Annotated in this window: 34 protein-coding genes and 1 pseudogene (1 of these 35 cut by a window edge); 21 read left to right on the forward strand and 14 right to left on the reverse strand. The window is 44.9% G+C overall.

Annotation, left to right across the window (positions count from 1 at the left end; translation table 11 throughout):
• A protein-coding gene (locus R7093_RS07110; RefSeq protein WP_104976440.1) for a GNAT family N-acetyltransferase crosses the window boundary here: on the forward strand, positions 1-50 show its end. 226 nt of this gene lie to the left of the window's left edge; the window shows 50 of its 276 coding nt (coding positions 227-276); its start codon lies beyond the left edge, outside the window; the stop codon is at positions 48-50.
• Entirely contained in the window at positions 47-1,024 is a 978-nt protein-coding gene (locus tag R7093_RS07115) for a phosphotransferase (protein ID WP_318146583.1), read from the forward strand. Before R7093_RS07110 ends, R7093_RS07115 begins: the two co-directional genes overlap by 4 nt.
• A gap of 46 nt (positions 1,025-1,070) precedes the next feature.
• On the opposite strand, the gene R7093_RS07120 is transcribed toward R7093_RS07115, so the two are convergent.
• Positions 1,071-1,571 carry a GNAT family N-acetyltransferase gene (locus R7093_RS07120; protein WP_017820512.1) on the reverse strand — a complete coding sequence of 167 codons (501 nt, stop codon included), beginning with the start codon at positions 1,569-1,571 and terminating at the stop codon, positions 1,071-1,073.
• 395 nt (positions 1,572-1,966) lie between these two features.
• Between R7093_RS07120 and napG the strand changes: the two genes are divergently transcribed.
• The 4 genes from napG (at position 1,967) to R7093_RS07140 (ending at position 5,460) form a co-directional block, all read left to right on the forward strand.
• The gene (napG, locus tag R7093_RS07125) at positions 1,967-2,737 is read left to right on the forward strand and encodes a ferredoxin-type protein NapG (RefSeq protein WP_064376387.1); all 771 of its coding nucleotides are present in this window, start codon (positions 1,967-1,969) and stop codon (positions 2,735-2,737) included.
• Entirely contained in the window at positions 2,737-3,591 is an 855-nt protein-coding gene (napH, locus tag R7093_RS07130) for a quinol dehydrogenase ferredoxin subunit NapH (protein ID WP_193837766.1), read from the forward strand. Before napG ends, napH begins: the two co-directional genes overlap by 1 nt.
• Before the next feature lie 199 nt (positions 3,592-3,790).
• Positions 3,791-4,972 (forward strand): MFS transporter, encoded by a 1,182-nt coding sequence (locus tag R7093_RS07135; RefSeq protein WP_005375129.1) that lies wholly within the window; start codon positions 3,791-3,793, stop codon positions 4,970-4,972.
• 206 nt (positions 4,973-5,178) lie between these two features.
• Positions 5,179-5,460 carry a YrhK family protein gene (locus tag R7093_RS07140; protein WP_025768568.1) on the forward strand — a complete coding sequence of 94 codons (282 nt, stop codon included), beginning with the start codon at positions 5,179-5,181 and terminating at the stop codon, positions 5,458-5,460.
• 122 nt (positions 5,461-5,582) lie between these two features.
• Here R7093_RS07140 and R7093_RS07145 read toward each other — a convergent pair whose 3' ends face one another.
• The 9 genes from R7093_RS07145 to deoD form a co-directional block, all read right to left on the reverse strand.
• Positions 5,583-6,422, reverse strand: coding sequence for an energy-coupling factor transporter transmembrane component T family protein (locus R7093_RS07145; protein WP_213970651.1), 840 nt, complete (start codon positions 6,420-6,422; stop codon positions 5,583-5,585).
• Positions 6,419-8,158, reverse strand: coding sequence for an ABC transporter ATP-binding protein (locus tag R7093_RS07150; RefSeq protein WP_017447267.1), 1,740 nt, complete (start codon positions 8,156-8,158; stop codon positions 6,419-6,421). The genes R7093_RS07145 and R7093_RS07150 overlap by 4 nt, the downstream gene beginning before the upstream one ends.
• Before the next feature lie 6 nt (positions 8,159-8,164).
• Positions 8,165-8,713, reverse strand: a complete 549-nt coding sequence (locus R7093_RS07155; protein WP_005375133.1) for an ECF-type riboflavin transporter substrate-binding protein — start codon at positions 8,711-8,713, stop codon at positions 8,165-8,167.
• A 335-nt stretch (positions 8,714-9,048) separates the two neighbouring features.
• On the reverse strand, positions 9,049-10,179 hold the full coding sequence (locus R7093_RS07160; protein WP_005375134.1) for an HlyD family secretion protein: 1,131 nt from the start codon (positions 10,177-10,179) through the stop codon (positions 9,049-9,051).
• Positions 10,179-10,559: a DUF3302 domain-containing protein gene (locus tag R7093_RS07165; protein WP_005375135.1), complete on the reverse strand. Its 381-nt coding sequence runs from the start codon at positions 10,557-10,559 to the stop codon at positions 10,179-10,181. Before R7093_RS07165 ends, R7093_RS07160 begins: the two co-directional genes overlap by 1 nt.
• Positions 10,560-10,803: 244 nt before the next feature.
• Positions 10,804-12,387, reverse strand: coding sequence for a GGDEF domain-containing protein (locus tag R7093_RS07170; protein WP_154204002.1), 1,584 nt, complete (start codon positions 12,385-12,387; stop codon positions 10,804-10,806).
• On the reverse strand, positions 12,371-13,855 hold the full coding sequence (locus R7093_RS07175; protein WP_005375137.1) for a hypothetical protein: 1,485 nt from the start codon (positions 13,853-13,855) through the stop codon (positions 12,371-12,373). The genes R7093_RS07170 and R7093_RS07175 overlap by 17 nt, the downstream gene beginning before the upstream one ends.
• Before the next feature lie 166 nt (positions 13,856-14,021).
• Entirely contained in the window at positions 14,022-15,491 is a 1,470-nt protein-coding gene (locus R7093_RS07180) for a hypothetical protein (RefSeq protein ID WP_005383936.1), read from the reverse strand.
• A gap of 70 nt (positions 15,492-15,561) precedes the next feature.
• Complete coding sequence (deoD, locus tag R7093_RS07185) at positions 15,562-16,272, reverse strand: purine-nucleoside phosphorylase (RefSeq protein ID WP_005375140.1); 711 nt, start codon at positions 16,270-16,272, stop codon at positions 15,562-15,564.
• 398 nt (positions 16,273-16,670) lie between these two features.
• Here deoD and R7093_RS07190 point away from each other — a divergent pair, with 398 nt between their 5' ends.
• Genes R7093_RS07190 through R7093_RS07205 form a run of 4 tightly spaced genes read left to right on the forward strand, consistent with a single transcriptional unit; the run spans position 16,671 to position 20,782 of the window.
• Positions 16,671-17,621: a YbgA family protein gene (locus R7093_RS07190; protein ID WP_005375141.1), complete on the forward strand. Its 951-nt coding sequence runs from the start codon at positions 16,671-16,673 to the stop codon at positions 17,619-17,621.
• Positions 17,611-18,411 (forward strand): MerR family transcriptional regulator, encoded by an 801-nt coding sequence (locus R7093_RS07195; protein ID WP_047104512.1) that lies wholly within the window; start codon positions 17,611-17,613, stop codon positions 18,409-18,411. The genes R7093_RS07190 and R7093_RS07195 overlap by 11 nt, the downstream gene beginning before the upstream one ends.
• Before the next feature lie 22 nt (positions 18,412-18,433).
• Positions 18,434-19,849, forward strand: a complete 1,416-nt coding sequence (phrB, locus tag R7093_RS07200; protein WP_047104510.1) for a deoxyribodipyrimidine photo-lyase — start codon at positions 18,434-18,436, stop codon at positions 19,847-19,849.
• Positions 19,850-19,855: 6 nt separating this feature from the next.
• Positions 19,856-20,782 carry a L,D-transpeptidase family protein gene (locus R7093_RS07205; RefSeq protein WP_025768560.1) on the forward strand — a complete coding sequence of 309 codons (927 nt, stop codon included), beginning with the start codon at positions 19,856-19,858 and terminating at the stop codon, positions 20,780-20,782.
• A gap of 26 nt (positions 20,783-20,808) precedes the next feature.
• Here R7093_RS07205 and R7093_RS07210 read toward each other — a convergent pair whose 3' ends face one another.
• Complete coding sequence (locus tag R7093_RS07210) at positions 20,809-21,063, reverse strand: Lpp/OprI family alanine-zipper lipoprotein (RefSeq protein ID WP_005375145.1); 255 nt, start codon at positions 21,061-21,063, stop codon at positions 20,809-20,811.
• A 550-nt stretch (positions 21,064-21,613) separates the two neighbouring features.
• Between R7093_RS07210 and R7093_RS07215 the strand changes: the two genes are divergently transcribed.
• The 6 genes from R7093_RS07215 (at position 21,614) to R7093_RS07240 (ending at position 31,737) form a co-directional block, all read left to right on the forward strand.
• Complete coding sequence (locus R7093_RS07215) at positions 21,614-22,957, forward strand: DEAD/DEAH box helicase (protein ID WP_005383932.1); 1,344 nt, start codon at positions 21,614-21,616, stop codon at positions 22,955-22,957.
• 324 nt (positions 22,958-23,281) lie between these two features.
• Entirely contained in the window at positions 23,282-25,279 is a 1,998-nt protein-coding gene (locus R7093_RS07220) for a prolyl oligopeptidase family serine peptidase (protein ID WP_047104508.1), read from the forward strand.
• Positions 25,280-27,421 carry a TonB-dependent hemoglobin/transferrin/lactoferrin family receptor gene (locus tag R7093_RS07225; protein ID WP_033906727.1) on the forward strand — a complete coding sequence of 714 codons (2,142 nt, stop codon included), beginning with the start codon at positions 25,280-25,282 and terminating at the stop codon, positions 27,419-27,421.
• 9 nt (positions 27,422-27,430) lie between these two features.
• Positions 27,431-29,683, forward strand: a complete 2,253-nt coding sequence (locus R7093_RS07230) for a proprotein convertase P-domain-containing protein (protein ID WP_318146578.1) — start codon at positions 27,431-27,433, stop codon at positions 29,681-29,683.
• A gap of 25 nt (positions 29,684-29,708) precedes the next feature.
• A complete protein-coding gene (locus R7093_RS07235) occupies positions 29,709-31,160 on the forward strand; it encodes a DUF1566 domain-containing protein (RefSeq protein ID WP_047104502.1) in 1,452 nt (483 codons plus the stop codon).
• A gap of 1 nt (position 31,161) precedes the next feature.
• Entirely contained in the window at positions 31,162-31,737 is a 576-nt protein-coding gene (locus R7093_RS07240; RefSeq protein WP_017635423.1) for a DUF1566 domain-containing protein, read from the forward strand.
• A 108-nt stretch (positions 31,738-31,845) separates the two neighbouring features.
• Here the strand turns inward: R7093_RS07240 and R7093_RS07245 are convergent, their stop codons facing one another.
• A complete protein-coding gene (locus R7093_RS07245) occupies positions 31,846-33,489 on the reverse strand; it encodes a methyl-accepting chemotaxis protein (RefSeq protein WP_017635422.1) in 1,644 nt (547 codons plus the stop codon).
• A gap of 330 nt (positions 33,490-33,819) precedes the next feature.
• On the opposite strand from R7093_RS07245, the gene R7093_RS07250 reads away from it, so the two are divergent.
• The 5 genes from R7093_RS07250 to R7093_RS07270 all read left to right on the forward strand — a co-directional run bounded on the left by R7093_RS07250 (position 33,820) and on the right by R7093_RS07270 (position 39,821).
• The gene (locus tag R7093_RS07250; protein WP_005375153.1) at positions 33,820-34,641 is read left to right on the forward strand and encodes a phosphate ABC transporter substrate-binding protein; all 822 of its coding nucleotides are present in this window, start codon (positions 33,820-33,822) and stop codon (positions 34,639-34,641) included.
• 100 nt (positions 34,642-34,741) lie between these two features.
• Complete coding sequence (gene pstC, locus R7093_RS07255) at positions 34,742-35,674, forward strand: phosphate ABC transporter permease subunit PstC (protein ID WP_005375154.1); 933 nt, start codon at positions 34,742-34,744, stop codon at positions 35,672-35,674.
• Between the two features lie 22 nt (positions 35,675-35,696).
• Positions 35,697-36,560: a phosphate ABC transporter permease PstA gene (gene pstA, locus R7093_RS07260; RefSeq protein ID WP_005383923.1), complete on the forward strand. Its 864-nt coding sequence runs from the start codon at positions 35,697-35,699 to the stop codon at positions 36,558-36,560.
• A 60-nt stretch (positions 36,561-36,620) separates the two neighbouring features.
• Positions 36,621-37,370: a phosphate ABC transporter ATP-binding protein PstB gene (gene pstB / locus R7093_RS07265; protein ID WP_005375156.1), complete on the forward strand. Its 750-nt coding sequence runs from the start codon at positions 36,621-36,623 to the stop codon at positions 37,368-37,370.
• Positions 37,371-37,697: 327 nt separating this feature from the next.
• On the forward strand, positions 37,698-39,821 hold the full coding sequence (locus R7093_RS07270) for a GGDEF domain-containing protein (RefSeq protein ID WP_049812045.1): 2,124 nt from the start codon (positions 37,698-37,700) through the stop codon (positions 39,819-39,821).
• Positions 39,822-39,950: 129 nt separating this feature from the next.
• On the opposite strand, the gene R7093_RS07275 is transcribed toward R7093_RS07270, so the two are convergent.
• Positions 39,951-41,597, reverse strand: coding sequence for a BatD family protein (locus R7093_RS07275; protein ID WP_213899111.1), 1,647 nt, complete (start codon positions 41,595-41,597; stop codon positions 39,951-39,953).
• A 4-nt stretch (positions 41,598-41,601) separates the two neighbouring features.
• Positions 41,602-41,991, reverse strand: a pseudogene (locus R7093_RS07280) (hypothetical protein); the annotation flags it as partial.

Below are 41,991 nucleotides of genomic sequence, written 5' to 3' on the forward strand. Positions count from 1 at the left end.
TTATTCACTACATGGAGAAGAACCAAACGTGGTCACATCTGCTCGCATGATGACTAACAACCACCAACGCTACCAAAATATTGGCCAGGAACTCAATCTAGGTAATTACCGCTCTGTAGAAGTCATACAATCGCTATGGGGAGGCTATGGAGAGTTAGTCCAAGTTACTTATTCTACTCGTTCGGTGATCATTAAGCATGTAAAACTCCCTAAGCCTTCAGAGCATCCTAGAGGCTGGAATACGGACCGTTCTCATCAAAGAAAGTTGCACTCTTATCAGGTGGAAGTGAATTGGTATGAGTATTTTTCCGGAGGGGTGGATACTCGCTGCCGAGTACCACAAGGTCTAAAAACGTTCCAATCGGAGAATGAATGGCTCATTGTGATGGAAGATCTCGCCGAGGTGGGCTTTCCAAAAGTCATCACAGATGCACAGCTAAAGCATCTACAAGCCTGCCTCACTTGGTTGGCGAACTTTCATGCGCGATACATCGATGTTCGTTCGGATAAGTTGTGGCATACCGGTACATACTGGCACTTAGCAACCAGACCCGACGAGCTTGAAGCATTGCAAGACACTGAGCTACAAAATGCGGCTCAATTGATTGATCAAACGCTTTCGCAAGCTAAGTTTAAAACACTAGTACATGGTGATGCCAAATTGGCGAACTTCTGTTTTGATGAAGAAGAATCAAGCGTTGCTGCGGTTGACTTTCAATACGTTGGATGTGGGTGTGCAATGAAAGATGTGGCACTGTTTATGAGTAGCGCCGTTAAGCCAGAACGTTGTGCAGAGATGGAAGTTTGGGTTTTGGATACGTATTTTGCTCAGTTGCAATACGCGCTAATGGTCTATCAACCGAATCTTGACCCTAATGAAGTCGAGCGTGGATGGCGTCCTTTGTTTGCTGTGGCTTGGGCAGACTTTCAGCGATTTGTGAAAGGTTGGAGTTCCGACCACTGGAAGATCAATCCCTACACAGAAGCATTGACTCGCAGAGCGTTGGCTTACTTACGAAAGTGAGTCGAAGTTTAAAAAGAAAAGCCTCCAATTAGTAGGAGGCTTTGTTTTATCTTTGGCCTGGTCTGATGCGCGCCATGTAATAGGTATTGATGAATTCACCATCACGGAAGGAACCGTCAATCGCTTCACCCTCAATTTGAAATCCATGCTTTTTATAAAGCCCAATGGCGGCGTCGTTATCGGCATTGACCTCTATCTGAATTCTTCTCACATTTAACCAGTTATCTGCTAGTTCAGTGACTGTTTCTATCAATTTGCTACCAATACCGAGTCCGTGGAAACTATCATGTACTCCGATGCCAAACGATGCCGTGTGCATCGTTCTTGGACGTAGAGAGTGGTGAAAGCCAATATTACCGACGACTTTACCATCAATTTCAGCGACATAGCTATAAACACCATCAGGTATGTTTGACAATCTTTCCACCCACATCGCGAGCGAAGGCTTTGGGAGTTGCAGGGTTTCACGCTGTGCTTTTGGTTGTGAATAGATTTCTACGAGTGCCGCTGCGTCTTCGACGGTCGTTGGACGTACGATAATTTCCATGCCTCTCTCCTTCGCTTTTTAGTTTTAATTTTTAATCTAACCACAGTTTTCTTATTTGGATAGTATTTTTTTATGTTTAATGGATAAATGCCTTTTAAATTAGCTTGTTATGATGTCTTTTTTTTAATTTTCAGTAGTGATTTATCATCGAATTGAGCGAATAGATTGCAAAGGTGTTGAATTATTGTACTGAGAATGGTGCGTACTGCAGAGTATCGTGGTGAATTTCATGTCGCAGTAAATAAACGCATTTAGTCAAACTGTGATGACGGCACTGTGCGTCAGTTGACTTGAATCAATAGAGGATGGGGTTACCTCCTATGAGGTATAGGGAAACGACACGTTTAGGGCTATTTATGCTTAACTTGATAAGGGAGTTTTGTTGAGGAAATAGCATGAAATCCTCTCAGTCTAAAATATCGCAAAGTCGGCGCCGATTTTTGCGTGATACAGCTCGAACTGCGGCTGGTGTTGGCGCAGCTGCGTGTGTATTGGGCTTACAATCGCTACAAAGCCAAGCTCGAGAAACCAAAGGTGTGCCTATTCGTCCGCCTGGTGCACTGCCGGAAGGCGATTTCGAATCAGCTTGTATTCGATGTGGCTTGTGTGTTCAGGCATGTCCTTACGATACCTTGAAACTTGCGACATTACTTTCACCCGTCGCGACTGGCTCACCTTACTTTACTGCACGCGATATTCCCTGCGAAATGTGCGAAGACATTCCTTGTGTTGTCGCTTGTCCGAGTGGGGCGCTGGATCCGAAACTAACCGATATTGATGATGCTCGAATGGGTACAGCGGTTCTTATTGACCATGAAACTTGCCTTAACTGGCAAGGGTTACGATGCGACGTTTGTTATCGCGTTTGTCCGCTGATTGATGAAGCCATCACGTTAGAGATGGTTCACAACGATCGAACTGGCTATCACGCCAAACTTATCCCTACAGTGAATTCCGAAGTGTGTACCGGATGTGGTAAGTGTGAACAAGCGTGCGTGTTGGATGTCGCTGCTATTAAAGTCGTCCCGACGGATTTGGCGAAAGGCAAAGTGGGCAGCCACTACAATTTTGGTTGGAAAGAGCTCGACAAACCACTCGAAAATATCCTCCCTAGTGAGACGCCTGTGCCGGAAGGTGCGCTTGAATCGCTAAAAGGAGGTAAGTAATGGCAAAGAATTTAGCTCAAAATGCTGGCAAAGAAGCGCTTGAAAAGCTTGGTTGGTGGCGCGCGCATCGGTTTTTGATTTTACGTCGGCTATGTCAGTTCACCATCATTGCGCTATTTATGGCTGGGCCGACGCTGGGAATTCTAACTGGTAATCTGTCATCAAGTATGTTGCTCGATACCGTGCCGTTAAGTGACCCGTTAATTGTGCTTCAAGCTTTGGCGACAGGGCATGTTCCGGAGTTTAATGCGTTGTTAGGCGTAGTGATTGTCGTGGTGTTTTACGCGATTTTGGCGCCGCGCGCATTTTGTGCTTGGGTGTGCCCGTTGAACATCGTGACAGACTTGGCGGCGTGGTTGCGTCGAAAGCTCAACATTAAAGCGAGCTATCGTTGGTCTCCCGTGATTCGTTATTGGCTGATCCCTGTTTTGATGTTGGGCAGTGCGCTGTCTGGCGCAATTCTTTGGACATGGTTAGATCCAGTGGCGGCACTGCATCGCGGGTTGGTGTTTGGTATGGGCGCAGGTTGGGTGTTGATCGCCCTAGTGTTTGTGTTGGATTTACTCTTGGTTGAGCATGGGTGGTGTGGGCACTTATGTCCACTGGGGGCTACCTATGGCGTGATAGGCCGAAAAAGCCTGTTGCGCGTTACTGTTGTTCGGCGCGAAGATTGCACCAAATGCATGGATTGCTTTTACGTTTGCCCAGAACCAGAAGTGCTTCGGCAGCCTTTGAAAGAGGGAGATCGTCGAGTTATGGATCAAAACTGCATTAGCTGTGGTCGTTGTTTGGATGTATGTCCAGAACATGTGTTTGAATTTAAAAATCGCCTATCAGTAAAAGTCATTGATTAAGCCACTGAGCACATTTACTCATGCTTTATTTCTCTTGATACTTGAACATCGCGCTTAGCCAAGGAGTTAAGCGCGATGTTTATCTTCATAACAATATTCCTCAGCCATATCTGCTTGCTCTGGGCTTAAAATAATAATGATATTGCGAATTTGTTACATTTAAAGCTATGATGATGCCTTCATATTTAAAGGAAACATCATGACTACCTCATCGCACGGCTGGAGAACGCCGCAAAATTTCCTCCTGTTAATTTCCATTATCGTGCCCATTGCTTTTTCTACCTGGATGGCGTTGTTGAACAACTTTGTTATCGAGAAAGCAAACTTTGATGGTGCAGACATAGGCTTATTGCAAAGTGTGCGCGAAATTCCGGGTTTTTTGGCCTTTACCGCCGTGTTTGTATTGCTGTTTATCCGAGAGCAACGCTTTATGCTCGTCTCTTTGGCGATGCTTACGCTTGGTACGGCATTAACAGGTTATTTTCCCACTTTGTACGGTCTACTTTTTACAACCTTGTTAATGTCCACCGGCTTCCATTACTTTGAAACACTCAAGCAGTCTTTGTCTTTACAATGGCTATCTAAAGAAGAAGCGCCAGAAATGCTGGGTAAGTTTATTTCTGTTGGAGCTTTGGCTTCTCTGTTTACCTACGGCGCCATTTGGGTTTCGCTCGAACAGCTCAAACTTGATTTTAAAACGGTCTATTTAATGGCTGGTGGTTTAGGTTTTGTGCTCATTTTGGTGATGGCATTTGCCTTCCCACAATTTAAGACAAAAGTGCCTCAGAACAAGAAGCTCATCCTGCGTAAACGTTACTGGTTATACTATGCGCTTACGTTTATGAGTGGAGCACGCCGTCAAATTTTTACGGTGTTCGCTGGTTTCTTGATGGTAGAAAAGTTTGGTTACTCCGCCGCAGATATTACGTTGCTGTTCCTGATTAACTATGTCTTTAACTTCTTGTTTGCGAAGCGAATAGGCCGTTTTATCGGCGTTGTTGGTGAGCGCAAAGCGTTGATGTTTGAATACGTCGGTTTGATCTTCGTGTTCGTCGGGTACGGTTTGGTGCAAACGGCAGAGTGGGCGGCAGCATTGTATGTTGTCGATCATTTATTTTTCGCGTTAGCGCTTGCGATTAAAACCTACTTCCAGAAAATTGCCGATCCTGCCGATATGGCGTCGACCGCAGGCGTTGCGTTTACGATTAACCATATTGCTGCAGTTGTAATACCTGTTACGTTTGGTGTCATTTGGCTTGTTTCACCTGCGAGCGTATTTTACATCGGCGCTGGTATGGCAGCAGTGAGCTTGCTGTTGTCACTCAATATTCCAGCCAAGCCGGAAGAAGGCAACGAAACTCGCTTGTTGAAGTGGAGTTAAGTTGGCACTCACTATCTAGCCATTGAAGTGAATACCTGTAATTAGACTCGCTGAAAAGGGTGCTTATGCGCCCTTTTCTTTTGATTGCAAATAGATAATCCCTCCAATGGTTGTCAATGCATGCCACGTCCGTTAGGGTTTAGAACTAAGTATTTCGAAATAACTTGGGCATAACTGACGCGAAACAATAAGAGGGGATCTATACAGTGCAGATACATGGCAGAGAGTTGGATTTAGATCTAGGAAGCCGTCACATCGTTATTCAGCGCCGCTATGAGGCGTTAGGAGCTGCAAACGACCTACTCATTGCTATTTGGTTTTTAATTGGTAGCTTTTTCTTTTTGAATGATTCGTTGATTGAAAGTGGTACTTGGCTTTTCATTGTAGGCAGTGCGCAGTTGATCATTAAGCCCCTGATAAAACTGATGAGTTTAGTTCATGTTGGTCGTTTGAATAAGCAACTTTCTGGCACATCAGCGAGCCGCTGAAATTACCGCTTCTTTTGAATACTTGCAAGCAAGAAGCCAACAGGCGAGTTATCGAGGGGAAAGACGGAAGATAACGTGGTCACAACACTAACCACGTTATGTTCAGTTTGAAGCTTCAGAATTTAAAACGGATACCAGAACAGTTGTGTGTCCATCACACGCTTGCTGATCGCAGCAATCACTATCACCGCAATTACCGCCATGCAGATCATATCGGCTTTGGTCAGTGGTTTTAAGCTGTACCAAGTGCGAGAGGAGTGGCGGCCAAAACCACGTAGCGTCATCGCGTTTGAGATTTGATCGGCTCTGTCCAAACTAGAGAAAATCAGAGGACCAAGAATCTTCGCGACGTTCTTCATACGAGTGAACAACGGAGCCTTCTTGCTCAGTTCTACTCCGCGTGCTTGTTGCGCGTGCATGATGTTAACAAAGTCCTTTTTCACTTCCGGCAAGTAGCGCAGCGTTAAGCTTACGGCATAGGCGATTTTGTAAGGTACACCCAAGCGGTTCAAGCTGGCTGAAAACTCCGTCGGGTGAGTGGTAAATACAAACACCAACGCGATTGGAAACATGCTGAAGTATTTCAACGTCACTGTTACTAGGTAAAACAACGTCTCTTGAGTGAGCGAGTAATTACCGGGTAACGAGAGTAAAACCGTTGATGAACCCATGAACTCAGTACCTTGTTGCGGTGCTAACGCGAACATAAACAGGGCATTGATCAGTAATACCGTGCCTGTACCGAATAACAGCGGTTTGTAGACATGAAAGGGCACTTTGGTCATTTTCAATAAGCCTAAACCAAGCACGATCAACAGCGCGATGATTCGCAAGTCAAATGTGGTCAACACCACCGTTACCCAAGCAATGAAAAGCAAGAACTTAGTAATGCCATTCAACTTATGAAGTGGCGATTGGGTATCGATGTAGTTGATACCAAACTTCATCTTATTGTCTTTCATGCCACTGCTTTCTCTGGTTGGTTTACTTCGCTGCTTTTTTGTTGGCGGTGCGCTTTTTCTACATTGATAAAATGCTGCATAAAGCCATTGGTGTCTTCGATGCCAACTTTCGTAGCCAACTCAAACAGACTTGTTGTGGTGAGGTTCGCTTGGTCTAGTAACTCTGGACTGCTGAATACCTGCGTCATTGGTGCATCCGCGACTAATTTACTGTCTGCAATCACGATAGAGCGCGTAGTGTATTCCAGCACTAAATGCATGTCATGAGAGATGATCATCACGGTTACGCCCAACTCGCGATTGAGCTTTTCGATGAAACTCAGCATAGACGTGTAGTTCCGGTAGTCCTGACCTGCCGTCGGTTCATCAAGGATCAGAAGCTCTGGTTCCAAGACCAAAATTGACGCAATGGTTACGCGCTTTTTCTGGCCGTAGCTCAATGCTTCGATTGGCCAGTGACGGTATTTGCTCAAACCGCACAGCTCAAGGACTTCAAGGACTTTAGCTTCGATTTGTTTCTCTTCAATGCCACGATTACGGAGGCCGAAGGCCACTTCGTCGAAAATCATGTGATGGGAAATCATGTGATTCGGGTTTTGCATCACCACGCCCACTTTCTGGCTGCGCTCGAAGATGGTCAGTTCGTTAAGATCTTGACCATTCATGCTCATTGAGCCGCTATCCGCTTCAATAACGCCCATAATCAGTTTGGTGATGGTCGATTTACCCGAGCCATTTTTACCAAGTACAGAGACAAACTCGCCACGCTTGATGTCAAAACTCACGTCTTCTAGCGCGTTTTTCTCACCGTCGTAAGAATAGGTGAGGCCACGGACTTCAAGCAAAGTCTCGGCTGGCGTTTTAGGTGGTTGTGCTGTTGAACCATCAAACCATGCTTGTACTGCTGGTTTATATTGCTCCAACGGTAAGGTAGTTAAGCTAGAAGGTTTTGCATCGCCCTCAATCGCGCAGCCTGCTTCTTTCAGAGCCGAAATATAAAGCGGTTCGCGGATGCCGTAATCTTCTAGCAGAGGCGACGCTAAAATTTCATCTGGCGTTGTATCGGCAATGATTTCGCCGCTTTCCATCAAGATAATACGGTCAACTGAGCGATGCAGAACGTCCTCAAGACGATGCTCAATGATTACGATGGTTTTGCCCGTTTCGCGGTGTAGATCATCGATGATCTCGATGGTTTTTTTACCCGTTTTAGGGTCAAGCGCAGCTAGTGGTTCATCAAACAAAAGGATATCGACGTCATCGACGAGAATGCCCGCCAAAGAAACACGCTGTTTCTGTCCGCCAGATAAATCGTGGGGAGAGCGATCTAACATCTGTTCCAAGTCGACCATTTTGGCCGTGGCTTTGACCAATGGGTACATGTCGATGTTAGAAGTTAGCTGGTTTTCCAGCGCAAATGCGATGTCTTCGCCAATGCTCAAGCCGACAAATTGGCTGTCCGTATCTTGCAGTACGGTGCCAACTTGCTCAGTGTATTGGTGCATGTCGAAAGGGGCGGTGTCTTGACCATTGATGGTCAATGTTCCACTGGTTTCCCCTTTGATTGCGTGTGGGATCAGTCCGTTAAGACATTGCCCAAGGGTAGATTTACCACTACCACTTGGACCAATAATGACGATTTTCTCTCCTTTCTCTATCCTTAGATTGATATTTTTTAGCGTCGGTTTGTCCAGCGACTCATATCTAAAAGAGAAGTTAGAAAATTCGATTGTCATTCGACATTAAGCCTCTGTTAAGTTACGGCTTTGCTTGTTACGTTTAGCGACAGATTTAAGAATGAAGAAGCCAACAATAGCAATAAGAATGGTGTTACCGATCGCGATAATAGAAAGCTGGGTAAACACTTTAGTGAACGGTTCTGCGTACAAAATCGTGTCGAGGAATGCAGAGCAACCGTAACCAAATACGTTGCCTAATAGTGCAAGTACCACGAATAACGCGAAGTCTTTCATATTGAAATCACCTTTCTCCAAACGGTAGCGCGTTAGAGAAGGGAATAGACCGATAATCAAACCAACAATACCTGAACCAAGTACCCAAGTGAGCCATACGCCCCAACCAGCAAATAGGTCAGTAACCCAGTGCCCAATAAAACCAACCAAGAAGCCAACAAGTGGTCCAAATAGTACTGAGAACAATGCTAATACTGCCATGGCTGGTTTTAGCGTTGTGTTTGCAAACACAGGGATGCCAAACATAGGTAAGCCGCCGATACCGTAAAGAGCAGCACCGATTGCAATAACCACAACAGTTTTAGCGGAAAGATTCATAGATAACCTCAGTTCAATAGTCGATTTTAAAGAACGTTCATTTATATTGTTGGAAAGCGTTAGTTATTTGATTGTGTAACATATATTCAAAACAACCAAGCTGCTTATTGTTTGCTCTATTTTTCTTCAGGAAATGTGTGATTTGATTCACGCATCCCTTTGACTGGCTTTGGTTTTAGCAAGCATTAAAAATAAGGCGCGCATTATACAGAATATTAATAAAAGTGGGAATGCTATCTATCTGGATGGCTAGAATGAATCAGGGGCTGATCGTCAGCCCCTGATTACACGGTTTGATGTTATTTTTACCGATAAATGAATGCGCTATATGTTCATTAATGGTCGAGGTATAAATAGTTCTGCCAGCTCTTCATACGAATAAGCACTTTGCGCATCACTGATACGTGAGTAAAGCTGTCTGAATAAACTGCAACTTCAACCGCAGTACCCATTGGTAAGTGGTATCCACTCAAGTCGTCGGTAATTTTCAGCTTCGCAAAAACACGTCCGCTCGTGCGCAAGGCATCAGTCCCGAGCAGAGCGCCTCGCGCTTGAATTTGGCTTTCACCAATGGCTGGAATCACGTCAATGACTTCGCCACGGAACACTTTGCCCGGAATTGCGCGGAACATAAATTCTGCTTCAAAGCCTGGCTTCAAGCGTTGTAATGAGTTCTGTCTGAATGCCGCGGTGTACGTAATGTCTTCGGTATGTACGAAGGTCATTGCCGGGGCAAGTGGCAACGGCACAGCCATCACTCCAGGACGTAAAGCCAATTGCGTAACGTAACCATCGGTTGGCGCACGAACGACGGTTTGCTCTAGGTTAAACTCTGCTTTACGCAGCTCGGCAAGAAGTTGCGCGACTTGGGTATTTTCGCCTCCGATTTCAGAGTCCAGAGCGATTTGCGCTTGTTCTTGTTGCAAAATCGCAACGTCTAACATGGCTTCTGCCGCTTTATACGCTTGGCGTCGAGTATCCAAATCTTGTTCAGTAAACGCGCCACGATCAAAGCCCCTTTGATATCGGCTGAATTCCCTTTGTGCTTTATCTCTGTCCGCTTGCGCTTTCAATACAGCAGCTTCTGCCTCTCTTAGATCAGACTCTAAACCCAAGGCACCTTGGCTTGCTTCTTTGACTTTCGCTTCAAGGCGAGCAACTTCTGCTTCAAAAGGCACAGGATCGATTTTGAAAAGAATATCGCCCGTTTTGAGCGGTTGGTTGGCCTGGACTGGCACTTCTACCACGCGGCCACGCACGCCAGAGACGATAGGCGTAGTCGGGAACACTTGGTTACCCAATTGAGTAAATGGGTGGTTGTAGTTCATAAGCAGCACGAGTGTGCCCACTAACACTACGCCGCCAAGTACGGCGGTTGGAACGGTCCATTTGTTTAGAGGAATATTGAAAATTTTAAAAATGGCAATACAAAGAGCTGCGTAAGTCAGAATCAGCAATAAGTCCATTATTCGTCCTCTTTACTTTGTTCAGGCAAAGGCTTTTGCTGAATCTTTTGTTGTTTCAACATCGATACTTCGTTTTTGAGTTCGTTGACTTCATCGATGAGTTCTTCAAGGCGGTGATGAATGTCGTGTGTTTCTTGTTCTAGTTGTTTAAAACCCCAGCCGCGTTCCTTGCGCCATAATGTTGCCCAGATCCATAAAAATGGCCACAGCGCATGCAAAGTGAAAAGGCTGACCCAGCCAGCGTAGTGAATTGCGTCTTGGTGCGGGTGCTCTCTCTCTTTGGCGATTTCATATGGAATATCATGGATGACAATGATTCCGTAAAAGATCACTAAAGCAACGAAGATGAGTAACCCAAGTGCAAAATAGTCTAGAAACATCTTACCTACCTGTGCGTATTGCGAAATGGAAAATCTACGTAAATTAACAATTTAAGTATTTGTCTTAACTACAGATGAATCAAGCGGTTTTTATGTAGGAATTATGTTTATGCGATGTAAGTATCCACTGATGTTTATTGGCAGTTAAGGTGTTGCTGAGTACTTATTTAAACAAGCAGTGAAGTGATATAGGAAGGATAAATAAAAAGTATACTAAAGCCCCAGGTGTCAACCGGGGCATGGTTTAAAGTTCGGTACAGACTTGGTTTCTGCCATTGGCTTTGGCGCGATAAAGAGCTTTGTCTGCACGATAAAAAGTTCGCTGAGTATTCTCGCCTTCTCGATGCAAGGTAATCCCTATGGATACGGTCAGCCCCCGTTCACCAAGAATATCGTCCCAACCATATTGATAAATCCGTTCACGATAATTCTCGGCATGCATTTCTGCTCGTTCCAGTTGGGTATTTTCAAGGATCACGAGGAACTCTTCACCACCAAATCGAACGCATGATGCGCTTTTAAATTTGAAGTAGGACGCCAGTTCCTGTGACACACTTTTGATCGCTTTGTCGCCAACCAAGTGGCTTAGTTCGTCATTGATAGATTTGAAGTGATCGATATCGATGACCATCAATGCAAATGCAGTATCGTGCAGAAGTAGATCTTTTAGTTTAACTTCTAACCAGCGTCGGTTGTGTAAAGACGTAAGTGGATCGGTAAAGACGTCCTGCTGTAGCTGAGCAACAGTATTTTTATGCTGCTTGGTGGTTTCTTTTAGTTCTTTGTTTTCTAGCTCTGACAAAATGAGTTTGAGTTGTAACTCAAAGCGTGAAAGTCGGCGTAGTTGAGCAGACCCTAACTCACCGATCGGAATATGTTTTACAAGATCAGATTCGATTCTATGCGCTTTTTTTTCACAATTTAATGCTTCTTGATACAACCCTTGAGAGGCGTAAACTTGACTCATCGCGTTATAAAAATGCTGAGTAACGATAGGAGATAGCTGCTTTTGAATCCTTTTACTGATGGAGTCCAACGTTAAATTAGCTAAAGAAGTGTGCCCTACACCGTTTAGACAATACGCAGTCTCAATTTTGACCATCGTAGATAACCAGTATGTCGTGGCACTACCCGTTGTATACTGAACATTCGAAATAGCCAGCAACGCATTGGGGTAGTCTTCTTGCAGACGATGTAATTTGGCTCGGTAGAGGTGAATTTGTGCGGCGAGGTTTTTATCACTGACGAGAATGCTCAGTTCTTCACATTCACTCAACAGCTCTTTGGCGTCTGCGGTACGGTTCAAGCTGATATAACAGGCAAGCATGTACAGCTTGTAACGAAGGCGTAGTGATCGACTGCCAATAGCGTGATCGATAGCATCTATTTTTTGATAATAACGTAATGCACGTTGGTGATCCCCATAGGCATCGCATAAATTACCCATTCCAATAATGGCCAATACGTACTCATCAATATAGCCGTACTCGACGGCGATATTGGTTGAAGCAACATACTCGGTTAATGCCGCATTGTAGTCACCTACTTCAACTAAACGCTCACTCAAGCTTGCTTTCACAGAAAGAATATCTTCTACATCTTCTGGTAAAACAAGCAACTCAAGCGCTTGTTTCAATTCACTAATGCTGTCGTTGAGCTGTTTGATCTCTCTTCGATACTCGGCGCTAATGATATAGCAATGCGCTTTCTCTCGGTTTGTTGACGCAATATGTAACCCTATGTGTTCCCATAGCGTAATCGCTTCTTCACCTGAAACGGAAGAAGGATCGATACCTGCGTCAGTCACCTTGCTAAGCAGTTGTTCCATTCTTCATTACCTCAATATAACTTTCTTCGAGCTGTTCTAACGTGAATGGGAAGGTCAGGATATCTTGCAAATACAGTATCGGTTTCGGGCCTTTGATTCCGCGTCGCTTCCATGGATAGATGTCTAACATCGCTTGGACAGTGCGGTAGACCTCTTCTGCTGCTTGACCTTTTTCTGCAATTAACATTGCTAGCCTGTTACTGGAAATTCTCGAGATGAGGTCGCTAGAGGTTGTCAATGCATGAACGAGCTCGGTACAAACATCGAGAACTTCGGGGTTTGAATGCTGAATCATAATGATGGCGTGGTTAGAGCGTTTGAGCTCCGTTTTAAACAAAACTAATTGTTCCCACCAGTAGGTCTCAGAAACGACATTAGAGAACTGCTTTTCAGGGTCGTATTCGTGTTGAGAGCGAATATGATTGATCAGCTTACGTGCTCGCTGCTCTAGTTGGCGTTTAGAGCCTCTTGCTTTATCCATGCTGATTCGGTGAGTTTGTTCTTTGAGCATTTTGAGTGCGTGCTTACGGTATTTCTTGAACGCGTTAAACGCAGACTCAAAGTCACCTTGTTCTTCAGCGACTCGTGATTGTTGGAAGCAAATTTGGCTGAGTAGCTCACCGTGGTCGAAACTGAGTGCAGACTCTTCTGCTGCAAGTAGCAACTTGGCAGCGCTGTCTGTATTTTGGCGCAAAAGCTCAAGTCTTGCTCGGCTAATAAAAGAGTGTGCTTTCATCCAAACGAGGTCATGCTCAATGGCGAGCTGGTGGGCTTTTTGGGTGGCTTCTTCGGCCGCATCAAGGCGTTCTAGTCCAAGCAGTGCTAACCCTTTAAAGTCCCAGATCTCGGCTTGCCACGTACTGTCATCATGATCTTTTAATACTTCGGTTGCTCCATCCAGTACCGTAAGCATCTCGACAAACTTATTTAGTAAGTAATAGTCCCAAGCTAATAGGATGCGCGCTTTGCCTTCTAACCAAGCAATACGAACATTGTTTGCCACTTTAACGGCTAACTCATGAGTTGAAGCGGCAAGTTGGTGTTCATTAGTGATGCGCCATACATTACCAAGCCCAATTAGAGATTCGATTTGAATTTCAACATCATCAACAAGAGCAGATTGTTCGAGCGCATTAATCCAATATTGTTGCGCGGAATAATACTTTGCTTGGCCCCAATATTGGAGTGCAAAAAGATGGAGAATTTCCGGGAGATGATCGTCGGTTTCAAGCTGTGTTTGTTTGCTGTAAGCGTCTTTGACGAGTTTTAAGCCTTGTCGGTAATCCATTAGGCACCAACAGCATTGCGCCATGATGAGTAAGGCTTTGATCTCTCCGTCCACAAATAAAATTTGTTCCGCGCGGATACGATATTGCTGCGCAATATTAAAGGTATGTTTAGGGGCCGATTTTATTTGGCCTTTAAGCTTAGTGAGATCATCTTCTAGCTGAATTTGGTTTTTATCCAACGTTCACATCCATGACTATCGAACTGGAAATCACACCTAATATTAAGTGGTTAGATGCATGTTTCTTTACCAAAGCGATGCGGATAACGTTTTGGTAAACGATCAGGGGCCGTAATGTATACCGTTACAACCCCTAATTACTACATCTAAATTACCAATAGAATAGCTACGATAGGAGCTGTTTGATTGTCAAAGGTGCATCAGAGACTTCCAACCTTTGTGCAGCGGTAAGACCTTGTTTATCCTGATAGCACAAATTATGCCAAGCTCTGAATATATCTAAAAGAGGTAAAATACCAGCAGGTCGTAATTTGCGACGTGGCTCGTTAATGAAGCTTTCGAAAAGAATCTGAAAGCGGTTTTGATAAAACTTCACATGACGAGTTGTCGCAACGTTAAACCATTTTTCAGGCTCATTTTGATCGCCAGCGAGGTAGCAAATGCCTTTGTGGTTTTCGTTTTGACTAGAGATTGCCCAACGATCGCGCCACCAACTCATATAGGCGATATCGACTTTGCCAAAGGGAGTGCTCATGTCCCAACTAGCGTCCTCTTCTACGTACATCAAGTCGACACTTTTCTCTTTAATACGAGGTAAACAAACGCTCAGTGCAGCTGAACGTAGTAGGGGATCTTGAGGCATGTATAGAGATACACGTTTGTTTGGGCAGCACATATCAAGTACGTGCAAATAGTGTGCATACGAGGTGTATGGCGGACGGACTAATGCCCCTTTTGAAGGGTAATGAAATACAGATAGATTACCAAGAGGGTCTTCTACGTTACCGCGAGCCAAAATTGTTTGGTATTTTTGGTCAATTCGCTCTCTGAGGTGATGAGAAGGTTCCGCAAGCGGCTCACTTGCTTCCGCTACGTACTCCTGGGAAACAAAACGAGACACCTCATCGTAAGGATTATGATCGAGCGTTGCGATTGGCTCTTCATCAGCGGAATAATTGACGTGCTGGCAAAGAATATAGCCAGAATGCGCTTCGCCAGAAACAATCCAATACACACCATTATTGCTGTTCGGTTGCAATGCAATATAGTTTGAGGCCAATTCATAATGCGTTGCGTGGTTTACCCAGCGCGCATCAATGGTTGCCAGCTTGCGGCGGCAGCGGCTAGCTATATGGTCAACATGATCGTAAAAGGTTTTTGGGTTAATACTAAGCTTGCGGCAGATTTCTCGTACGGAATATCCCGTAAACAATAAACCCATCAAGTTCTCTTGAAATTGAAGCTTCTTGTTGGCACCAGACCACTTGTCGACAAAGGTACTTTGACACACTTTACAGCGGTAACGTTGGCGATCGCCACTGTAACCGAAAGCGTGATAGAGGTGTTTGTGAGTGTGGACAGAAAGTCCAAAGTTGTCGCAATCATCATTACGGCAAGCAGGCAACCCGTCACTGTGGACGTGCCGCAGGCGATGAAGTTCGTTCACGACATCGCGATTATTAAGTAAGGGGGGGAAAGCTCCACATTCACGGCATACCATCGCCGGACGCTTAGGGTTCGCATGTTGCAGAACGTAACGCTTTGCATCACTCAATCCAAAGTTGTCACACGCCAATGTTTTACAAAAGTTGAGTTGTAACCCATCTGCGTCTTTTGGCAGTTCGCCGTTAGACACAATCGCCCCCTCGGGATAATTCGGGCAGCCAGTATAACTCTGGCTGCAAATTATTACTTACTATTTGTTCTTAGATGTTGATTGCAGTTTCTAGTGCAACTTTCATCATGTCGTTGAACGACTTCTGACGCTCTTCTGAGCTTAGTTTTTCACCACGGATGATGTGGTCAGAAACTGTCAGGATAGTCAGTGCTTTCGCGCCTAGGTCAGCTGCTACGCCGTAGATACCAGCCGCTTCCATGTCTACACCTAGGATGCCTAGTTTTTCCATCTTCTCGAAGATGTCTGCTTCTGGTGTGTAGAACAGGTCTGCAGAGAATACGTTACCTACTTTTACAGGCACTTCCTGAGCGCGCGCTTGGTTAACTGCTTCTTCTAGAAGACCGTAATCAGCGATTGCTGCGAAATCGTGGTTGTTGAAACGGATACGGTTAACTTTAGAGTCTGTAGAAGCACCCATACCGATAACAACGTCCATTAGTTTCACGTCGTCACGTACTGCACCACAGCTACCTACACGGATAACGTTTTTCACGCCGTATTCAGCGATTAGCTCGTGTACGTAGATACAGCAAGACGGGATACCCATGCCGTGGCCCATTACAGAAACTTTTTTGCCTTTATAAGTGCCAGTAAAGCCGAACATGTTGCGAACGTCACAAACTTGTTTCACATCTTCTAGGAACGTTTCAGCGATGTATTTAGCGCGCAACGGGTCGCCTGGCATTAGAACTGTTTCAGCGAAATCACCTGGTTGTGCGTTAATGTGTGGGGTTGCCATAAGTGCTCTCCAAAGTTTTGTTTTGATAAAACGCCTCTATTATAGAACGCTATTACCAATTCTGTTGAACTTGTTCGTTTTCGTTGAGGCAATAATATCGGGACGTACAGTAGCCCCTTGAGAGCTTAGTCACAAAAACCACGCATTTAGAAACTGCAACTCCTATTGATAACTAAATCTGTTGAAACTAAAAGAGCAATCGATTTGCTTTTGAGCAGTTTGTCGATTGCGCGCACAAATTCTTTGTTTTTGGGCCAAACTTTTTTCTGAAAGCTGGTTGATCGAAATACTTTCGAGTGAAGTAAAACGATTAAATTGTACAACTTATTTTCTTGTACAATCTGGAAAGGCTTGCTATAAGTTATACAACAAAACTTTTTGTATAGGGATGCGTCATCATGGAATCTTCAATCAAAGTAGGTATCAGTTCGTGTGTTTTGGGTGAACGAGTGCGTTTTGACTCTGGTCATAAGGTGAGCAACTTTGTGACTAAAGAGCTCAGCCCGTATTTTGACTTTGTTTCGGTATGCCCTGAAGTCGGCGTAGGTATGCCAGTACCCCGTCCAACCATTCGTCTTGTTTCTAATGAAGAGCGTGTTGCATTGGTTGAAACCAAAAATCCAGAAAATGATCATACCGACAATATGCTCACTTACTCGGCCAATAAAGTAGATGAACTTCAAAGCGAGCAGCTTTGTGGTTACATCGTTTGTGCCAAGTCACCAACTTGTGGCATGGAGCGAGTCAAGGTTTACAGCAAGAACAGTGCTGCGAAAGAAGGTGTTGGCTTGTATACACAAACATTGATGCAAAAAATGCCTTGGTTGCCTGTTGAAGAGGATGGCAGACTTAACGACCCTGTATTGAAAGAAAATTTTATTACTCGAGTATTTTGTCTAAATGACTTTTACGACTCGATGGATGGTGAGCCTACTCGTGGCAAAATCATCGACTTTCATTCGCGCTACAAACTGACGTTAATGGCACACCACCCAGAGTCATACCGATCCCTTGGCCGCTTAGTTGCCGATGTCGCTAATTATGAAATTGAAGACTTTTACCAAGAGTATCGTTTAGGACTGATGAAGGCGTTAACGAATCGGGCTAGCCGCAAAAATAACACAAATGTGTTGATGCATTTACAAGGGTACTTCAAACGCTCACTAACTAAAGAAGAAAAAGAAGAGTTAGCGACAGTGATTCACGACTACCGTATCGGAATGCTGCCTCTGCTAGCACCACTTACATTGATTAAGCATTACTTAAATACTTACCCAGACGAATATTTAGCAAAACAGAAGTTTTTAGAACCGTATCCGCAGGAGATGAGATTACGCTATGGTTTGTAGTTCAGAAGAAAAACTATACGCGATCCGAGATGTCGCAGAAATCACGGGTGTAAAACCAGTTACGCTGAGAGCTTGGCAACGAAGATACAACTTGATCCAACCTCAGCGAACTGAAAAAGGACACAGACTTTATAGCCAGCAAGATCTCGATACGATTCGCGAAGTCCAGAGCTGGCTCGCGAAGGGGATTTCGATTGGTAAAGTGAAGGGGCTGCTAGGAAAAAGCGCCGATGTCGAAGTCAAAAACGAGGTTCGCACACTCGAAGAAGTTGAAAACATGCTGCTTGCGCTGTCTACCCTGAATCGAGGAAAAGCAGAGAGTTTACTTGCCTCTGTTCTTAAAGAGTATCCACTAAAACTCGTTATTGATCAGTTTATTAGCCCAGTATTTGATGCGCTAGACATGGTGAAAGGATCGCTGCGATCTTTACAAGTAGGGTTATTTCAGACTTGTTTGATCACTCGACTTGCCCTTGTTATCGATTCTGAAAACAAAGCCGCTTCCAAAGGAAAGTGTCTGCTCATTAGCTTTGAACAAAACAGAGAGTCTGAGAGTTGGATTCAAGCAGCGAAGCTTTGCGAACAAGGGTATCACACGACTTTGATCGATAAGGTTGATGATGTTTCTGGTCTACTAGATCACGAGGTCGTTGAAAATGGTTCGTTTATCTACCTTTTCTCCAACAAAGCGCTAGCTGCTAAACAAGTAGCGTCCATCAAAATGCTTCACGCACAGTTAGGTGATCGGATGGGGTGCTCTGAAGTGATAGAGAAATTACACCTAACTTAGTAGACAAAAGATAGGAGCTACCATGATTTTAGTATGGTTTCGACGTGACTTACGTACGTTAGACCACACGGCACTCAAAGCGGCATTGGATTCAGGTCAGCCTGTCGTCGCTTGCTTTATCGCGACGCCAGAGCAGTGGCGGGAGCATCATATGGCGCCGATGCAGGCAGACCTCATTGCTCGTCGCTTAGCTTGTCTTAACGAGGAGCTTGAAAGCCTTAATATTCCCTTTTTGTACAAAGAGGTGCCGTCGTTTTCCGATTGTACAGATGTGATTAGTGGGTGGGCGGAAACACTTGAAGCCACGTCTGTCATGGCAAACATTCACTATGAGGTGAACGAACGAGAGCTCGATACACAAGTAAGTGAAGCGTTAGCTTCTCACGATATCGAATTTGAACTGTTTCATGACAAATGTGTGCACGCGCCAACGACGGTTCTTAATAAGCAAGGCGAATATTTTAAGGTGTTTACGCCATTCAAGCGTGCTTGGTTAACGCAGTTCCATATGCCGACGGTAGTAAAACCTCACGAGCAAGCGCCACTCAATAAAAAGGTACTCGAACAATTAGAGTCGGCTCGATTTAATTCAAGCTTCACATTTAGCTATCCTCGAGAATCCAGTGAAGACTGGCTGGCTTCGACTAATGATATTTTGAAGCAGCTTAGGGAATTTGCACGGGAGCGCAGTGACGCGTATCAAAGCGAGCGAGACTTTCCAGCTATTGATGGCACTAGCCAACTGTCTCCATACCTTGCGATTGGCGCGCTATCACCAAGGCAGTGTATTGCTCGTTTGTATGCTGAAAATCAACAAAATGACCTTACAGAAGGGAAAGCAACTTGGTTAAGTGAGATCATTTGGCGTGAGTTTTATCAGCACCTATTGGTTTTCGAACCAAAACTCGTCAAAGGCAAAGGATTTATCGATTGGGAGGATAAAATCCAGTGGTCCTATGATGAGAAGGCCTTTGAGCGATGGAAGACAGGAACAACAGGATACCCAGTCGTTGATGCAGCAATGCGTCAGCTCAATCAAACAGGTTGGATGCACAATCGATTACGTATGATTGTCGCGAGCTTTCTTACCAAGGACTTACATATTGATTGGCGATGGGGAGAAGCGTACTTCATGAGTAAGCTGGTGGACGGCGATTTTGCAGCGAACAATGGTGGCTGGCAATGGTCTGCTTCTACGGGCTGTGACGGGCAGCCATACTTTCGTATTTTCAACCCGATAAGCCAAGGCGAAAAGTTCGATGCTAATGGTGAATTTGTGCGCCACTGGGTACCAGAAATCAAAAGTGTACCGAACAAATACATCCATAAACCTTGGACTTGGGAGGGCTTTTCTTTACTGGAATATCACAAGCCGATGGTTGATCACAAGACAGAAAGAGAGATAACCTTACAGCTCTTTAAAAGTGCCAAGGAATAGAGTGAAATGCTTAGCAAAAAGCGATCAATGAGTTTCGCAAAACGTACCCTGCTATCTGTGTCGTTATCTTTAGTGAGTGGTCTATCATTCGCTAAGATGTACGAATTACCAGAGGATGGAAGCCGTTTAATTGGTCGCCTTGAAAACCACGTCGTGCAAGAAGGCGAAACCATGGCAAATATCGCTAAGCTCTACGATGTGGGTATGCTAGGTTTAATGGCCGCAAACAAAGGCGTGGATCCCTTCTTACCAGAAGAGGGGCATGTTCTTACTATTCCGACACAACTAATCCTCCCAGACGTACCTTATAAAGGTATCGTTATTAATCTAGCCGAGCTGCGCTTATATTACTTTCCGAAAGGAGAGGATATTGTCCATGTATTTCCTGTCGGAATTGGCCGAATAGGGCGCGATACCCCAGTAATGACAACGCGTATCAGCCAAAAACGACCGAACCCTACATGGACTCCTCCAGCCTCTATTCGTGCCGAGTACAAAGCAAAGGGCATTGACCTACCAGCCGTTGTTCCTGCGGGGCCTGATAATCCACTTGGTATGTTTGCATTGCGTTTAGCTTACGGGAATGGCGAATACCTAATTCATGGTACCAACAAGGACTTTGGGATTGGTATGCGGGTCAGCGCGGGTTGTATTCGTATGGACCCAAGTGACATTGAGTGGTTATTTGACAAGGTTCGTAACGGTGAAGACGTTAACATCATTAACCAGCCTATCAAAATGACACTTGAGCCTGACAGAAGTGTGTTCTTAGAAGCACATGAGCCTTTGACTCGTAGTAATGGCGAGAAAGATGAACTCAAAGTGCCGAAAGAGTTAAAGTGGTGGTTGGATGAATTCGGTATGAAAAACGTGAAGGCTAAAGCAGCAATCGCTGCACAGAATGGGGTTCCTATCGAAATAACCGCGCCTTAACGGGCGTTAAGACGCGGTATTAAATCTTACTTAGTGTAAGACTGAGCGATGTTATCGATACGCTCGTTAGCACGCTCAGCTTCTTCTTGAGCAGCCATTGCTGCTGCGCCTGATTTTTGAACGTCAGATTGAAGAGCTTGTACGTCTTGGCTTAGTTGGCTAACTTGGTTGCTTAGTTCGTCTAATTTTGCTGCATTTGCTGTAGCTGCGTCATCAGAAGAAGCACAACCGGCTAGTAGAAGTACTGAAGTTGCTGCAGCTGCGATCAACGTTTTGTTCATATAAGAACTCCTTGCTTATAGTGAAAGTCTCGCCACCAACTATTATTTTATACAGTAGCGAGGTTAAATGTGGTTACATTTTATCAGTACATGATGTAGCAAAAGTCAAAAAAACCCAAGAATTTCATGGAGTACCTGACGTCAACTTTTACCTGAACTTAACAAAGTTTAACTACCTATCCTTTATTTCGTTCTCACAACAGTTTTCATAGCAGGTGTATTTGCCACGTTCCTGATATCAATAATTTAGACGATATTGACACAAATGAAAGTTTATTGGCCCAAATAACTGCTATTTAAGTCGTTTTGTTGATGGATAGAAGGCATATTTGAACGGCTTTTCTCTAAACTTCCTGTCCAGCTGCTCATCAAAAAGGCTAGTCTTTACTCTGAACTGAGCCACAAATGATGTTTTACCGTTACCACAGGGAATTAGTTTGTGTGATCTCTATCTATACTCCTATGATTTGCGGTATTATACCGAGCTTTATTTTTTTGCTGCGTTAGAGCGGAAACGACACTACAGAGCGCTCAGACGCTGACTGATTTATTGGAGAATACTTTGCAATTTAAAGATCTAGGCCTAGACAACCGATTGTTGAAGAACCTAAAACACTACGATTTTAAAAAAGCGACTGACATTCAGCAGCAGGCGATTCCTGTTGCGATTGCAGGCAAGGATCTATTGGCATCTTCGAAAACAGGTTCGGGCAAGACTTTGGCGTTTGTATTGCCAATGCTTCATAAGTCTTTAAAGACAAAATCGTTTTCTGCGAAAGACCCTCGCGCGGTAATCCTTGCTCCTACTCGTGAGCTAGCGAAACAAGTATATGGTGAGCTTCGTTCTATGCTAGCTGGCCTATCTTATGAAGCAGCACTGATTTTGGGTGGTGAGAACTTTAACGATCAAGTAAAAGCTCTGCGTCGTTACCCGAAATTTATCGTGGCGACACCAGGACGTTTGGCTGATCACTTAGATCATCGTTCGCTTTATCTGGATGGTTTGGAAACGCTGATTCTTGACGAAGCAGACCGCATGTTGGATTTGGGTTTTGCACCAGAGCTTCGTCGCATTCATAAAGCAGCCAAGCATCGTCGTCGTCAAACGTTGATGTTCTCTGCGACATTAGATCATGCAGACGTCAATGAAATCGCGGCTGAAATGCTCAATGCGCCAAAGCGAATTGCTATCGGCGTTTCTAACGAAGAGCATAAAGATATCACGCAAAAATTTTACTTGTGTGATCACCTAGATCATAAAGAGGCAATTTTAGATCGTGTTCTTTCTGAGGCTGAATACCGTCAAGTTATTATCTTTACGGCAACGCGTGATGATACTGAGCGACTAACAGAAAAGCTGAACGAAAAGAAACTGAAGGCTGTAGCACTAAGTGGTAACTTGAACCAGACTCAACGTAACACCATTATGAGTCAGTTTGAGCGCGCAGTGTTTAAGATCCTTGTAACGACTGATGTTGCTTCCCGCGGTTTGGATATTGCAACTGTGACACACGTCATCAACTTCGATATGCCAAAGCATACCGAAGAATACGTACACCGAGTTGGTCGTACTGGTCGTGCTGGAAACAAAGGGGATGCAATCTCTCTTGTTGGTCCAAAAGACTGGGATAGCTTTAAACGTGTAGAAGCATACCTACAACAAGATCTTGAGTTTTCAGTGTTCGAAGATTTGAAAGGTAAGTTTAAAGGCCTTAAGCCACCTAAACCAGATTTTCGCAATAAGAAAGCGACCGCAAAGAAAGCTCGCCCTCAAGCGAAAAAGTCGGCGAAAAAACCAGCTAAGCGTGACAAGAGCTTCTACAAAAACGTATCTGTGGGTGATGATGTCTTCATCCCTAAGAAAAAACCAGCGGCACCGAGCTCTGAAGAGTAAAAGCTGCTGTAGTTTCCCATTGATTTTAGTTCTTAAAAATCCGAGTGTTCGCACTCGGATTTTTTATGTCTGTCGCTAGGTGAAATAGCGTCTTTCCATACTCACTCGTTTGTCAGCTTTTATATTTGTCTGGTTGTATATAAACAGCATAGAACGCTAATTTAGGAAGTTATTAAGTTTTATTACCTCGGTCAAAGCAAACGTTTTTCCTCACACACTAGATAAAAATCTCACATGATTATGAAAATGATAATTGATCTCATTTTTATTTAAGGGCAGAATACGCGCCATTGTATTAATCCTATAAATGAATTCGCTCTCTATATGAAATTTACTCATGTTTTTTTAGGGCTCATAATTACCTCTAGTTCTGGCTTTGCTGCTGATGATTTCAACTGGCTTCGAGATGATGCTCGTAAAGATGAGCGAGTTCTTACCTACCTAACAGAACAAAACCACAAAACTGAACAGCACCAAAAAAGTTATCAGACGTTGACAAAAAACCTACTCACGCAGTGGGATACCATGGTGGCAGACAAAGGTGATAAGCCATGGTCGATCATGAGTGGAAGAGAGTGGACGCTAACGCGTCGCGATGGTCGTTACTTACTATTATCCCGTGCGAGTCAACATGCACCAGAAAACGTGGTGTTCGATTTCGATGAACGACAATCTGCGCATCAGTACTACCAACTTGGTCAATGGCAAGTGAATGGTGACACGCTCCTTTTCACGGAAGATATCGACGGTAGCGAACAATATCGTGCTGTGGTTGTTGATTTACTCTCCGGCCAATCTACGGAACTGGCGACGCACGTCGATAGTGGCGTATTGTTGTCACCTAACGGGAAAGTGGCATTCCTCGTTGCAAAAGAAAAGCGCACTCAGCGACCTCATCAGATCTTACGTATCTCCACTGAATCTTTGGCAAAAACAGTCCTATGGAATGAACCCAAGTCAGATTGGTTACTTTCTTTCTATCGTGCGGCAGATAGCCGTTATGCTGTGCTGCAAAGCAACAACGAGTCAACAACAGAGCAGAAGCTTGTCGATCTAGAAACGGGCACTGTCTCAGATTCATTGCGAAAGCCTGAAGTGGGTGTGGAATATTACGCGGATGTGGCGAAAGGTTACATTTATCTGAAAAGCAACTTTGAAGGAAAGTTCGCCCTTTACCAAGCCGAACTCGCACCGCTTGGCGCAACATGGCAACGCTTCACCAATCCTCGTGAGCCGCTTGAACAGTTCTACCTTTATGATGCAGGAGTTGTGGCACTTAGCAAGCCAAACAATGTGTCGACTTTGACGGTGTATTCTTACCAAGGTCAGGAAAAAGTGATACTGCCATTGGAACACGATGGTAATGTCGCTTGGCTAAGCACGTTGGGCGATTTTGAATCAAACAAAATTCGTATCCGAAGCATGTCGATGACTACGCCTCCTCAGTGGGAAGAGTTCGATGTAAAAACGCTGAATAAATCCTTGTACTCTCAAGATGCTTACCAAGACTTTGATAGTCAGCGTTATGTAACCCAACGTATTTTTATTAAGCACGACGGCGTTTCTGTCCCGGTCTCTTTGGCGTATCGCAAAGACAAATTGCACCCACAATCTCCTGTGTTGATTTACGGTTACGGCGCGTATGGTTTTACGATGAAACCGTACTTTATGCCTCAGGTTATCAGTTTACTCGACCAAGGTGTGATTTACGCTATCGCCCATGTCCGTGGCGGTGGGTACTTTGGCGATGAATGGCACGAGCAAGGCCGTGGTGTGCGAAAAGCCAATTCTATTGGTGATTTTGTCGCGGCCGCGAAGGCGCTGCAAACATTCGAACGTGGCAATAGAGAGGTTTTCGCCATCGGTTCTAGTGCTGGTGGTACGTTGGTGGCCGGAGCGGTTAATCAAGATCCTAAATTGTTTTCAGGTGTCGTACTTAAAGTGCCTTTTGTTGATGTGGTTGCAAGTATGTCGGATACCTCACTTCCGCTTACCACACAGCAGTATGGCGAATGGGGTAACCCAACCAAACCTGAACAATTGGCGTTAATGAAGGCGTACGATCCGATTTTCAATATCCATAAAGACGCTTACCCACCCATGTTGGTTCAAGTCGGTTTAATCGATCAGCGCGTGCCATATTGGGAAGGCGCAAAGTATCTCGCTAAAGTTTCAGCGTTAAGTGAGCGCAACGGGCCGTACTTGTTGCAAACTGATTTTAATTCGGGCCACCAAATGGACCCACGACAAGCGCAAGAACAACAAGCAAAAGAATACGCATTTCTACTATCACTCATTAAAACATCTAAAGCGGAGCAGTAAATGAAGCTTACCCCAGTGTCAGCGGCAGTACTTTTGGTACTTGCTGCCAGTCAAGTGCACGCCGAATCTAAGGTTTTCTCAATGGAAGAGGTGGTGGTAACCGCCAATAAAATCGATCAGCCATTGTCAAAAGTGGCAGGTAGTGTCGCGGTTATCACAAACGAGCAAATCGAAGAAAGAGGCGAGACCGAGCTATATGACGTGCTGCGTAACGAACCTGGTGTAAGCGTGACGGGCGGTGCAGGACGTCCGCAAAACATTACCATCCGTGGTATGACGGGTAACCGCATTATGATCGTTCGTGATGGCATTCGTTCTGCGGATGGCTTCGGTGCGAATGACATTAATGATGCAGTTGGGCGAGATACTTTTGATTTATCCAATTTTGAATCGCTGCAAATCATTAAAGGGGCAAGTTCTTCGGTGCATGGCTCTGGAGCGATCGGCGGTGTGGTGATTTTAGAATCCAGTCAGCCGGGTGATTTCTTAAAAGACAAAGACTTTTACACCGATGTTTCCGGTACTTACACCGATATCAGCAACAAGTACAAAGGCACGAGTAATCTAGCTTTCCGTTCCGGTGACACAGAGAGTTTGTTTAACGTTTCATACTGGCAAGGACAAGAGACACGTAACTTTGATGAAGATTTGTATAACCGCGATCTCGATGGTTACAGCGGTGCTTATACGATCAACCACTTTTTCAATGAAGAGGTGATGTTGAAAGCCAAAGCGGAACTCTACACCCAGAACCAAGAGCGTTTGGAGGGTTCACCGTCCATTCAACCTGATGGAATTTGGCATATTGAAGACTTTGCTGAGGATGAAACCACAGAAGAGTACAGCGCTTATATTGGTGCAGAGGTGACTCCGATTAATCCAACTTGGTTCGAAGAGTTGGATACCAAAGTTTACTGGCGTCACACCGAAGTGGTGGAAGACACCAACCGTTTAATGCGCCAAGTGGATCACAATGGTTTGATCACCAAGCGTCGCGAGCTGGAACACAAAACCTTCATTGACGAAACAATTGGCTTCCGTGGCGATTTCACCAATACGATTTATGCAGCAAATGCTGAGCACCAATTGGCTTACGGTGTTGAGCTTTCTACAGACTATTACGAACGCACAGATAGCGACTCCAAGATTGATTGGAACGGAGTAACACCTTCGACCAAACAACCTTTCGCTCCTGCTCGTGCTTATAACATTGGTTTGTACGTTCGAGACATGGTGGAACTGGATAAATGGACCATCACAGGTGGCCTACGCTTTGATGCGCACCGTCTCACGCCAGACGGTGCGGGTGAAGTGGGCGGCTTCCCATTAAAAGACATGGATAGCTCAGAGGTATCTCCAAGCCTGTCGGTTTCTCGTGAAATGTTTGCCAACAACATTGCTTATGTATCTTATAACCATGGTTACCGTGCTCCGGAATACGATAAAGCGTATGGCTTCGTAAGCCACGACTTTGTGCCGCTCACGCCGTTTGTCATTGCACCAAACATGGATCTAGAAGCTGAAACTTCCGACTCATTTGAAATCGGTAACAAGTTCGATAACGGTCGTGCGTATGTCTATGCGTCTGTGTTCTACAACAAGTTTGAAAACTTCATCGATGTTGTGACCACAGGCTTTGATTCAAGCACTGGTAATTACATCAAACAGTACCAAAACCTTGATGGCGTAGAGACTTATGGCGCAGAGCTTTCTGCGGGTTACGCGCTCACCAAACAATGGGATATCAGCACTAAGTTTGGCTACGTAGATGGCAAAGACGCGGAAGGCGAATACGTTCGAAGCATTACGCCATTCGAAGGTAACGCTCAACTGAAATACGCCAACCAAGACTTCAACGCTTACGTGGCTTGGAACTGGGCCGCTGCCATGGATCGCGTTCCTAAATGCCAGACCACGCTTGGTCTAGCGACAGAGTGTGCTCAGACAAGCGCGTGGAATACGTTTGATCTTGGCGCAACTTACTACGTTTCCAAAGACCTTCGTGTTAGCGCAAACATCGTCAACTTGTTCGACAAAGAGTACATCCGATACCAGGACGTAGCGGGTATCGCTGAGGAAAGTAAGCGTTACTCAACTGAGCCTGGGCGCTACTTCACGCTAAATGCAAAATACGAATTCTAGGACGAAATCATGAAGCTAAAACCATTGGCGTTTTCACTACTTATTGCTTGTACCCCTGCGGCGCAGGCTGCAGAGTGGGATTATCCCGCAACGGACTCTGTGGTAACGAATGAAGCGCAAGCGAAAACTTATCTAGACAGCCACTACTCAGAAACGGGCGAGTTTAAGTTCCGTTACAAAACCCAGTCTCAGCTTGGTGAGCATTACAATTTTGATGTTTGGGTAAACGGTGAATATCAAGCACAGCGTGCCCTAGTAGTAACAACCGATAAAAATCATCACGTTGTGCGAGTGTTTAAGAGCCTTGAAGATACGATCATTCGCAACGGTAAACCAACGGTTGCAATGGAATTGGAATCGCCTCGCCAACTGCAAGCACAAGAGCCACCTGCTCTGAGCTCTGGAAGTCTGGTTGATGTTGAGGTTTCTTTATTCAACCCAGATCTTCGCACCATGCAACAGCAAGCGGCACCAGAATCGACGTGGTCAGCACTGTCCGATTACCCTCAGCCGATCGAGTACGTCACCAAGTCGATTGAGGTTTTAAAGTCGGGAGGTAAGTTCTATCTCTCTAACCCAAGATTAAAGCAAGTGGATGCGACGGGTTTATTTGCAGCCCCAGCACCTGGTGAAGCACCTGTGCTTGATACGTTGGACTTTCTCAGCGCAGAAGGAGTTCAAGCGTTTGACAGTGTTGATGAGATGCAAAGCACCGAGTTTGGTGACAATGCGTTCCCACAGTTGATGGCTTTTTATCATCTTGATAGCTCGATCCAATATCTGACAAGCCTGACTTACGACTTGTTTGACGAACCGCTTCGTTTTGACGCTCGCGGTTTATCAAAAGATAACTCTACTTACTATTACGGTCCGAAAGCACTCATGCTAGGTGTCGGTGGTGTTTCTCCGGATGCAGTTGATGCTGATGTGGTGATACACGAGCTTGGGCATGGCATTCATTACCAAATCGTACCGGATTGGGCGTACGGTCACACTGGTGCTATCGCAGAGGGTTTTGCTGATTACTGGGCGGGCAGCGCGAGCTACCGCATTCAATATTTGGATGCTTCGCGTCGTGGTCAAGAGTTCGAGCTAGATACGGTGTTCAACTGGGACGGTGTGTTCGGAACACGCAAAACAACTCGTAGCTTATGGAACCAAAGAGCACGTTACTTCGAAAGCTCAGAGTATCCAGCGCACGTCAGTGTGGGCGGTGAACTAGGTGACGAGCTATGGTCAACGCCGCTGTTTCAAGCGCTTAAAGCATCGGTTGAACGATACGGTGATGATACCGATAGGGTGTTCCGCGAGTTTGACGCCATTGTTCTTGAAGGCATGTACGGCATTGGTCGTGGCGTGAAAATGCATGATCTGGCGGAGTCGACCGTGTTTGCCGCAAACATCTTGTTCCCAAATAAAGACTACGCCCAATTCCTGACGGACAGCTTCAACAGACACAACTTACTTAAAGCGCCTCTTCGTGTTCGCTATGACGCTCGATACATCGCACAAGGTCAAGACGTTGGTTTGAGTCTGAGCCAAACTGGCCGTGAAGCGAGCATCAAAGGGCAATGGCAGCTAAACAACGCATCTGTTTTCGATTTTGATGAAACGCTTTCTGACTCGACCTCAATGAAGGTGGCGTTACCAAGCGGTCTAACATGTGGCACGCAATTCGATTCCTCTATTTCATTGGATTATCAATTTTCTGAAGGCCTAAAGACTCACCAGTGGAGTGAAAAGGTGGCGCTGGTTAATGGTACGCCAGAGCTCGATATCCAGCCTCAACCAGTGAACTCCGCTTTGCCGGAACAGGGCGACAGACTGTTCTCTCAGACGCTATCGGACAAGTCACGCACGATTGATGATTCGTTTGCGGTTTACCTGAACATCGAACATGACTCACTGCAAGATCTGCAAGTGACGCTAGTGTCTCCACAAGGCAAATCGGTCGTGCTACTTAGCCATCAATCAAGCAATACCAAAGGATTTAAAGGTTACTTCACCGCTCAGTATGACGAGGAGTTACAAGCACTTGTCGGTCAACCGAGTTGGGGTACTTGGCGTCTCGAAGTGTCTGACCGCGTGTCAGGGAACTCTGGGGTGTTGAAAGAGTGGGGTGTGAGTCACTTTGCTCAGTATCAGTGTAGTGCTGATACCACTAAAGAAAGCAGTGGCGGTGGTTCAGGTGGCAGTGGTTCGCCTTGGACCTTGTTAGGACTTTTCCTGCTTTCAATGGTGAGAGTGATTCGCTCTCGTTAATTAAAATCAAAAGAAGATAAAATCTATGAAGTTTCAATATTCTTTCGTTGCTATGTCACTAGCCCTTGCTGGCTGTGGCGGAGGTTCTGGTGGTGACACGTCGGCACCGACCTATGATGTAGCTGGCACCATCGTTTCTGCAGGTACACTTCTTGATACGCCAGTATGTATCGATTTAAACCAAAACTACGTTTGTGATTCCACTGAACCGAGTGCTAAAACGGATAATGCCGGTAAATTTAGCCTGACTTCAAGCGACAAAAACGTACTAACCAGCACCATTCTTGCTCAAGTTGATCAAGGTTCAAACCAAACGTTGCGTCTTGCGGCTCCGGGTCAAAATTTAGCAACGGGTAACACGGTCAATGGTGTAACAACGTTGCTCGCGGGTCTTGTAATTGACGGTAAAACCGTTGCTCAAGCTGAAGAGATTGTGAAAGCGCAACTCGCCGATGCCGGCGTTTCTCTTTCTGGTACGGTGATGTCTAACGCAGAAGCTAGCGAGCTAGACAAGCTAGAGCAAAACACGGTTGTGCTATTAGCTGCGATGCAGCCACAACAAATGACCCAAGGCGTAGCGCTGCTTGCTCAAAGCCTTAGCTTCCAGGGTAAATCATTGGCCTCTGATCTTCTGTCTGAAGCGGAAGTAAGTGCATTTGCTGAAGAAATTGTAGCGGTTGCTGAACAAACGGTTGGTAGTAACGATACGGGCGCCGTTCTTTATTTTGCTGAAGGAGCAGCAGACGTAGCAGAGGTTCAAGCGTCTTACCCTGGTCAAGATGCGGAATACGGCTTCGACAAAGAGGACAAGCAAACGTCGACAGGCGCTGGCTTTAAGTTCGTTAAGCTAGATTCACAAGGTGCAGCTTTAGCTGCAGATGCGACTGAGTGGGCTTGTACTATGGACGAACGTACTGGTCTTGTTTGGGAAAATAAGAGTGCGGATGCGAGCTCGGTTCAATTTAAAGATCGCCTGTTTGCGTTTGAGTCTGAAGCATTTAAGCCATTTAGCAAAGATGTAGAGCTTGCAGGTTGTAAAGACGCTGGTGATGAAGTTTGTACCACTAGCCAATATGTTGAGTACATAAACAAACAATCGTTATGTGGAATCACTGGTTGGCGCTTGCCTACTTACCGTGAGACTTATGACTTACTAGACTTTGGTGAACAAACACTGTTTGCTCCGAACGATGAATATGCAAAATACAACGTCTATGGTTTTAATGTTAAATACTTTCCACAGCAAACCATAGGTAGCCCTTATTTAGGATATGGTGCGTTTTGGCATAGCGACTTTAAGTTTACGAATGCATCATCACAACTTATTGATGGCGAGATTTATTTCCCTGCGATTGTCTCCCGGGGCAAAGATAGAGGCACTATTTCATACGTCGAGATTCGATCAAGCAACACAAGTGCGGGTGCCGATGATTCTTACCAATTCCCAATCCGTCTAGTCGCAGTTAAGGGGCAATAAGATGAAGAAATTAATAACTGTACTATCTCTTACTTTGGCTTCTCAAACTGCAATAGCTGCACAAGAGTGTTCTACTGACTTTGCTAAAACGGCACCTAACACGCGTTATACATATTCTGAGAGCGGTACCGTAACTGACCTGAAAACAGGTCTAACATGGATGCGCTGTCCAGTTGGTATGACATGGAATGTAGGAAACCAAGAATGCCAGGGGACGCGATCTACAATGTCATGGCAACTCGCTCTCTCCACAGCCAAACAAATTCGTAATAAGGACGGCAACCATCCTCTTCACAATTTTGCTGACAAAAAAAATTGGCGACTAGCAAATATCAAAGAGCTAGTATCTCTAACTGAGCGAGCTTGCCACAGCCCAGCCATAAATAGTACAGGGTTTGCTAGCGGCTATAGTCTGACAGATGGAGATGATGTTCTAGGGCGTTATGTCTGGAGCAACACACCTAATGGCGACGGTAAGCATGTTGCAACTTTTGATACGACTAATGGTGAGGTTTTCAATAGAGATCCGTTAAACTCAAGTTTCAAAAGTTCTCTCTTGTTAGTGACAGATGAATAATAATTATTACGTTAATAAGGGTTGATAGCTTTGCCTTTAAAATAAGCTCCGCCAGTGCGGAGCTTTTTCTTTTCTAACCTTTGGAACTTATCGTGTTGAGCAGAGAATTTAAACTTGGAACTGCTTAAGCTGATGTTTTTGGTTTTCTGCTAAACCAGACAACTCTTGCGCTGCCGCGGCTGATTGAGTGATACCAGTGACGTTCTGGCTCACTAGTTCATAGATGTTCGTTAAGTTGTTGTTGATATCAGCCGTGACCTGCTTCTGCTCTTCTGATGCGGTCGCAACTTGAGTGTTGATTGAGTTCAGATCGGCGATAGCATTACTGATATTAGCAAGTGATTGGCTAACTTCTTGTGTCAGAGCTTGGTTGTCTGACAACATCGCTAAGCTGAAATGCATACTTTCATTTGCGTGACCAGATTGTTGCTGTAGCTCTTCTATAATGGTTTGGATCTCTTTGGTGGACTCCTGAGTTCGCGCTGCCAGCATACGTACTTCATCGGCCACTACCGCAAAGCCTCTGCCACTTTCGCCCGCTCGTGCAGCTTCAATCGCTGCATTCAGTGCAAGTAGATTCGTTTGCTCAGAAATACCTTCAATCACTTCGATCACGCGACCAATGTGTTCTGATTGATCTTTTAGCGAAGTTACGACGGCAGCGGCTTCGTTAAGTTGTTCCGCCATCTTTTCACTTGCGCGAGTGCTTTCCCCAAACATGCTTATACTTTGTGAGGTTAACGTACGTGCTTGATTTGATGCACTATCGGCTTCTTGTGCATTGGTCGATACTTCAGCTGCGGTCGACTCTAGCTGATTGATCGCCGAGGCTACTTGCTCAACTTCTTGCTTTTCTTGATCCGAGTTGACGCTGCTTTGAGTCATAACAGTTGCTAACTCGGTTGATGCTGATGCCACATCTTCACTAATGCGAACCAATGCGCTTACAGTTTCACGCAGTTTTTCTATGGTCTGGTTTACATCTCGAGCCAGCTGAGACACTTCGTTTTTCCCGATGGCTTCGGCCTTAACTAGTAGGTTTCCCTTCGCGACTTCCTGCATCGTTACTTGAAGGTTACGAATCGGCGCAACGATGTAGCTGGCGAGTACCCAACTAATAAGTGAAGCGGCACTCAAGATCACCGCAAGCGAGACGGCGCTGTAAGTTAGCGTGGTTGAATGTTGTTCGCCATTCGTTTCGACTTCATCGGTGACGATTTGATTCAATTGTTTAGATAGTTTGTCGATGGCGTTGATCATCGCTTCGCCAGCTAATCGATACTCAGCCATTGTAGATTCGTACTTTTGATTGAAATCAGAGGTGGTGTAATCAGAAGAGTGTTTAGTGGTGAGCAGAGGTGTCATGGTAACGCGAGTGAAATCAACATAGTGATTCATGGCCTTACGCATAGCATTGACTTCATTTTGAACGCCAGGGAGATTGTCGATGGAGTTAAGAAAATCGCGGTTTTTGTTTTGTCGCTCAGAAAGCTCTTGGTTGAGAGACTGAACATCTTCGGCTCTAAATAGACTATAAATGGCTTTGATGCGCATGGCGTAAGTGTTGTCTACGATGCCGCTAAGTTCCTCTTTGTGAATGATTAGCTTATGGGTGGAAGCCGAAACCTTATTGAATGCTTGATCGAGTTTACCGATTCCGACACTCAGTCCAATGATGAGTAATATAACTGTGAATAGAACAGGCAGAAAAACCTGAAGTTTAATAGAAAGCGTACTAAGAAATTGACGCATGAGATTGACCCTCTATCGGTTTAATTATTATCTTTTTTATAAATAAGCATTTCGATTTTAATTGTTATATTTGCCAAATCAATGAGTTACTCATATCTAATTGTTATGAAATGTACCAAAATCGATGGGGTTATCATCTTGAACATGAGGCAACTTATAAAAACGTTACGTTCAAATTGAGAGAGGGATAAGTCGCGGAATTAATAGTTAGAAATGACAACGTGTCATAGAGGGTTCAACTAAGTGAAACACAACTGTCATATTCAAATTCTAAAGTGAGCACCGTTCAAGTGAAACACAACGGCAATAAAGCCACTTAAGGAAATTGTGATGAAAAAGACAGTAATCGGTGCAATCGCACTTCTAGGCGCAATGGCAGTGACTCCTGTTTCTGCTAAAGAAACTATCTCTGCAGTGGGTTCTAGCAGCGTAACTCCACTGATGGAAGTTTTCTCTGAAACGTACATGAAGAAGAACCCTAACGTATTTATCGAAGTTCAAGGTCCTGGTTCTTCAGCTGGTGTAAAAGCAGCGAAAAATGGTTCAGCAGACCTTGGTATGTCTTCTCGTAATCTAAAAGACTCTGAAAAAGAATCAACACTAATCGAAGAAGTGGTTGCTCGTGATGGTATCGCAGTGGTTGTCAACCCACAAAACAAACTGCCAGGTCTAACAGCCGAGCAAGTGACTGCAATCTACAAAGGCGAAGTATCAAACTGGAAAGAAGTCGGTGGTGCAGACAAGCCAATCGTAGCCATTACTCGTGACACAGCTTCTGGTACTCGTGGCGCATTTGAAGACATCATGTCTCTAAAAATGAAGATTTCTGGTAAGAAGGTATCAGCTATCTCTCAACGTGCTCAAGTTGCAAACGGTAACGGCGCACTGAAAACAATGGTTGCATCTAACCCATACGCAATCGGCTACATTTCTCTTGGTACTGTAGACAACACTGTTAATGCGCTAGCAATCGACGGCGTTGATGCAACGGTAGCTAACGTTAAAAACGGTTCTTACAAAGTAGCGCGTCCATTCCTTGTTCTTTACAAAGAAGGCAAGCCATCAACAGAAACGCAAAAATTCCTAGACTGGATGCTAACTGATGAAGCGCAAGCGCTAGTTGACCAAAAAGGTTACATCTCAGTTAACTAATCCCATCGGGACTCTAAAGTTTGCTCAGCCCAACGTTTCGGGCTGAGCCTTTTCTATCCATTGTGTTCAACGGCATTGCCCAGAACCGTGAGATTTTTAAATGACCATCGCAACAAATAGTGAAAAGCTTATGAATACTGACGCTAGAGCTATCAGCAAGTCAGGCCTACGCGAGAAGCGTCGTGTAGACTGGAAAGAGCGCATCTTCCACGGCTTGTTCCTAACGAGTGCCGTAATCGGCATTGTTTCATTGGCCGTTATTGCATACTTCATCGTTCGAGAGAGTATTCCGGCATTCCAAGAAGCAGGCGTATCGGGCATTGTCTTAGGACAAAACTGGTTACCACCTGCGCTTTACGGTGTCGCCACCATGATTGTGGCATCTATCGTATCGACGGCTGGTGCTGTCATTGTTGGGGTTCCAATTGGTGTTCTGACCGCCATTTTTATCGCTGAAATCGCACCAAAGCGATTAGCAGACATCATCCGTCCAGCGGTTGAGCTGCTAGCCGGTATTCCTTCAGTGGTCTACGGTTTCTTCGGTCTGGTTATTATCGTTCCATTGATTCAGAAAGTATTTGATGTACCTGCAGGTAACACTATCTTGGCCGGTATTATTGTTCTTGGTGTGATGATTCTACCAACAGTAATTACGGTTTCTGAAACGTCTATTCGCGCTGTCCCTCGTACTTATAAAGAAGGTTCTTTGGCACTGGGCGCATCGAAAATCTACACCATCTTTAAGTTGCTCGTTCCAGCGGCTCGCTCAGGCATCATGACAGGTGTGATACTGGGTATCGGTCGTGCGTTGGGTGAGACCATGGCGATTATCATGGTTATGGGTAACGCGCCGGCAATGCCAGAAGGCATCTTGGATTCGGCTCGTACACTAACTGCAAACATCGCTATTGAAATGTCTTACGCAAGTGGTGTTCACGCGAACGCACTTTACGCTACAGGTGTAGTACTTCTGGTCTTCATCATGTCGTTGAACGCTGTACTACTGTACCTAAACCGAGAAAAAGCGAAGTAATCGCTCGTTAAAGGTGACTATTATGGATCGCGCAAAACTGAAAAAAGCACGCCAGTTCAAAGATAATGTCTTTAACGCATTTGTCTGGATCTCGGCAGCACTAACGGTAGGTTTTTTGTTCTGGATTATCTGGTACATCCTATCAAACGGTCTACAACACGTAGATTGGAACTTCATTACTGATAACTATACGCGTACAGGTGAAGAGCATGGTATCTTCCCAATGATTGTGGCGACCATTTACATGGTTATCGCTTCTATCGCAGTGGCAGCGCCACTCGGTATCATGACGGCAATCTACTTGACCGAATACGCGAAAGTGGGCAGTCGTTTGGTGAAAATCATCCGATTCTGTACCGAGTCATTGGCGGGTATCCCGTCGATCATTTTCGGCCTGTTTGGTATGACTTTCTTCGTGGCGATTCTTGGCCTTGGCTTCTCGATTCTGTCGGGTGCATTGACGCTAAGTATCCTAATCCTGCCAGTGATCATCCGTACAACGGAAGAAGCGCTGATGGCAGTGCCACAAACTTACCGTGAAGGCTCTTATGGCCTCGGTGCTTCTAAGATTTACACTATCTGGCGTTTGATTCTTCCGAGTGCAATGCCAGGTATCTTAACCTCGGTCATTCTAAGTATTGGTCGTGTCATTGGTGAGTCTGCTCCAGTATTCCTGACAGCAGGTATGGTTGCACGTATTCCGGACTCTTTATTGGATTCAGGTCGTACGCTAACCGTTCACCTATACAAACTGACTACCGAACTGTTTACCGTTGAAGAATGGAATCAGGCTTACGGTACGGCAACAGTGCTTATCGTAGTTGTTCTCTTGATCAACATGGTAACGAAACTGATTGCTAGACGTTTTAACACCGCAACTTACTAACAACACTAATTAAGAACGCACGTTAAAAGACACGAATTCAAGAATTAAGAGATTAAGACAATGAACAAATTTGATATTGAAAACCTAGACCTATTCTACGGTGACAACCAAGCACTGAAATCGATCAACTTACCAATTCCAGTTCGCCAAGTAACTGCACTTATCGGCCCGTCAGGTTGCGGAAAATCAACGCTTCTACGCTGTTTGAACCGAATGAATGATCTAATCGAAGGCGTGAAAATTACAGGTAAATTGGCGATGGACGGCGAAGATATTTACGGCAACATTGATGTTGCTGACCTTCGCATCAAAGTCGGCATGGTATTCCAAAAGCCAAACCCATTCCCGATGAGCATTTACGAGAACGTGGCTTACGGCTTACGTGCTCAAGGTATCAAAGACAAAAAGACAATTGATGAAGTGGTAGAGCGTTCGCTGCGCGGTGCTGCACTTTGGGATGAGGTGAAAGATCGCCTTAAATCACACGCATTCGGTCTTTCTGGTGGTCAGCAGCAACGTTTATGTATTGCACGTACAATCGCGATGGAGCCGGATGTGATTCTGATGGATGAGCCAACGTCGGCACTTGACCCAATTGCGACACACAAAATCGAAGAACTGATGGAAGAGCTAAAGAAGAACTACACCATCGTTATCGTGACTCACTCAATGCAACAGGCGCGTCGTATCTCTGACCGCACTGCGTTTTTCCTAATGGGTGAACTGGTTGAGCACAACGATACGCAAGTGATCTTTAGCAACCCTCAAGACGACCGTACTCAAGGCTACGTAAATGGTGATTTCGGTTAATCCACCGTATTTACAAGCATAACTAAATAACTATAAGCGATGGTAACTTTGCCCCTCTTGATGAGGGGCCTTTTTCTTTTTAAGTCGTAGGCTTAAAACATCTACCAACACAAAAATCTTGTAAATAAGTACAACTTTCCTCCCCAGTTTATAAAGCATGTAACTTATGTGAAACATGGCTTTAAAAGTGCTGAAGAGCTCTCGAATGTAACACTAAGTCTGATAATTTTGCGAATGACTTAACAGCTCAAATTTGAACGTATTGATTGCATATCATGGCCTAAGTAGTTTTTTATCGAGGATAAAAAAGTAGATTAGGTTGGTAGGGTGAGTTTAAGAAGTTTTACAAGAAAAGTGTCTTCAACGAGGGACCATCGGTTGCTAGCGGAGGCAATCTTTGATCATTTAGAGAGTCTGTTCTCCCCTCAAGCCCTCGCTATTTTTGAAGATCCTTCAATTAACCCTCGTCATTCGATGAGCTTCTCTCGCGGAGAGCTTTACCCAACCCAAAACTATCCTGAGACATTCTGGGAGTGGGCAAGTCAGTTTGACACCTCTGAAAGCATCATACCTCTGGCGATCAACACTTGTAACTGGAATCACACCCGAGATTTAGGCGGTGATAGTTACATCATGATGCTCGACAACACGCCTATCAAACGTACCTACCTACTGATTCAATCTGTACATGCTCGCACAGCACATAATATCTATGAAGAAAGTTACGACGCAATGCAGCTCGCAGCGGCGCGTTGGCAATGTATTCGTGCTGAAAAAAATGCCTCGAAAGAGATCAGGCACAGAGATATTCGTGAAGCGCAATATGTTGATGAGATTAGCCAACGCGAGCGCTTTATCGAAAATATGAAGTTAGTTCAGCAAGTTGCACTCGAAATCTCTAACCCTGATTCTTTAAAGGACTTGTACTACAAAGCCGTCGAAGCGTTACGTGAACGACTTGGGTTTGATCGCTCTACACTGATGCTTCTCGATATGAAAAAGCGCAGCTTCAGTGGTACATACGGTACGGATGAGTCAGGAATTACGATTGATGAATTTCACACACAATACGATTTACACCAACTTAGCGAGGAGTATATCACCGCGTTATCTAGCCTCGAGAGCAACTTAGTTATTGTAGAAGACGCGCCAATATACACAGCAGGCAAGGTCATCGGGCAGGGCTGGAATGCGATGTTGATTTTACGCGATGGCAATGAACCGTTTGGGTGGTTCGCGCTAGATAACTTTATTCATCGTAAGCCGATAACGGCATATCAAAAACAGATGTTGGACTCGTTTGGTTCACTCTTCTCTCAAATTTACATTCGTAAGCGCCAAGAACAAAACGTACGCATGCTGCATTCAAGCATGGTTGAGTTATCACGTTGCACTACTGTCAGTGGAGTATGCAAATCGGCCGTCACTTTCGCCATTAAAAATCTTGGTATTGATCGAATGGCGGTGTTTTTAACTGATGAAAATTGCTCTTACATGCAAGGAACGTGGGGTACCGATATTCAAGGTAATGTGGTGGATGAATCTTACTTCTTTGGCGAAACCCAAGATTTCTCTCTTATAAATCTGGCTCGCTCAATGCCAAACGAAGTCGCATTTGAAGAATCAGTGCCTATTTATCATGACTGTAATATTGTTGGCTTTGGTTGGGCTGCGATGACGGTATTGACTTCAAATAGCAGTGGTCCTATCGCCTTTATCGCTGTTGATAATTTGCTGACACGTGCGCCCTTAACTTCTCAGTTACGTGAAGTGATTCGTATGTTCGCGTCCAGCTTAGCTGAAGTATTGCAACGTACTCAAGCTCAAGAGGCGATTCGCGAACTAAACGAAAACTTAGAGCTGGAGGTTCAGAACCGAACAAAAGAGTTAGAGGAAGCCAATCGACAGCTTGAGGTACTTTCTAAGCTCGATCCTTTGACGCGTCTTGGTAATCGCCGCATGTTAGAACATGTGATGCAAAAATATTGTGCCCTAGAGTATGAAGACGACATGTCGTTTGGCCTGATCCTGATTGATATTGACCATTTTGGCTTATTCAATAATCACTATGGTCATCTCGAAGGCGATATCGCATTGATGCGAATTGGCTATATCTTGGATCATCATACCAAAGGTGAAGATGAAGTTTTTTGCCGTATCGGAGGTGAGGAGTTTGCATTGCTCATGATTGGTTCTGAGCAAGAGGAGGTTCGACTGAGAGCAGAGTGCATTCGTCAGTGCATCGAGGGCGAGGGGATAAAGCATCGACATAACCCAGAAGGGGAGTTACTTACCGTTTCAGTCGGTTACTCCTGTTATAAAGCGAAAGGCAAAGACTTTAATTTCGACCATTTATATCAGTTGTCGGATAAGGCACTCTATCAAGCGAAGAATCATGGGCGAAATTGTGTAAGGCGATACGAATACGAGCCCCAAGTGTTTGTTGAGTGAGTGATGTTCATAAGAGCAACTTGATAGGGAAGGGGGCGGCGGTTGGTGCTCTAGATAAAACCGCTAAAGCAAATTTGGCCGGATAAGAGAATTGGCAGCTCATGAGAGCTGCCATTGTTATCTAGTTATTTATAGCTTTTCGAGCTGGTGGTCGGTTTTTGTTACGTTTGCTTTGCCAAGGTTTTGAATTTTCGCTAGCAGCGAATCAGGGCTCCAAGGTTGTTGGTTAGCACTAAAATACGCTTGATTCATGGCATTAAGCTCTTGCTTAATTGCTTGTACGTCGCCAGGGTTTAGCCTGTCTTGATGAGTGGTTAAATACTCATTTACAGAGCGTTCAATTTTCGCAGCATCGCCCTCTTCGATGACTTTTTTTAGCGCGTCGATGCAAAGTGGTTGTTCAGTATTTGAAACCGTTCCACTCGCTGTTATTGACCGCTTTTTCCATGCCCAAATAGCGATTCCCAATGTCATTATCCAAAGCCCTAGGAAAACAAAGGTTAATGTTCGCCAGAGACTGTTTACATCGCCGCTTGATTCAGGACTAGGGGCTGACACTAAAGGCGCTGAAAGAGGCGATTCCGGCAACGTGATTAGCCCAGTGTCATTTTTCTCTACGTCTAATGTTAGCTCTGGTAACGTTGTTTTCTTCGCTTCATCATTTTGACTGTCCCACCAGTTCAAGTCGTATCCTGGTAAGGTATATTTCCCGGCCTCTGTAGGAATAATGACTTGCTTCACCGTCATGGTAACGGTGCCATCTCTCGCGCTATCGAACTTAGGTTGTTCGGGATACACGCGCAGTGAACTCGGGTAACTAATATTGACTCGTGGCAGATATTCGGCTTGTGTACCGCGAGCCTTAACTTGAATGGTTCGAGTGAGTGAAGAGCCTTGTTTTACTGTGTTGATCGCGTTAGTCGACAGTAGATTACCTTGATCGTCTTGCCAGCTCTGTGTCATTTCTAACGCTGAAGCAGGAAGCCATTCACCTTTAAATTCGCTCGGAATCGGTTTGACCGTGATTGGCATGCGTTCCGCTTTGGTGTTGATAGGCATTATTTTGGTTGAGCCCGTCAAGCTGTCGCCATAAATATAAGAACCGGTCAGTTTAGGACCTATCAAGGTATAAGTGCCTGGTTGATTGGCCGTTAAGCGAAACGACTGCTCTATGACCGCTACTTCTAACCCATTTAAGATCTTCTGTCTTTGTTGTAAGCCACCCAGTGCCTCAAGCTTCATGCCTTCAATCTGCGGAGGTACTATTTGCGGGTTATCTAGGCGTCGAGTGTCCGCTTTAATTAGAAGCTGTATACGTAATGTTGCAGATTGCTGAGGGTAGAGCGTACTGTTGTCGACCGTAATATTGAAGCTAAATAGATCATCAAGATTGGGGTCTGTTTGGCTCGCGTTGACACGCAGTTTGATCGGCTCCGTTCTCATACCATCAGCGGAAAAACTTGGAATAGTCAGAACACCTTCTTTCATTGGTGCAATTGAGATACTCCACTCGGTACGCACTGATTTTCTTCCGTTAATGTTATTGCTAGAGCGGCCATAACGAGGTTGACCCAAGAAGAAGTCTTTCTCTAGAACATTGAAGTCGATTGAGTCTGAGCTGAGCTCAGTATCTGAAATGATTCTGAGGTTAATCACTTCATTCTTGGCTACTTGTGTTTTATTCACACTAGCTTGAAGTGTCTGTGCCATCACCGAGAAACTGGATATTAGGCTGGCCACAAAAATAAAGACCAGTTTTACGCCTTTGTTCATCACAGGCTTACCACTCCTTTTGAGATTGTTGTGGAGGTTGTTTTTGTTGCGCTTGAAGTTGCATTTGCGCACGGATCAAAAAGCTTGGGTCGCGAGCACTTTCTACTGCTTCTAGTCGACGGAACTCAGGATCATCCTGATGCATTTTTTCGGGATGCGCTTTAGCCTGTATTGGTTCACCTTGATCCTTCACTTGCTTGTCATCTCGTTGCGGTTGATGTTGTTCCGTTTTTTGTTTTTCTTTTTTATTTTCAGAATCTTGCTGATTTTGTGACTGTTGTCCTTGCGCTTCTTTCCCTTCGTTTTGAGACTTTTGTTGCTGTTGCTGTTGCTGTTGCTGTTGCTGTTGCTGTTGCTGTTGCTGTTGCTGTTGCTGTTGCTGTTGCTGTTGCTGTTG

Source organism: Vibrio sp. 1580, from assembly GCF_033340055.1.

Bases quoted from the DNA above. Each gene is read 5' to 3' on its own strand.
- R7093_RS07115 (WP_318146583.1), top strand. From the start codon at position 47: ATGATGACTAACAACCACCAACGCTACCAAAATATTGGCCAGGAACTC.
- R7093_RS07120 (WP_017820512.1), bottom strand. From the start codon at position 1,571: ATGGAAATTATCGTACGTCCAACGACCGTCGAAGACGCAGCGGCACTC.
- napG (WP_064376387.1), top strand. From the start codon at position 1,967: ATGAAATCCTCTCAGTCTAAAATATCGCAAAGTCGGCGCCGATTTTTG.
- napH (WP_193837766.1), top strand. From the start codon at position 2,737: ATGGCAAAGAATTTAGCTCAAAATGCTGGCAAAGAAGCGCTTGAAAAG.
- R7093_RS07135 (WP_005375129.1), top strand. From the start codon at position 3,791: ATGACTACCTCATCGCACGGCTGGAGAACGCCGCAAAATTTCCTCCTG.
- R7093_RS07145 (WP_213970651.1), bottom strand. From the start codon at position 6,422: ATGAAAGACAATAAGATGAAGTTTGGTATCAACTACATCGATACCCAA.
- R7093_RS07150 (WP_017447267.1), bottom strand. From the start codon at position 8,158: ATGACAATCGAATTTTCTAACTTCTCTTTTAGATATGAGTCGCTGGAC.
- R7093_RS07155 (WP_005375133.1), bottom strand. From the start codon at position 8,713: ATGAATCTTTCCGCTAAAACTGTTGTGGTTATTGCAATCGGTGCTGCT.
- R7093_RS07160 (WP_005375134.1), bottom strand. From the start codon at position 10,179: ATGGACTTATTGCTGATTCTGACTTACGCAGCTCTTTGTATTGCCATT.
- R7093_RS07165 (WP_005375135.1), bottom strand. From the start codon at position 10,559: ATGTTTCTAGACTATTTTGCACTTGGGTTACTCATCTTCGTTGCTTTA.
- R7093_RS07170 (WP_154204002.1), bottom strand. From the start codon at position 12,387: ATGGAACAACTGCTTAGCAAGGTGACTGACGCAGGTATCGATCCTTCT.
- deoD (WP_005375140.1), bottom strand. From the start codon at position 16,272: ATGGCAACCCCACACATTAACGCACAACCAGGTGATTTCGCTGAAACA.
- R7093_RS07190 (WP_005375141.1), top strand. From the start codon at position 16,671: ATGGAATCTTCAATCAAAGTAGGTATCAGTTCGTGTGTTTTGGGTGAA.
- R7093_RS07195 (WP_047104512.1), top strand. From the start codon at position 17,611: ATGGTTTGTAGTTCAGAAGAAAAACTATACGCGATCCGAGATGTCGCA.
- phrB (WP_047104510.1), top strand. From the start codon at position 18,434: ATGATTTTAGTATGGTTTCGACGTGACTTACGTACGTTAGACCACACG.
- R7093_RS07205 (WP_025768560.1), top strand. From the start codon at position 19,856: ATGCTTAGCAAAAAGCGATCAATGAGTTTCGCAAAACGTACCCTGCTA.
- R7093_RS07210 (WP_005375145.1), bottom strand. From the start codon at position 21,063: ATGAACAAAACGTTGATCGCAGCTGCAGCAACTTCAGTACTTCTACTA.
- R7093_RS07220 (WP_047104508.1), top strand. From the start codon at position 23,282: ATGAAATTTACTCATGTTTTTTTAGGGCTCATAATTACCTCTAGTTCT.
- R7093_RS07225 (WP_033906727.1), top strand. From the start codon at position 25,280: ATGAAGCTTACCCCAGTGTCAGCGGCAGTACTTTTGGTACTTGCTGCC.
- R7093_RS07230 (WP_318146578.1), top strand. From the start codon at position 27,431: ATGAAGCTAAAACCATTGGCGTTTTCACTACTTATTGCTTGTACCCCT.
- R7093_RS07235 (WP_047104502.1), top strand. From the start codon at position 29,709: ATGAAGTTTCAATATTCTTTCGTTGCTATGTCACTAGCCCTTGCTGGC.
- R7093_RS07240 (WP_017635423.1), top strand. From the start codon at position 31,162: ATGAAGAAATTAATAACTGTACTATCTCTTACTTTGGCTTCTCAAACT.
- R7093_RS07245 (WP_017635422.1), bottom strand. From the start codon at position 33,489: ATGCGTCAATTTCTTAGTACGCTTTCTATTAAACTTCAGGTTTTTCTG.
- R7093_RS07250 (WP_005375153.1), top strand. From the start codon at position 33,820: ATGAAAAAGACAGTAATCGGTGCAATCGCACTTCTAGGCGCAATGGCA.
- pstC (WP_005375154.1), top strand. From the start codon at position 34,742: ATGACCATCGCAACAAATAGTGAAAAGCTTATGAATACTGACGCTAGA.
- pstA (WP_005383923.1), top strand. From the start codon at position 35,697: ATGGATCGCGCAAAACTGAAAAAAGCACGCCAGTTCAAAGATAATGTC.
- pstB (WP_005375156.1), top strand. From the start codon at position 36,621: ATGAACAAATTTGATATTGAAAACCTAGACCTATTCTACGGTGACAAC.